The sequence below is a fragment of the Odoribacter lunatus genome (genome assembly GCF_943193135.1).
Lineage (GTDB): Bacteria > Bacteroidota > Bacteroidia > Bacteroidales > Marinifilaceae > Culturomica > Culturomica lunata.
Window position 1 is genome coordinate 1 of the sequence record NZ_CALPCZ010000021.1, and the last position, 43562, is coordinate 43562.

General features: G+C 43.3%; 31 protein-coding genes and 1 tRNA gene. 22 read left to right on the forward strand and 10 right to left on the reverse strand.

What is annotated here, in order from left to right:
* Positions 1-231 precede the first annotated feature (231 nt).
* Entirely contained in the window at positions 232-825 is a 594-nt protein-coding gene (locus NFR61_RS08365; RefSeq protein WP_251622983.1) for a MarC family protein, read from the forward strand.
* A 113-nt stretch (positions 826-938) separates the two neighbouring features.
* The gene (locus NFR61_RS08370; protein WP_251622985.1) at positions 939-1787 is read left to right on the forward strand and encodes a bifunctional methionine sulfoxide reductase B/A protein; all 849 of its coding nucleotides are present in this window, start codon (positions 939-941) and stop codon (positions 1785-1787) included.
* 40 nt (positions 1788-1827) lie between these two features.
* Here NFR61_RS08370 and NFR61_RS08375 read toward each other — a convergent pair whose 3' ends face one another.
* From NFR61_RS08375 to NFR61_RS08400, 6 genes are read right to left on the reverse strand one after another with little or no spacing between them, the layout of a single operon-like run.
* Positions 1828-3396 (reverse strand): PCMD domain-containing protein, encoded by a 1569-nt coding sequence (locus NFR61_RS08375; RefSeq protein ID WP_251622987.1) that lies wholly within the window; start codon positions 3394-3396, stop codon positions 1828-1830.
* 21 nt (positions 3397-3417) lie between these two features.
* On the reverse strand, positions 3418-4293 hold the full coding sequence (locus tag NFR61_RS08380) for a hypothetical protein (protein ID WP_251622989.1): 876 nt from the start codon (positions 4291-4293) through the stop codon (positions 3418-3420).
* 10 nt (positions 4294-4303) lie between these two features.
* Positions 4304-5035, reverse strand: a complete 732-nt coding sequence (locus tag NFR61_RS08385) for a hypothetical protein (RefSeq protein ID WP_251622991.1) — start codon at positions 5033-5035, stop codon at positions 4304-4306.
* A 4-nt stretch (positions 5036-5039) separates the two neighbouring features.
* Positions 5040-7217, reverse strand: coding sequence for a DUF4493 domain-containing protein (locus NFR61_RS08390; protein WP_251622993.1), 2178 nt, complete (start codon positions 7215-7217; stop codon positions 5040-5042).
* Between the two features lie 10 nt (positions 7218-7227).
* The gene (locus NFR61_RS08395; RefSeq protein ID WP_251622995.1) at positions 7228-8469 is read right to left on the reverse strand and encodes a DUF4493 domain-containing protein; all 1242 of its coding nucleotides are present in this window, start codon (positions 8467-8469) and stop codon (positions 7228-7230) included.
* 34 nt (positions 8470-8503) lie between these two features.
* On the reverse strand, positions 8504-11104 hold the full coding sequence (locus tag NFR61_RS08400; protein ID WP_251622997.1) for a DUF4493 domain-containing protein: 2601 nt from the start codon (positions 11102-11104) through the stop codon (positions 8504-8506).
* Positions 11105-11371: 267 nt separating this feature from the next.
* Between NFR61_RS08400 and NFR61_RS08405 the strand changes: the two genes are divergently transcribed.
* On the forward strand, positions 11372-11917 hold the full coding sequence (locus NFR61_RS08405; RefSeq protein ID WP_251622999.1) for a DUF3332 domain-containing protein: 546 nt from the start codon (positions 11372-11374) through the stop codon (positions 11915-11917).
* A 371-nt stretch (positions 11918-12288) separates the two neighbouring features.
* Here NFR61_RS08405 and recG read toward each other — a convergent pair whose 3' ends face one another.
* Positions 12289-14388 (reverse strand): ATP-dependent DNA helicase RecG, encoded by a 2100-nt coding sequence (gene recG / locus NFR61_RS08410; RefSeq protein ID WP_251623000.1) that lies wholly within the window; start codon positions 14386-14388, stop codon positions 12289-12291.
* Between the two features lie 134 nt (positions 14389-14522).
* Here recG and NFR61_RS08415 point away from each other — a divergent pair, with 134 nt between their 5' ends.
* From NFR61_RS08415 to NFR61_RS08425, 3 genes are read left to right on the forward strand one after another with little or no spacing between them, the layout of a single operon-like run.
* A complete protein-coding gene (locus NFR61_RS08415; protein WP_251623002.1) occupies positions 14523-15104 on the forward strand; it encodes a hypothetical protein in 582 nt (193 codons plus the stop codon).
* Between the two features lie 32 nt (positions 15105-15136).
* Complete coding sequence (locus NFR61_RS08420) at positions 15137-15691, forward strand: cob(I)yrinic acid a,c-diamide adenosyltransferase (protein ID WP_251623064.1); 555 nt, start codon at positions 15137-15139, stop codon at positions 15689-15691.
* An 11-nt stretch (positions 15692-15702) separates the two neighbouring features.
* Complete coding sequence (locus tag NFR61_RS08425; protein WP_251623004.1) at positions 15703-16821, forward strand: chorismate transformation FkbO/Hyg5 family protein; 1119 nt, start codon at positions 15703-15705, stop codon at positions 16819-16821.
* On the opposite strand, the gene NFR61_RS08430 is transcribed toward NFR61_RS08425, so the two are convergent.
* Positions 16810-19326, reverse strand: coding sequence for a beta-N-acetylglucosaminidase (locus tag NFR61_RS08430; RefSeq protein WP_251623012.1), 2517 nt, complete (start codon positions 19324-19326; stop codon positions 16810-16812). The two genes, NFR61_RS08425 and NFR61_RS08430, sit on opposite strands and share 12 nt — an antisense overlap.
* A 116-nt stretch (positions 19327-19442) precedes the next feature.
* On the opposite strand from NFR61_RS08430, the gene NFR61_RS08435 reads away from it, so the two are divergent.
* Both NFR61_RS08435 and rlmB read left to right on the forward strand, forming a co-directional pair.
* The gene (locus NFR61_RS08435) at positions 19443-21401 is read left to right on the forward strand and encodes an ABC-F family ATP-binding cassette domain-containing protein (RefSeq protein WP_251623014.1); all 1959 of its coding nucleotides are present in this window, start codon (positions 19443-19445) and stop codon (positions 21399-21401) included.
* Positions 21402-21415: 14 nt separating this feature from the next.
* The gene (rlmB, locus tag NFR61_RS08440) at positions 21416-22159 is read left to right on the forward strand and encodes a 23S rRNA (guanosine(2251)-2'-O)-methyltransferase RlmB (RefSeq protein ID WP_251623016.1); all 744 of its coding nucleotides are present in this window, start codon (positions 21416-21418) and stop codon (positions 22157-22159) included.
* Positions 22160-22166: 7 nt separating this feature from the next.
* On the opposite strand, the gene NFR61_RS08445 is transcribed toward rlmB, so the two are convergent.
* Positions 22167-24695 (reverse strand): putative LPS assembly protein LptD, encoded by a 2529-nt coding sequence (locus NFR61_RS08445; protein ID WP_251623018.1) that lies wholly within the window; start codon positions 24693-24695, stop codon positions 22167-22169.
* A gap of 234 nt (positions 24696-24929) precedes the next feature.
* Here NFR61_RS08445 and NFR61_RS08450 point away from each other — a divergent pair, with 234 nt between their 5' ends.
* From NFR61_RS08450 to NFR61_RS08465, 4 genes are all read left to right on the forward strand, one after another.
* Positions 24930-26072: an N-acetylmuramoyl-L-alanine amidase family protein gene (locus NFR61_RS08450; protein ID WP_251623019.1), complete on the forward strand. Its 1143-nt coding sequence runs from the start codon at positions 24930-24932 to the stop codon at positions 26070-26072.
* A 1-nt stretch (position 26073) separates the two neighbouring features.
* Positions 26074-27255 (forward strand): MlaD family protein, encoded by a 1182-nt coding sequence (locus tag NFR61_RS08455; RefSeq protein ID WP_251623034.1) that lies wholly within the window; start codon positions 26074-26076, stop codon positions 27253-27255.
* A 388-nt stretch (positions 27256-27643) separates the two neighbouring features.
* Positions 27644-29065 carry a chromosomal replication initiator protein DnaA gene (gene dnaA / locus NFR61_RS08460; protein WP_277613064.1) on the forward strand — a complete coding sequence of 474 codons (1422 nt, stop codon included), beginning with the start codon at positions 27644-27646 and terminating at the stop codon, positions 29063-29065.
* A 70-nt stretch (positions 29066-29135) separates the two neighbouring features.
* Positions 29136-29732, forward strand: coding sequence for an IMPACT family protein (locus NFR61_RS08465; RefSeq protein ID WP_251623044.1), 597 nt, complete (start codon positions 29136-29138; stop codon positions 29730-29732).
* Between the two features lie 12 nt (positions 29733-29744).
* Here NFR61_RS08465 and NFR61_RS08470 read toward each other — a convergent pair whose 3' ends face one another.
* The gene (locus NFR61_RS08470; RefSeq protein WP_251623045.1) at positions 29745-30317 is read right to left on the reverse strand and encodes a thymidine kinase; all 573 of its coding nucleotides are present in this window, start codon (positions 30315-30317) and stop codon (positions 29745-29747) included.
* A 201-nt stretch (positions 30318-30518) separates the two neighbouring features.
* Between NFR61_RS08470 and NFR61_RS08475 the strand changes: the two genes are divergently transcribed.
* From NFR61_RS08475 to NFR61_RS08525, 10 genes are all read left to right on the forward strand, one after another.
* Positions 30519-30591, forward strand: a tRNA-Lys gene (locus tag NFR61_RS08475).
* 270 nt (positions 30592-30861) lie between these two features.
* Positions 30862-32112, forward strand: a complete 1251-nt coding sequence (locus tag NFR61_RS08480; protein ID WP_251623047.1) for a site-specific integrase — start codon at positions 30862-30864, stop codon at positions 32110-32112.
* 12 nt (positions 32113-32124) lie between these two features.
* Positions 32125-32526, forward strand: coding sequence for a virulence RhuM family protein (locus tag NFR61_RS08485; RefSeq protein ID WP_251623049.1), 402 nt, complete (start codon positions 32125-32127; stop codon positions 32524-32526).
* A 57-nt stretch (positions 32527-32583) separates the two neighbouring features.
* The gene (locus NFR61_RS08490; RefSeq protein WP_251623051.1) at positions 32584-32865 is read left to right on the forward strand and encodes a hypothetical protein; all 282 of its coding nucleotides are present in this window, start codon (positions 32584-32586) and stop codon (positions 32863-32865) included.
* A gap of 869 nt (positions 32866-33734) precedes the next feature.
* Positions 33735-34499, forward strand: coding sequence for a DUF2971 domain-containing protein (locus tag NFR61_RS08500; protein WP_251623053.1), 765 nt, complete (start codon positions 33735-33737; stop codon positions 34497-34499).
* A 4-nt stretch (positions 34500-34503) separates the two neighbouring features.
* Complete coding sequence (locus NFR61_RS08505; RefSeq protein ID WP_251623055.1) at positions 34504-36093, forward strand: N-6 DNA methylase; 1590 nt, start codon at positions 34504-34506, stop codon at positions 36091-36093.
* Complete coding sequence (locus tag NFR61_RS08510; protein ID WP_251623057.1) at positions 36080-37126, forward strand: PDDEXK nuclease domain-containing protein; 1047 nt, start codon at positions 36080-36082, stop codon at positions 37124-37126. Before NFR61_RS08505 ends, NFR61_RS08510 begins: the two co-directional genes overlap by 14 nt.
* A 1-nt stretch (position 37127) precedes the next feature.
* Positions 37128-38279, forward strand: a complete 1152-nt coding sequence (locus NFR61_RS08515; RefSeq protein WP_251623059.1) for a restriction endonuclease subunit S — start codon at positions 37128-37130, stop codon at positions 38277-38279.
* 23 nt (positions 38280-38302) lie between these two features.
* Positions 38303-40123, forward strand: a complete 1821-nt coding sequence (locus tag NFR61_RS08520; RefSeq protein ID WP_251623061.1) for an ATP-dependent nuclease — start codon at positions 38303-38305, stop codon at positions 40121-40123.
* 5 nt (positions 40124-40128) lie between these two features.
* Positions 40129-43356: a type I restriction endonuclease subunit R gene (locus NFR61_RS08525; protein ID WP_251623063.1), complete on the forward strand. Its 3228-nt coding sequence runs from the start codon at positions 40129-40131 to the stop codon at positions 43354-43356.
* The last annotated feature ends 206 nt before the right edge of the window (positions 43357-43562 follow it).

Genomic DNA, 43562 nt, shown 5'->3' on the forward strand with positions numbered 1-43562 from the left:
TGGTACTGCCGTCACTGGTGGGAGAGTAGGTAGACGCCGAATTTTGAAAAAGAGAGTCTTGGAAAAGACTCTCTTTTTTTATTGCATTATTTCCTATCAATTTTTTAACTATATTTATTGAAGTGTTGCTACTTCAATATAATTTTTTATTTTTGCCATTATAAAATTTAACAACATAATAAAATGTTGTTTGATTTCAAACATTCTTCATTTTAATAAGAAATACAAGTCATGGAAATTTATTTCAGTCTTAGAGAAGTGCTTAGTGCTTTTATCGTTTTGTTTGCCGTTATTGATATATTGGGCTCGATACCTATTATATTGGGATTAAAAGAGAAAAATAAAACAATTAATGCCGGACAGGCTGCTTTTTTTTCCTTTGCGATATTGGTTATTTTTTTATTTGTAGGGCAGGCACTGTTGGCTTTTTTCAGTGTGGATATTTCCTCTTTTGCAGTAGCGGGTGCTTTGGTTATATTGGTGCTTGGGTGTGAGATGATTTTCGGTGTAGAGATATTTAAGAATGACGGTCCGACTGATTCTGCAACATTGGTGCCTTTGGTATTTCCCTTGATAGCGGGAGCTGCTTCATTTACTACACTGCTTTCCCTGCGTGCGGAATATAATGTTTTGAATATAATACTGGCGGTCGCATTAAATATGTTGTGTGTGTATTTCGTATTGAAAAAAGTGGATTATGTACAGCGGATTTTTGGTAAAGGAGGAGTATATGTAATGCGTAAATTTTTCGGAATTATTCTGTTGGCGATAGCCGTCCGTCTTTTTACCTCCAATTTGAGCGCACTTTTGGAATCTTTGAAATAAATGGATACAAGAAACTAAGCTTACTCTTTTCCGTAAAATAGGAAAAGAAGTAAATGATGAAAAATGTCTTAATTTTAATCTGCTTGTTTATAAATTCGATAGCAATAGGACAAATGATGAAAAAAGAACTGACAGAGGAGGAAAAGAGGGTAATTGTATATAAAGGAACAGAGCGTCCGTTTACTGGGAAATATTACGATTTCAAAGAAAAAGGAACGTATCTGTGTAAACAGTGTGGAGCGCCTTTGTATTATTCGGAAGCCAAATTCGATTCCGGATGCGGATGGCCGAGTTTCGATGAAGAAATTTCCGGGGCGGTAAAACGAGTGCCGGATGTGGATGGAAGAAGGACTGAAATTATTTGTGCAAAATGTGGAGGACACTTGGGGCATGTTTTTATAGGTGAAGGATTTACGCCTAAAAATACGCGGCATTGTGTAAATTCAATATCAATGGATTTTCTTCCGGAGAATGGGAAAGATACTGAAACGGCTATTTTTGCCGGAGGGTGTTTTTGGGGAGTGGAGCATCTGATGCGTCAACAACCCGGTATATTATCGATAGAAGCGGGATATATCGGTGGTAATACCGAACATCCGACATATAAGGAGGTGTGTTCAAAAACAACCGGTCATGCGGAAGCTGTAAGAATTATGTTCGATCCGTCAAAGGTGAGTTATACTACATTGGCAAAATTATTTTTTGAGATTCATGATCCGACGCAGACAGACGGACAGGGACCGGATTTAGGAGACCAATACCGTTCGGAAATTTTTTATACGACAGACCGCCAAAAAGAAATAGCAGAAGAACTGATTCGGGAATTGAAAGGAAAAGGTTACAAGGTAGTAACCCGTGTTACGTCGGCGACAGATTTTTGGAAAGCGGAAGATTATCATCAAGATTATTACAACAAAACAGGTAAAGAACCTTATTGTCACCGATATACTCCGAGATTTTAATAAAAATACCGGGAAATGCTCCCGGTATTTTTTATGGGGCTTATTCGAACTCTAGTTTTAATTCGTCAAGCTGCAGGACACTGCCGTCTCCTCCCGTAAAATAGTCTCCGTATTTGCTGGCAGAGAAAACGATCACGATATACGTGGGTTTTCTGTTCGTGGCTCGATACTCCAGTTCAAGATTAAACTCTTGCCATGATGTAATATTTTCGGCTGTATAATATTCCGCATAAGCGATAACAGAGGGATCCTTGGGATTGAATAGATTACGGACGCTGGGTTTGGTGCGTATCTCGACGGGCTCTTTCGAATCGATCAGGGCGATATACATAGCGCACGTATCCGGTTGCCCTTTCAGGGCGGAAAGATCCGGATTACTGGAAGAAGTGTGACTGATGGGAGCGGATTTGTATTTATACATGCCCTTCAGGCGGAGTGGACGGGATGTGTAGGGGCGTCCGAAGTTGAGAATACCGTTCGTACCATCGGTCTTTACGTATTCTCCGGCAAACATATTACCGGCAGCCAACTTGCCCAATGAACCTATGCCTACGAACTTGGTCGATAGATAAGCTGATTGTCCCGAGGCTCCGGGCGCCACATCGGAACTGGGCGTCGTATTGCTCTCGCCCATGGTGGTGGCGCCTTTATTGCCAGTATCCCAAAAAGAAGAGGCTCCTTGTTCCCAGGGATACCAGAGTTTATTATTTTTCTCGTCAGTACACCAATTGTCAAAACTCGCGTTTTCCAGTGGGGTCGTAGGCTCTGTTGTAAATTGCAGTTCACTTCCGTAATTGTTGCCGGAATAGGCCCTGCATACATAGGATTTTTCGGGTTCCAGTCCGGTAACCTTGGCGGAAAAATTTCCGCCTTCGTGCGAGACGAGGGACGGATCCACTTTAATCCAGTTGGTCTCCGAGTTTTTTTTGTACTCGAATCCGTTATCGGCACCAGCTTGTCCCAATCCCTTGAAAAAGGCAATGGTGGCAAATGCGTCGGCAGATTCAGTCGTTACCACTTCCTGAGTCTGCATAACAATAACTTTCCAGGTCTCAGTGATATTTCGATATGTAACGGTAAATATCTGAGGTATCGTGAAATCTTTTACCGTAGATGGGGTGGGAGATATTTTGCTATTGGAGGGACCTAACTGAATTTCTTCGATAGTAATATTCCGTATAGATACGTTTTCCGGCACGAAGGCAAGTACACTTCGTCCGCTGGTATCGATTCTGCTTTGTCCGATTTGGTCTTTTACAACGAACTTCCGTTCGATAATCTGTTCCGCTTTCACCTGCCAGGTGTAATCCTGATAGGTAGATAACACGAATGTAAGCGGGGAAGTCAAATTCAGATACTCACCGGGGGCGGGAGTAATGCTTGTACTATCTGTCAGTTGATATGAGATAAGTTTTACGTGCGTAAGGTCGACGGTGTCCAGTAGATGTATGGTCAGTGTCAGATTTTCCGCATTGATTTCCGGATTCTCTTTCTGACCTTCGACAGTAAAAGACTTGAATCCTCCGAAAATAGTCGGATAGGGAATGTCGTTTTTAATGCAGGAAACCCCTAAAAAACAGACTGAAAAATAAACAAGTAAACGTTTCATCCGCTTTTAAATTATAATAATTTATATACAAACAGCCAAGCCCAGATTTAAACTGAGAATATTCAGCCGGAAATTAGCCAAACCTGTTGTACGGGAGCCTTTGCTCTCGTCATTGATAATTTGGGAAATCTTACGGTAGCGCAACCCTCCCACCTCAAACGAAAACTCAAACATGACCGAATTGGTGACAAATCCGCATATTCCGGGACGGATACCCAACTGTATTTCGTGCGTTGTTTGTGTGGTATAATTGGGAAATTCCGAATCGTCGGTCGACAGGTGCCCTTTGCCATATCCGTAAGTGAGATGGGTTTCATTGAAAAGACCGATACGGGGGTGCAAGCCCACGTAATGTCGGATAAATGCTGCACATTGATACATCTCGTCTTTGATCTCGGCATTATCTAACGTAAAACTCATATCATCTTCTATGGAAATGCTCAATTCCTTTATATCGAATCGGGTATTTCTGTAAGTAAAACGTCCGCCGACAGCCAGATTATCCTGAAAATACCAGCAGAAAAACGGGCTGACCCGAAATGAATAGGCTTGCCCTTCCCAGTCCTCGATAATCAGAAAATCATAAGCATCGTTACTTTCTTCGTAATAAGAGAAAGAGATGCCCGTTTGCCATGTTTTCCCGGGAATAAAAAGAGAATTGACTATACCGCGTTCCATGCGTTTTTTGGGCATGTCGATAGGCATCTTGATACCTAAAACTTTCAATCTCTTCTTTACTTCTTTCTTGGAAGGAATGTGATTGGTATCTTTTCTCCAGTAATCGGAATTGTGTATGGTATCGGAAACAGTGGGGGAAAAGACGTAAGAAGCTGCTTGTACGGAAAAGCAGCCTGCCGTGAAAAATAAAATCAATAATTGTCGTATCCCGTGTTTCACCCTGTTCCGATTATAGATAAAAAGAGAGTCCCAGACTCAAAGCCAAAAGATTGATTTTGAAATTGGCGGAACTGGTCTTTCTGGAGCCCACCACCACCTGATCTGTAGTTTGATTAATGGATTTAACATTAAAACCGAGCACGCCCACAGTCACTTCAACGGCGGTATAATCATTGACAAAAGCAATCATGCCGGGAGCCATCCCTAGCCCGAAATCAAAAGAAGACTCATAAGTTCCCGTAAGCGATTCTCCGCTTCCTGAAATAAGTTTGCTTTGCGTCCCACCGAACTTTAATTGAACCTCATTAAAAAGCCCGAAACGCTTGCTTTCTCCTAAATTCAGATAAGCCCGGAATAACCCGGTGGCGTAATAGCCGTGTTTCAGCGTATAAATATCGCTTAGGCTGAAACTCAGATCATCATCGATACTGATATCCAGATTATTGATTTTTAAAAGGGAGCGGGTATATTCGAACTTGCCGCCGCTGGCTAAATTATCCTTGAAACAATAAAGCAGAAACGGACTGACACTGAAATTATAACCTTCTCCGTTCCAGCCTTCGATTACAATGAATTTATAATTGTCGTTCGTATGTTGTGAATAAGAAATATTACATCCCGTAATCCATTGCCCTTTGGGAATAAAGGTAATTTGAGTAATTCCTCGGTCGAATCGCTGGGCAGACAGGCTAATCGGCAGGGAAAATATAAATAATAAAATAAGATAGTATAAACGATGCATATTTCTATTCAAAAACTAATTCAAATTCATCAATGTACAGCTCGCTGCCGATACCTCCGGTGTAATAATCGCCGTATTTACTGGAAGTAGCTGCCACAATGATGTAAGACGGTCTGACATTTTTCTTGTAATATTCCAAAGTAATCTCAAAAGCCTTGTAATCGTTCATCTTGACACTTGGAGTAACATCATTGCCTTGGTCGTCGAATTCCTCATTGCTCAACTCGGCGAAGGCAATGGTATGGGGATCCTCGCCGCGTTTGATTTTATCCATATCAAACAGCGTAGACTGATTCGTGGTGTTAAGATAATGTGCCTCGTCTGCCAGAATAATGTAAATATGGAAACGGTCCTCCTTGCCTGATAAACCGCCTTTTTTGTCCCAGTCGATGGTTTTGGAATTATACTTATAATATCCTTTCAGCTTTTGAGGACGGGATGTATAGGGTTGTCCGAACGTCATGGAAGCACCGCTGGTCCCTTCGATTTTACCGAATGTTCCGGAAAAAATATTCCCCGCGGCAAAAACATCGGCGACACCGAACGCTTTTGTATATTGAGATTTCAGCCAGGCGGATTTTCCGTTGGTAACGCCTGAAGGCAAAACGTCGGAAGACTGCGTAAGAACCAGTTTGGCGACTTCGGCAGCCTTGTTGCCCGTATCCCAGAACTTGTCTTTCTCCTCGCTTCCGGGAGCCCAGGGATACGTGCCGTCCCATTCGTCGAAACTGCTGTTGGGCAGGGGATCGGCCATGTCCGTCGTGAACATTTGAATATTGGCGGGAACGTCCGCTCCGTCTTTGGAAGACAACGTTTGATATTCATAAACGGTTTCAGGCTCCAGCTTATCGATGGACGCGTAAAATTGTTTCTTGTTGCTGATAATTTCAGACGCAGGAACGGTAATCCAATCCGCATCGGAACCGCCTTTTATACGGTAGCGGATTTGAAGGCCCTCGGGCTGGTCATTCGTCATCCATTGCCCGCCAATTCGGGCATGGCGTGCCCATACATCGCCCGATGTGTTGCCGGGGACACCCAAAGTCAGAACGTCCGCATCCACAATCGAAAGCTGGAATGTGGCTGCATTGTTTTTGCCTTTCGAGTCATATACCCGGAAGGTGAATTCGTAACTGCCGGTTTCCAGACGGTCCAGCATAGGCGTGAAATCCATACTTACCGTACTGTCGGTTTCTCTTTCCCAAACCAATCCGGCGCTTTGCATCGTCTCGAATGCGGATGATTGAATCTTGTATAGATTAAAATTATAGGGGACATTGTTCGTGTATAAATGCTCGCAATTGTGTTCAAACAAAATCGAATCGATGGAAGGGGTCCCTTTGATATTGATTTTGTAAGCGGCATTTTCATACTTTTTATATTGCAGCGCCACAGGGACGGTTATGTCGAAATTTTCTCCGGTGATTTCGGGCAGCGTGCGCAAAACAATCATGACGACCGTATCCGTGCGGACAACATCATCATTGGCGATAATATTCACTTTTACGCCCCCTTCTTCTGAATTCTGTTGATTATCAATATCGAAATTCAGGGAATAATGCTGCCGTTTTTTAGCTTGAAACTCTCCGTTTTTCTTGAAAGACTGTCCGGCAGTATTTATGGCCGTTAATTCCCACGAAAGTCGCATACTGTCATTGGCGATTTTAAAATAACCGCTTTCTTGATTGTCTTCTGTAAAAGTAATACATCCTTTGGGAACACTTACAGAAGTTTTGTAAGAAGAAAAATATTGCTTGATCCGTTCCGAATAATTGACAGAGACCTTCGCATTGGCCAACGTGCATTTAACCTCTGCCTGGGAGGCCTCGTTGGACTTTACGGAAAATTTCTCGCTTCCCGTGAAATAAGGACTGGAAAAAGCTGCATCAGGATTATTACCCGAAGTTACCTCCGCTGTATAGATTCCGGCTGCCAGTGCGATTTCTTCCGGCATATCCTCCTGCGTAGCATATCTTTTTATCGTCCGTCCGTCCTCGTTCTTAATGACCACGGCATAATCTCTTTCCGTACTTCTTACCGCTATGGCGGGAGTTGTCTGGGTATTGAAGCTTACCTTCAAATCCAGCAATCCGTCACCATCCTGTTCAATCTTGTCATCCTGGCAGGAGAAAAAAGAACAGGAAGATAAAAATAGCAGCAATCCAATATTAATTTTCGACATAAGGCAATTTTTAATCGTGATTAACGAGGGTCAGCGTCTTGGTTAAAGACGAATTCTCGTAATCATCCACTGTTATGATAAATTTATGGGTACCGGCTTGTAGCAGCAACGCGGTAAACTTGCTGATATCGAACACAAGAGAGGTCTTCCCTCTGACATCGCCGTCGATCAACCCCAGACCTTCCGCACCAAAAGCCGCTTTCAACGCAGGGGTAAGGTCACCTAAATTGAACTTCTTGGGAATGCCTAAAGCGCCCAGCTCCTCTTCCGTTAGGAATTCCGATTCTATTTCTACCCATAAATTGTAAATCTGGTGTGCTGCATTGATATCGACAACGACATCTTTGGTTTCTCCGACTGCAAACTCAATAGCCTTGTCTATATCGAAACCTCGTCCCACAATACTGATAGCTTCGGAAGGAGAACCGGGAGTCGGATCTACCGGAATTGTATCGGGATCTTCAACGGGGTCGTCATCGGGAGGAACGATGATATCTTTATTAATGACATCGACATCCGTATTTACATGAATGGTTAATTGCATGGAACTGTATGTGACATCAAATTCAAGATTCTGATGCTGACCGGGTTTAATGGAATCAAGATCCACCCGCGCGCGGATAATCTCTCCGTCATACCGTTCTCCGTTCAGCACTGCGATTAATTTTTCCGGTTTGAAATATCCAGCAAGAGCGGCGGTTTTATCGAAATCGAGGTGGGCATTTTCATTGCTGCTTAATGCTATGATGGCGTGATAAGAGGTCAGTTCTTTCTGCAGTTTCTCCGTATAGGAAACCGTCACTTTCACATTTTCTTGAGTGCAGTTGATGTCCGCCAGCTGGGTGACGGAGGCTTTCTTTATGGTAAAGATTTCCGAAGTTCCTTGGTAATAAGGCGTTTCCCAAGCCGCTGCCGGCATTTCTCTCAAAGAAGAGGCGACGATATAATATTCTCCCGTATACAGGGCGATGATTTCGGGCATATTGCCGTATTCATAGACGGCATCCGCCTTGTTCACATCTTGGGCGACGGTGCCGGTCTTGTTATCGTAAACCGTAACGATAAAATCTTTCGTATCGATGGCTGCTCTTGAAGCGGGCGTCGTATTTTGCGTAAGCAGTACATTGAGACCCATATTCAACCGCAGGGAACCGCTTTCCGTCCGTGGGTCCGACTCGATATGCTCTTTCTTGCAGGCAAGAACGGAAAAGAGAGCGATCAAAAAGATAAAAACACGTGCAAATCTTTTCATGGTATATTATTTTCAATGATTATACAACATAGTATTACTCGTAATCGAGGGAAACATCTGCAATAAAAAATTCACTACCGGTACAGACTGCATTAGCTGGAATATTTTGTGTGAAGCGTTTGATACCGTTATCTCCATCTTCTTTACTTTGGTCATGAGAACAACTGGAAGACGAAGCGAACATGATTTTTAACTTCGCGGCTTTTGTTTGGATATCCGTATAGTTTATTGCTACGGAAGTTTTTGCTAAAGTTTCTTGGTTTTCAAAGGTCGCTTCTCCTGTTCCGATGATATTGTCGGTAGCATCGAGTACCTCTATTTTTACAAGAGCCTGGTCTCCGTTGTGTCCGTTATATGTATATGAAAATCTTAAAACGGACGGACGGGACGTAAATTCAATACCTTCTTCGTAGGTTTCGTTGTGATTGTCGTGATTGTAAGTGTAATTTGCTCCCAAAAATAATTTTCCGGCGGAATGGTGTTTTATATTCGGTGGTGTTAAATCGGATAATTTTGTTTGTGAAGTTAGAGTACCATATTTGTTTTCAGGTGTTTCTCCTTGAAAGTCCCAACCGACATTTCGCAATAGAACGCCGGTTGAATTATTCTCAGGATATGGTAAAGTCGAGGCGATGATATACCATGTGTTGGGTGTTTTTGCCTTGTCTACAGGGGGCATAGTTTTAGCATTAACGGTAAGCCATGAATTTTTGCCTTCATAGTAATGTATTGTTTCTGTTTCTTGTTTTTTATTACCAGAGCCAAATGCGCCAGTCCACCCATATTCTCCGCCTTTATGGATTGAGCTTGTTGTAGCAGAAAATTCGATAGGTTTTAATTCCAAAGCTTCTTCTGTTTTAATCTCGATCGGTTCCGAGTAACAGATGTCCAGATCCGCTTTGGCGTCGAAAGCCACCCGGACATAGTAAGTGTGATCGCTTTCTAATTTATTCACCTGAAACAGGACCAGATCGTGGGTCTTGTCGAATGAAAAATCTTCTGTATTCACGTGGGTCCAGGTCGTTTTATTCGTTGAAATCTGGACGTCGTATTGTTCGATCAGCGTATTTTGCGCCAGTCCGTTCGTACCGTCCGTCTGTTCGATATTCAGATAGGCGCGTTTTGCCCATTCCGGTCCGTCTTTTTGGAGCCGGAACGTCGGATTAACGGCGCTCAGCGTGACTTCATTCGTCGTTTCGTCTCCGTATTTGGCACGGAACTGGAGCATCGGTTTGTTGATATTGACTCCGGCGTACACGTACACGGTATCCATCGTGGCGTTCCAAGTCCAGGAATTGATATTGCATTTCGTCCATTCCTTCACGCCGAATGCCAGGTTTTCATTCAGATACTCGATGATGATATTCTCAGGGGCGCCGCCGCTTATCCGGATTTTAAACGGATACTCCAAACTACGGGCAATAGCGGGACGCTCCGGGGCGACTAATTCAAAAAGCGGGGGAGTAATGTGGAATTTGAGATTCAGGGGAACGCAATGCTGCCCCGAAACATCCGCCACATCCACTGTAATCGTATGTTTTCCGGCAGGCAGATTGGTAACGATACCCGAAAAATCGATCTCCGCCATATTGGCATCCTCCATATCGTTCGACCACTTCAGACCGAAGCGAAGCAGGCGGTTCCTGTTGGCGCTGGTCAGTGAAAGCAAATCGACATTTGCCGGCCACCCGGCGGCGATTAAACCGACGGAGGCGGTTTTTATCCGGCACGAACCGATTTTCCCTAGGGCGGTGATCAGCGTATAAAACGTTTTTTCGTCACAGCTTTCCCCCACTAAATATTTATAAACGGGCACCGTATCGAAAGCCGGCGTAAGGTATGGTTTCTTGTGCGCCTGCCAGTCCTGCGGCAAAGCGACCTCGATAGGTTGCTCGACGGTGGTCGAATCGAAACTGATTAACAGCTTCTCATACCCCTGTTCACCACCGAGAGAAACGTTGAAATGATAATATTCGGCGGCTTTCGTTTCCGGAAGGGATACGGCAAGCAGCGAATTCGTCGTTAAATCGTTCTTGGTCATGTTCAGCAGCACATCCAGTTTACCCGCCGGTAAAAAAGCCGTGCGTTTCTCTCCCTTGCCGAATGTAATCGTATCGACGGAAGTAATGAGCTGCGTGGAATAATCTTTGAAATAACTGCTGAAATTCTCGCGATAGCGGACACTTGCCAGCACATTGCCGATACCGGCGGTAAGTGTAACATTGTTTTCTTCGTCCTCTTGAAGGAGCAGCGTCGTGTCACCGCAGAAACAGGGAGCGTCGAAATTACTTTTTTCTGATGTGCCACAGGACGCCTTGATTTGAAGATTGTTGGCTTGAATCTTCACGGGGTGCGGCATCTCTGAATAGGATTCCCATTCCTTTATGACGACGCCGGAAGCATTCAGCAACTGAATCTTAAACTCATCGGCCTCCGGTATTTTAAAAAGCGAATCCGGCACCTGAGCGCGGGTGACGATTCTGAAATCGGAACTCGGATTCAAATCGAGATTGAAGCTGATTTCTTTTTCACCTTTGTGCTCGATATGCTTTTTCTCGCATCCGTAGAAAAGCAGGAAAAACAAGCAACAGACAACGGAGAAAAAACGATATATTGATACTATATACTGATTCATAACATTCAAGTTTATCTCTTCATGAGAATATCATACAAAAATCGTGCAAAAAGATTTAAAAAGGAGAAAAAAATTGTATTTTAACACTTCCCCATGAAAATAGTATACGGATTATAAAATATAGGGACTGCAATTTTTATTGGAAAAAATGTAATATAGGCATGATTTTTGTTAAAACCTTTATGTGAAGAAAATAGTATAGAACAAATCAGAAGATTGTAAGTATAAAGAGATAGATAATTGATTATTAATAAAAAAGAAAAAACAATGAAAAAATTAATTAGACAAACAACTGCTGTTGTGTTGATTGCATCAATGGGCGCATTGATGTCAGGATGTTTCGGTTCTTTCGCGTTGACAAGCAAATTGCATCGTTGGAACGGAGAAGTTTCCAATTCAAAATTTGTGAACGAGTTGGTATTCCTCGGCTTGTGCATCCTTCCGGTTTATGAAATAGCTTGTTTGGGTGACGTGCTTATTTTCAACTCTATTGAATTTTGGGGAGGAAACAACCCGATTGCCATGAATGCTGGTGACGTGGAAGAAATGGACGTTTTGCACGAAGGACAGATGTATAAAATGATTAAAAAACAGAATAGTTTGACTTTGGCATCTGCTGAAGGAAACGATGCTGTCAATTTCCAATATTTCCCCAAAGAAAAAGCATGGTACCTGATGGAAGGCGAAAACAAAGTAAAAGTGGTTGAAATGAAAGACAAGAGCGTTTTCACCTATCTGCCCAATCACAAAACATTGGTATTCGACCAGACTACAGTAGATTTGATTCCGTCGGAAGTAATGGCGGCAAAATAAAGAGCGATTGGAAAAGTAGAATCTTTATAGATTACAATCCTATATTAAAGAGAGGCTGATAATTCGGCCTCTCTTTTTTGTATCCGGACAGGCACTTTCTTATAGTTTCCGATACATTCCCGTATGGAATGGACATATTCAATCATAGTCTAAAGCCTCTATATCGATTCTATAAAGTGCTTATAAAGCGCTTACAAAGTGCTTATAAAGTGCTTCGCAAAGCACTTTATAAGGGATTTGATGGCATTTTGTATATACTTTATACAAGAGATATAGCATAGTAGGAGAATAGACAGAGACGTGAAATATATACGGAATCCACAAGAAATCCCCTCAAATGAGTAGTGTTTGTCCGATAAATAGTGCAGGGATTAGCTGATAAACCGCCAGTTGATTTTGGTTTTAAACAAGCGTTTGATTTGAGCCGCAAAGACGGAATTTTCCTCTTTCTGCAAATCGGGGTCGTCTTGCAGAATGACATTGGCTGCCTGGGAGGCTTCGTTTAGTATAAGTCCGTCTTTGCCGAGGTGGGCAACTTTCAGATTACATGTGAGGCCGCTTTGCTGGGTGCCTTCGATATCGCCGGGGCCCCGTAGTTTCAGGTCGGCTTCCGCAATTTCAAAGCCGTCGTTGGTGGCGGTCATCGTTTCGATGCGTTGTCTGGACTCATTGGAAAGTTTGTAGGAGGTCATGAGGATGCAGTAGGATTGTTCCGCTCCCCGTCCTACGCGTCCGCGTAATTGGTGGAGTTGCGACAGGCCGAAGCGTTCGGAGCTTTCGATGACCATGACGGAAGCGTTGGGTACGTTTACCCCGACTTCGATAACAGTTGTCGCTACCAGGATTTGGGTCTCGCCGTTTACAAAGCGACGCATCTCCTCGTCTTTGTCCACGTTTTTCATTTTACCGTGTACCATGCTGGTTGAAAAGCCGAGAGGGAGGAAGTATTGATTGACTTTGTCGTATCCGTCCTCCAGGTTGCGGAAGTCCATTTTTTCCGATTCGGAAATAAGGGGATAAACGATGTATGCTTGTCGTCCTTTGCGTAATTCTTTTTCGATGAACTGAAAGACGTCGTTTCGTTTCTTGTCGTAACAATGAAGGGTAGTGATGGGTTTACGGCCGGGAGGAAGTTCGTCGATGACGGAGACATCCAGGTCGCCGTAAAGGGTCATGGCGAGAGTGCGGGGGATGGGGGTGGCTGTCATGACAAGTACGTGGGGAGGAATGTTGTTTTTGTGCCAAAGCTTGGCGCGTTGGGCAACTCCGAAGCGGTGTTGTTCGTCGATGATGACGAGTCCTACGTTGTTGAAGGTGACGACATCTTCTAAGAGTGCGTGGGTGCCTACGATGATTTGCAATGTGCCGTCCGTAAGTTGTTCGTGAATGCTTTCCCTTTCCTTTTTCTTGGTGGACCCCGTGAGAAGGGCTATGTTGATGTCTAGCCCTTTAAGCAGTTCCCTGATGGTATCGAAATGCTGGTTGGCCAGGATTTCAGTAGGTGCCATCAGGCAGGTTTGGTAATGGTTGTCGAGAGCCATGAGCATGCACATGACGGCGACTAATGTTTTCCCGCTCCCGACATCGCCTTGCAACAGTCTGTTCATCTGTTTCCCGCTTCCGCAGTCCTGCCGGATTTCTTTGATGACTCTTTTTTGGGCGGAGGTAAGCGGAAAAGGAAGGTTTTGGTTGTAAAAGGTGTTGAAATAGTCTCCGATAAGCGGAAATGTGCAGCCTTTAAAATAGGTCTTGCGCTTGTATTTTAGTTTCAGTATATTGAGCTGGATGTAAAAAAGCTCTTCAAATTTCAGGCGGAATATGGCTTTTTTCAGTATTTCGGGCGAAGCGGGAAAGTGTATGTTATAGAGGGCTTCGTGTAGGCAGATTAATCCGAATTTTTTCAGGAACCAGGCCGGAAGAGTTTCCGGTATCTTACCGTTCAGTTGTCTGAATATTTCCGCCTGCATCTTACTGATGGCTTTGGAGTTCAGAAAAGCTTTTTTCATCTTTTCTGTGGTCGGATAGACGGCCTGGAATCCTACGAGCAGTTTGGATGCTTTTCCGAAATCGTCCAGTTCGGGGTGGACGATGTTGATTTTTCGGTTGAATGACGACGGCTGGCCGAAAATCAGGTATTCTTTGCCGGCTTCTATTTGGCTAGGTAAATATTTAAGGCCTTTGAACCATACGAGTTCCAGTTCGCCGCTTTCATCGTAAGCGGTGGCAACCATGCGTTGGCTTTTTCCTGCACCGACGATTTTAAGGTCCCGGATACGGGCTTTGATTTGGATGTAAGGAAGTTGGGAGTTTAGTTCCGCAATGGGATAGATGCGTGAGCGGTCGATATAGCGGTAGGGGATGTGATATAATAAATCTTCGTAACTTTCTATATCAAGTTCCGTGTGTAGCAGGGATGCCCTCTTCTCGCCGACTCCCGGCAAGTATTTTATATTTAAACCGGCAATTTCCAATTTTCAGTGTAATTTGCTCTGATCGGGGAACGAAAATAAAAAAAATATATGAGTTGATTCGGGATGTCGGAATTATATTTTATTTTCGTTAGTAATAAAGTTGGGTGAATTTTAGTATCGTAAATGAAAGAAAGATGATAACCGTTTATTTGAAGGAGAGGATGAAACATGCCTTGTATTTTAGGCATAAGCGGGGGTTTGGGGTGCATTCTCCTTTCATGTTTGATTTTATTTTGAATGTTATTCGGGACAGAAGGCATCGGTTTGTTTATCCGGAGGAGGCGGAAAAATGCGTGGGAATGGGACGGCGGAGCCGAAAGTTTTATCGGTTGCTGTATCGGATTGCTGTTTGTTGGAAAGTGCATCGAGTGGTGAGTTATATGCAGGATGACAGGTGGATAAGGCTTTATTTGCAAGGCGTGACGGGCGAGGAGGGGATGAAGTGCAATGTTAGGGATTGTGGGGAGGGGGTTGATATGGTGTACGTAGCAAAGGATGCCTGGAAGTTTTTGGAGGGGAAAGAGTATGAGTTGCTGGAGGGGCTAGGAAAGGGAAGGCAGTGTGTGGTGATTTCCGATATATATAGGAATGCTTTTAATGCTTCTCTCTGGCAGCGGTTGGCACGGAAAGCACAGGTTCGGATGGATATGATGCGGTTTGGAATTTTGCTTTTTGATGAGAAGTTGCAGCAGGGAAGTTATCATTTGATGGTGTGAATATGGAAAATTAAAAATGTATATGTAAGATGATGAAGATTTATACGAAGACCGGAGACAAGGGACAGACGTCTTTGATCGGCGGTACGCGGGTGCCTAAAAATAGTGTGCGTCTGGAGGCTTACGGGGGAGTGGATGAACTGAATAGTTATCTGGGATGGGTGCGTTCTTTCCCTATTTTGCCGGAATTGAAGGAGGAGCTTGCCGTGATACAGAATATTCTGTTCTCGGTGGCGGGAAATTTGGCGACGGATACGTCTGTGAAGAATTTAAAGGTCAAGTTGGGGGTGACGGAGGAGGATGTCGCATTTTTGGAAAGAGCGATAGACCGGATGAATGAGCAGTTACCGCCTTTGACCAGTTTTATTTTGCCGGGAGGCAATCAGCCTTCGTCTGTTGCTCATGTCGCCCGAACGGTTTGCCGCCGGGTGGAGAGGCGGGTATTGGATGTTGCCGCCCAATATGAGGTGGATGAATTGATTATTCGCTATGTGAACCGGTTGTCTGATTACCTTTTTGTATTGGCGCGAAAGATTGCATCGGATATGGGGGCGGAAGAGTTAACCTGGAAAATGTCTGTTAAATAAATGAAGAAAAAATGGTGTGTAAATTTTATAAAGTGAACGGCAAAAATTTTAGTGAGTTGGTTGCAGGAGTTTTAAAATGTTGCGGAAAATGGAAAAATATCGTACGCTTGGTGTTTTTCGGAGATACGTATGATAATGAGGATTTTTTAGAACAACGCTGTGAGGTGGATAGGCAGGTGCGTGCTTTTTTCGGAGATCGTTGTCCCGCGTTTAGTTATGTCGCGCAAAAACCGCTGGATGCGGATTTGGCGGTGGAATTGCATACATTGGATCCGTGGTTTGAGGGGGAGGTTATATATAAAATCGGAACGGATTTGGAGGATGTGCCGGATTTGCCTTATGTTATTTTGCAGGGGAAAGGGTACAGAGAGTTGATTGTGTCGGGATTGTGCGGAAGTAATTTGGATGATTTGGTTCATATACAGGCGGAGGAGGCGATGAGTCAGATGATGGAGGTATTGTTGTATGAAGGATTTGAGGTAAAGGGTATTGCCCGCCAGTGGAATTATCTGGAGGATATTACGGCAATGGAGGAAAGGGTGCAGCGTTACCGGCATTTTAATAAGACGCGCAGTTGTTTTTATTCGACGGCTTCCTGGAAATACGGTTATCCTGCTGCGACGGGAATCGGGATGCAGTGGGGGGGATTGCTGTTGGATTTTACGGCTATTGATTTGCAGGGAGAAGGCTGGCGGAGCTGTGCGGTGGACAATAGTCTGCAGGTAGCCGCTCATGCTTATTCGCAACGGGTTTTGAAGGGAGGTATGACGCCTAAGTTTGAGAGGGCGAAGGCGTTTTATGGAGAGGAAGGAGGAATTGTTTTTATATCCGGTACCGCAGCAATTCGCGGGGAGCAAAGTTCTGTTTCGACGAGTGTGGAGGAGCAGTTGCAGATGACAATGGAGAATATTGATTTTTTGATTTCGGAGGAAAATTTGCAGAAAGCGGGGATTATGAAGAAGGGGATGTTGCAGACGCTACGGGTGTATTTGAAGAATGAAAAGGATTTCCCGGTAGTGAAAGAGTATATGGAACGGAATTTTAAAACTCTTCCCGTGCTTTACCTGTTAGCAGATATCTGCCGGGAAGAGTTGTTGGTTGAGGTGGAGGGGGTAGCTTTATTGCATTAATTCGTATAAGTTGATAGGCTCGGATGTATTGATTTCCAATCTGATTGTATTTACATTTTCAGGACAGGAGAATGTTCCGTAGGCGGTGCGTATGGTTCCCAAGTCAATTTCCTGATTCCGTTTGGTTTCCCCGATGATTCTGATGGAAGCCATACCTTCTTTTAAATCCGATAAAAGAATAAATTCGGTTTGTTTGCGGGAGATGGGAAGGTCGATACTTATTGTCTGGGAACGGTCTGCGTGGTAGGCTGTCCGGAAACTATTGTCTGTCAGTAAGCCTACGGAGTAGGGCGCATTAAATGAGCTTTCCGGCTGAATGCTGAATTTTTTCAGGTATATTTCTTGCGGTTGTTCCTGTAGGTTGATGAAACGTATGAATTGAACAGACAGGTTTTCCGGCAACCGGACGGTAATGTTTGTTTCGTTTTCTTTAGCCTCTAAATATTCCCATGTCTTACCGTCGGCGGACGCTTGCATTTTTCCCCATTGGAGGGCGTTGGTGATGCCCAGGTTGATAGCGATGGTCGCTTGTGTTAAGGTGAACGGAAGGGTTATTCCGATGTATTGTTTGGGGGCGATGCGTATTACTTCCAGGACGGGAGAAATGGCGATGCTGTTTTTCCCTGTTTGTATTGGAAGGTTTTGTATCTGTTTGATGTTGGTGTACAATTCCGGAACGGCTTGTTGATGACTGCCGGCAGTATGCCCTGTTACATGCTGTTCACTGATGAGGCGAATGCTGTCGATGAATGGCTGCATGATTAATGAACCGGTTTTGACTCCCGGTTGGTAAGGGTTTTGGTTGTAGGTTCTGTCAATCTGGCGGCGTTGTTGGTCAAGCGTTTGCAGTTCCAAGTATTTTTGCCAGTATTGTACCGTGATGCCTTGGGTGGATAAGCGTGCCAGATTCAAGGCTTCCTGTCCCATTTTTCCCAGTATTTCAAATTGTTCTAACCACGGAGAGATTTCATTGATTAGAGCCGGGTTGTCATTGGCAGCTTTTAGTTGGTCAGGAGCTTCGGCGATTTTTTGGTATTCCCGGAATAACTGCTCTAAGGTTGTTTGGGGAATATCCCTCTGTTTGTAGGCTGCGATGAATTTTTCAACGACAGGTTTTATTTCGACGGATTCGTCTCGTCTGTAACGGTGTCCGTTGGGTCCAAGGTCCGAGTTATGTGCGGCGAAGGTATGCAAGGCTTTGGCTGCGTTCGGCATAATAGTTTGTATAGCGGCTTCCCATACCTCATTTGAATTGTATTGTGTAGGGTTCCACGCGTAGTCCGCTATGCTGAATATGGCGATTTTAGAAGCTTCTGCCCGTTCCATGGGATTGGATACGAATCCGGACATGAGCTTGCCTGCCGTCAGGTCAAGTCCGTAGGAGGGACCCATGAGAAGATGGTCACGTACGTAGTCGCTGACGGGGAAGTTCCACCATACGTATGCGGGGCGCTTGATGCGTCTGTTCACCCATTCCAGGCCTTCTGTGGTGATATCGGAGATAACCCGGTCGCCGGTCCACATGACCATGACGGAGGGGTATAGTTTTTCACCGAGGATGTCCAGGTAGGTGCCTTCTTTGGGGTTAGACCAGCTTTTATTGTATTCCGTCGGGCACATGATGAGCGGAGTGACGTCTTTCTTTTGAGAGATGAAGCGGTCTTGAATGGTATTCAGCAGTTCGGCCTGGCGTACGGGGTCGGTTCCGTCTCCGGAGATGTCGTCAAAGAAGACGGCGAAAGAGCGGACGCCTAATTGGTACATGTTTTCAAATTTATCAAGAAGTGCCTGAAGGTCTTCTTCGTTCCAGCGTATGTCTTTTCCCGGATGAATGGCCCATACGAAATCAACGTGGTTGGCTTTTGACAGGGCGACGAGTTCGCTGATTTGGCCGGCTTCTTTTTCAGGGTAAGGTTTTCTCCAATGTGGAGAACTGTGGTAGGGGTCATCTTTGGGACCGTAGATGTATGTGTTGAGTTTGTATTCTCCGTAAAATTGAAGCTGCCGGATGCGGTCTTCATGGCTCCAGGGTTGTCCGTAGAATCCTTCGACAACACCCCGGTAAGCAACGGCGGGGAAATCTTTTATCGCTATTTCCGGAAGAAGGTTGTCATGCAGGAGTTGTTTCAGTGTCTGGACGGCATAGAATGTGCCTCGGGCATCATTTCCTGCAATAATCATCTGTTCGGGGGTAATCGACAGATAGTATCCTCCGTTGGCTTGTGGTATGAGTTCGGAATATTTTTTTATGCTTTTGTCTCCTCTTTTTCCGATGTAAATGGGATAGTTCTTTTTTTGTTTTTCTATTTGAAAAAGTTGACGAAGTTGTTGGAGTGCGGAAGCATCGGCTCCTTCGGCACCGTGAAGTTGTACTGCTTGGGGTATTTGGATGTTTTTCCCGGTTTGTTTGACAACCTGGGGAGTGGGATAGATTTTATCACTTGCAATGATAAAGTGCAAAGAAGCGATGATGTAACAAAGCGATAGAATAAGTTTGATTTTCATATTTTTCAATTGTTCAGTTTTTATACTTATGTGATGTATTTTTGTGTAAAGGTAGTAAAATTTTAACTCAGTCGGCTTTATTTGCTATCTTTGCACAGGATTTATTTTTCATGATTATGATTTCGGCGAATAATGTAAGTGTTGTTTTCGGAGGTTTTACTTTGTTGGATGCAGTTTCTTTTTTAGTTAATAAAAAGGATCGTATCGGATTGACGGGACGGAATGGTGCGGGAAAGTCTACCTTGTTGAAGATATTGGCTGGAGTCGAGGAACCGACGTCGGGAAGTGTGTCAAAGGCGGGGGATGTGCGGATTGGTTATTTACCTCAGACGATGGTTTATAAGGATGGGAATACGGTAAGGCAAGAGGCGGAGAAGGCGTTTGCCGATTTGTTTGCTTTGCGGAAAGAGGTGGACCGCCTGAACGGGGAGTTGGCGGAACGGACGGATTATGAGTCGGAAGGGTATATGAAATTGCTTCATTGTATCACGGAGAAGAGTGAGCAATTGGCGATGCGGGGGGAAGGGAATGTGAACGGGGAGGTGGAAGTGGTGTTGAAGGGTTTGGGCTTTACGGCGGCGGATATGGACAGGAGGTGTGAGGAGTTTAGTGGGGGCTGGCGTATGCGTATTGAGTTGGCAAAGATTTTGTTGGCGAAGCCGGATATTTTTTTGTTGGATGAGCCTACGAATCATTTGGATATAGAGTCTATTTCGTGGCTGGAGGCTTTTTTGCAGACGTATCCCGGTGCGGTGGTGCTGGTTTCGCATGACCGGGCTTTTTTGGATAATGTGACTAACCGTACGATTGAGATATCGTTGGGGAAAGTGTATGATTACAAGGTGTCGTATACCCGGTTTACCGAATTGAGAAAGGAGCGTATCTCCCAGCAGTTGAGGGCATACGAGAATCAGCAGAAGCAAATAAAGGATACGGAAGAGTTTATAGAGCGTTTTCGTTATAAGGCGACGAAGGCGGTGCAGGTGCAGTCCCGGATTAAACAGTTGGAAAAGATTGAACGTATTGAGGTGGAGCAGGAGGATACGGCGCGGATTAATATCCGTTTTCAACCGGCGGTACGTTCGGGGGAGATGGTTGTCTGCGGACGCAGTTTAAAAAAGTGCTATGGGGAAAAGTTGGTGTTGCAGGATTTGGATATTGATATTTTGAGGGGGGAGAAGGTGGCGTTTGTCGGTAAAAACGGAGAGGGGAAGTCTACGCTTGTGAAGATGATTATGGGGGAGATTCCTTATGAAGGAAATTTGAAGTTGGGACATAATGTAAATATCGGATACTTTGCACAGAATCAGGCGGATTTGATGGATACGGATTTGACGGTGCTTGATACGATAGACCGGGTGGCTGTGGGTGAGATCCGAAAGAAGATGCGGGATATATTGGGAGCTTTTTTGTTTTCGGGCGAGGAGGTGGATAAGAAGGTGGGGGTGTTGTCTGGAGGAGAGCGGACGCGGCTAGCGATGGCTCGGTTGTTGCTTGAGCCTTATAATGTGTTGATTTTGGATGAGCCGACGAATCATCTGGATTTACGGACGAAGGATATTTTGAAGGAGGCGCTTCGCAATTTTGAGGGAACGGTGATTGTTGTGTCTCATGATCGTGCTTTTTTGACGGGGTTGGCGGATAAAGTATTTGAGTTTGCCAATCATGGGGTGAAGGAGTATTTGGGAGGTGTGGATGACTTTTTGGAAGCGAAGAAGGTGGCTTGTTTCAGTGAGTATGAGAGATGGAAAAATCGTAATCAGGGGGGTGCCGTAAAGAAGCTGGAGGTGGAAAAAGAACCGGAAAGGAAGGTGGAGGAAAGGAAGATGTCTTTTGAGGAGCGTAAGCAGTGGAACCGGGAGATAAAGAAGGCGGAGCGGCGGATTGAGGATTTGGAGAAGGAGATTGCCGGTTGGGAAAAGAAGATTGCAGAGATGGAGGGGCGTATGGTGGAAGTGGGAAGTGACGAGCAACTTTATAAGGAGTATGATAAGGCTAAGAAAAGTTTGGATTGCTGTATGGCGGAATGGGAAGTGGCTCATGCGGATTTGGAACGTTTGAAAACAGGTATTTAATTTATAATAGTAGTATGGCCAAGTACAAACAGGAATGTATATTCGGGATTCGGGCTGTGATAGAGGCTATCCAGCAGGAGAAGGAGATTGATAAGGTGATGTTGAAACAAGGTGTGAAGGGTGTTTTGTTTCAGACGTTGTTTTCTTTGTTGAGGGAGAAGGATATCCCTTTCCAGTATGTTCCCGATGAGGTTTTTCGTCCTTTTGCCGATAGAAATCACCAAGGCGTTTTGGCGGAGGTTTCACCGGTCCCTTATCAGGATATGGAGGAGGTGATGGAGAAGGTGCAGGCGGAGGGGAAGATGCCGTTTATTTTGATTTTGGATAGGATTACGGATGTGCGTAATTTCGGGGCGATTGTCCGGAGTGCCGAATGTGCCGGGGTGCATGCTGTGGTTATTCCGAATAAAAATTCGGCGAAAATTTCCTCCGATGCCATTAAAACGTCTGCCGGTGCGTTGTATCATATTCCTGTCTGCCGGGTGTTGAATTTGAAGAAGTTGGTGCGTGAATTGAGGTATCAGTATGGAATGCGGGTATATGCGGCAACGGAGAAGGCGGAAACATATTATACGGAGGCGGATATGAAAGGGCCGTTGGCTATTGTGATGGGGGCGGAGGATAAAGGTATTGATGAGGGTATTTTGAAGATAGTGACGGAGCAGGTTAAAATACCGATGAATGGTAATATTGAATCTTTAAATGTTTCTGCCGCTGCCGCCGTGATGATTTATGAGGTGGTAAGGCAACGGGGATAGAAAGATGTTATCTGTAAAAGTTTCCTGTGTCGTACCAGGATTCACGTTTGGTCAGTTTGAGGTCTTTTAGCAGGCTGGAACGTACGTTGATTTGGAAGTTGTAGGATTGGTGGGTTCCGAAGGGGATGCAGGAGAATGTCATGTCCCAGCAATGCAGGTCGCGAGAGATGTTGAAACTTGTGGCGGTTACTTCGTGGTTGGAGAAGTCATATCCGGTACTGAATCCGAATTTCCATTTGGGAGTTAGTGAAAAGTCCCCGTTTAATCGAAGCATTTGGGTCAGATTGCCTTCCGATAAGGCTTTACGTGCTCCGGGGGCGGGGTTGCGTGAGTATCTTTTGGAGTAGCTCAGGTTGTAGTCTACACTGAGTGACCAGGGAACTTCAAAGTCCATATATCGGTCATAGAATCCTCCCACCAGGTCGTTTTTTTCTTCTTTTTTCTTTCCGTTGTCGGAGGAGAGCTGGAAACCGGATGTTAAACTGACGTTTGTCAGGCGTCCCAGACCTCCGGCGTATTTGTTTACTTTCACCATGTTTGCCGTCATTAAATAGGGGTCGATGGTGGCGGAAACGTCGATGTTTAGTTTGTCGTGGAATACTTTGGTACGTGCAGCTAACCGGATGTTTGACCAGTTCAGCGAGTCGGCGAACATGTCGTAGCTGGTGGATATGCGGAAACTTTCCAGTATTTTAATTTTTTTGAATTCGTTTTTCCCTGTTGTGTCATTGTCGTCACGTACTTTCATCTCGATGTTGTTGTCGATGCTCAAGGAGATGCTTCCGGTGGATTTTTCAGGGGTTTCGCGTATGCTGTACAAGGCTTGTTCAAATATGGAGTAGTTTTGTTCTCTGCCGTCACTGTCGTAATAAACCCTCCTGTATTTGCCTCTTTTTACGCCCCAGTTGGGAGAGTAGGATACGGAGATGCTGGGACGTATTACATGACGCAGTGCGTATACTTTGCATCCGGGTTTGAACATGTACATACCGTATATGGTAGGGTTGTAGCCGAGGGAAATGCTTGCGTTGTAGTTGTGGGCATAGTGCAGTCCGTTGATGGTGTCTATGCGTATTCTTCCTTTGGTGGCAAGGGAGGTGTCTGTCTCCCATGTTTTGCGTATGGAGCTAAGAAACAGGACTCCGTCGTAGTTGAAGGACGGGCTTAAGGAGACGTCTTTAATCAGATTGATGGAGGTGGATAAGGGTATGGAGTGTTTGAAACCGTTTTTCCATTGGTTTAAGGGTGTTTTGAATAGTTCGTCTTCTTTGGTCTGTATGCTGTTTCTTAGTTCGGCGGTGTAGGATAGTCCGATGTTGTCGTACCATTTCAGGTTTCCGCTTTTTCCTTTCTTTCTGAGAGGGTAGATTTGGGTCATCCGGAAGTTCATATTCGGAAAGGACACTGAAATGGAGGAGTCCCGGCTGTTTTGGTTGTGACTGAAAGCAGCTGTTAGGCTGAACGGTTTTTCCGGCCATTTTTTACTCCATGAGATACTGGACTGTTTGCGCTGGTTGGCAATATCGTTGATGTTTGTTGCGTTATAGTAGTTGTTGTTGGAGGAAGAAATGTCTACGGAAGCGGAGAAGGTGCTGTAAGGATTGGCTTTGGCATCCTGGGAGTGACTCCAGCGGAGCGACCAGTCTTGTGATTCATTGTAGTCCGGTAATCCTTTTTCGCTTGTGTGGTTACGGCTTATGGTGAAGTTGAAGTTCCCGCTGAATTTGTAGCGTTTGCGGTAGTTTGAAAGGATGTTGGCGCCCCATGATCCGTTGGTGTATATGTCGCCTGTCAGCGATAGGTCTATGTAGTCGCTGATTGCCCAGTAGTATCCTCCGTTGCGCAAGTTGAATCCGCGCATCCGTTCTTCTCCGTAAGTAGGCATGATGACGCCCGATGTTCCTTTTTTGGTGATGGGAAAGAAGGCGAAAGGAAGGGCAATAGGCAGGGGAACGTCTTCCAGTACTAAGTTGGAGAAGCCGGCTATTACTTTTTTGTCTTTTATCATTTTGGCTTTGTTCATCCTGATGTAGAAGTGAGGATGGTCGTGTTGGTCACAGGTGGTGTACCAGCCTTCTTTTACACAGTAAACCGAGTCCGATAGTTTTTTGGTCAATTTGCCTTGTACGTATCCTTCTCCTTCTTGAGTAATGATGTCTTTGACAAAGCCTTTGCGGGTTTCAAAATTGTAGCGGAGTTCTTTGCTCTCGAATTCCTGGCCTCCGTCTTTGAATTTTGGGGTCCCCATTACAATTCCGGAGGTGTCGGGCAGACCGGAAGCGAATGCCTGTTTTTTGTCCATGTCCAATTCGATAAATTGGGCGTTCAGTTCTGTTTTCAGGTATTTTACTTTTGCGTTTCCGTAAAGAAATACTTTTTTTTGATCCATTGAAATGCGTATGGAGTCATCAGCATTATAGGAGATGATGTCTTTGAATAACGGTTTTTCTTTTTTTACGGAATCCTGCGGGATGCTGTCCTGAGGAATGGTATCCTGTTGAAAGAAGAGTGTGTCTGGCTGTAGAGTGGGTTTCAAATCGAGAAGCAAGGAATCCGTTTTTTCTTGAGCAGAGAGCTTTGTTGCCGGGAGAGTCAAGAGGATAAAAACGGAACATGCGGTAATAAAATGATATATATATTCTCTAATTTGCAATTTATTGTATTATTTTTGTATTGAATATAATTGCCGCCAACTCTCGGATTGGGATGGCAAATGTAAGAAATATTGGTTGTTAATGCTCATTATTCTTTTTAAAAAGTTTAAAATATCATGATATTTCGATACGGGCTTGTGGGTGTTTTGTTGTTTTGGGGGATGTTCTGTTCTTTGTGTGCCGTATCCGCTCAGACTAATTATAAACGGATCAAATGTATCTGTATTGATGCGGGACACGGAGGAAAGGATCCCGGATGTGTGGGGAAGATAAGCTATGAAAAAAATATTGTACTGAAGGTGGCGTTGAAGCTCGGGAAGCTGATACGTGAAAAGTATCCGGATGTCAAAGTGGTTTATACGCGCGATAAGGATGTTTTTATAGAGTTGGGTGAGCGCGGAAAGATTGCTAATAATCACAAGGCTGATTTGTTTATTTCATTGCATGTTAATTCAATTCCCAATAATACTAAGGTAAGCGGAATTGAGACGTATGTATTGGGGTTGCATAAGACGGAAGCCAATTTGCAGGTGGCTATGAAGGAGAATGAGGTAATTAAGTATGAGGATGATTATAGTGTGAAGTATTCCGGATTTGACCCTTCCCGGGCGGAGTCGTATATTATTTTTTCGATGATGCAGAATCTTTATCTGGGAAATAGTCTTCGTATTGCCGGTTTGGTTCAAAATGCACTTATAGAAGCGACGCATAATACGGACCGCAGTGTGCGGCAGGCGGGCTATCTGGTGTTGAAGGATGTTGCCATGCCTGCTATATTGATAGAAATGGGGTTTATAAGCAATCCGAATGAGGAGCGTTTTCTTAATACGGTGGATGGACAAAATAAGATTGCTAAGGCGATAGCGCTTGCTTTTGGTTCGTATAAAGAGGAAGTGGAGCGTAATTCGATGGTGTTGGCGGAGCATGCTCCGGAACCACAACAAGAGGGGAATAAAACTGTTGCAGAGGCAAAACCTGCTCCGGCGGAGGAGAAAGGATTGTTTTATGCAGTTCAGATAGCATCGGCATCGACTCGGTTAAAAGATACGAAATGTTTGGGTTATTTCGGTGATGTTTATGAATTGAAGACGGGTGACCGCTATCGGTATTATGTGAAAAAGACCAATAATTATGAAGAAGCAAGCCGCAATTTGGGAAGTATTCGCAAGAAAGTGCGGGATTGTTTTGTTATTGCCGTATATAACGGGAAATTGATAAAGGTATCGGAAGCCAAAAATCTGGAGAAGAAATTGAAATAAAATGAAGATAAAAAGAGAAGTAAAGCTAGCATTAACGGCAATCGGCGCGATAATTATCCTGATATGGGGTATTAATTTTTTAAAAGCGAAGGCGTTGTTTGACCGGAATAATATTTTTTACGGTGTATATGATAATGTAGATGGGTTGAAGGTGTCGAGCAGCGTTGTGTATCGGGGATATCAGGTTGGACAGGTGAATTCGATACATTTTGTGGGGGCTCGTTTTGAACATGTGTTGGTGCAGTTTTCCATTAAAAAGGATTTGGAGATTCCGGCAAATTCGGAGGCAGTTATTCAGAATATTGATTTGATGGGTTCTAAAGCGATAAATATTGTGCCGGGGAATTCCATATATTATGCGCAGAACGGGGATACGCTTCGTGCACAGCTTGAATTGAATTTGCTTGAACAGGTTAATCGACAAATACAGCCTCTTAAAAATAAGGCAGAGAATATAATGGCATCTTTGGATACGGTGCTGACTGTGGTACAGGATATTTTTAATAACGATACCAAGGGAAATATCGAAGGTAGTTTGAATAGTATTCACCGTACATTGAAGAATGTGGAGAGTGCATCCGGGAGTCTGGATGGCTTGATTACCGGACAAGCAGACAGGATTTCGCATATATTGTCCAATATTAATAGTATAACTGATAATCTTCAACGGAGCAATTACAATATTTCAAAGGGGTTGAATAACATAGCCGAGCTTTCGGATACATTACAGGCTGCAAATCTGGGACAGGCTTTCAGGCGTTTGGATGATATTCTTCTTGAGGTGGATTCTGTTGTCCGAAAGATAAACCGGGGAAAAGGTTCCGTAGGCGAGGCGATAAATAATGATGATCTTTATTATAATTTGGTTGCGGTCAGCGAAAATTTGAATAAACTTTTGGTGGAGTTCAGAGCAAATCCTAAAAGGTTTGTTAATCTCTCGGTTTTTGATTTTTCTTCCAGGAAGTCGAAAGAAGATACGTATGGAATTGTGGTGTATTCGACCGATAAGCCATTGGCTCCCGATGCGCCTTTCTTGGTGGAAAATCCTCAAGCAGAAATGATTAAGCGGAATGGGAAAGTCCTTTATATGATTGATACATATCGAAATTTAAAAGATGCGGAGGGGCAGATTGAGAGGGTTAAAAAGTCTTTCAAAGATGCATATATTGTTAAAATAAATTAATTCAATAAAGTAGAATCATTCTATATAACTAATGTTCTGCCTGAATTTAGTTTTACATAATCATAAAATCAAAATGGTTATTATGATTGCTGGAGGAGGGGTGACTAAGCTTAAATTTTAAAGGTTTACGGGAATAAATTTAAGAGTTGGAAGGGGATTTTTTGATAAATTTGTTTCAGTGCAGGAATATAGGTAAGAGGGAAAAATTGCTCCATAAGTAATTGTTTGTCAGTCGGTTTGGATTAACATTCTGATATATAAACCCTAAACTTTTCCCAATAATAATCAATAAAAAACAGATTTTTTTATCTATTTTTTTTTTGAGACTTTAGCATTCGGAAAATGAAGAGTTACTTAAAAAATAAAAATACCTGCTTGACAGGATATTATGGAAAAAAATTGTAGAAATATCTGGGCAAAGTGTTTGAAACTGATCGAAGAGCAGTTGCCTCCTAGAACTTTTAAGACGTGGTTTGAACCCATTCGTCCTTTAAAGTTTAAGGATGGTGTGTTGACGATTCAGGTGGCCAGTAATTATGTCTACGAATGTTTGGAAGAACGTTTCATTGATATCCTGCGCACTTCATTAAAAGAGGTAATCGGGCCGAATGCAAAGTTGGAGTATTCGGTTGTAGTGGAGAATCAGCCTAAGGTGCCTTTGACGACGACGTTGGCTTCGGTGTCGGTAAAGAAGCCGGAGACGAATACAATATATTTGGACAACCGTACTCAATCCGGTTTGAAGAATCCGTTTGAAAGCGTTACAAATCGGTTGCAGATAGATTCACAGTTGAATCCGTCTTATACGATGGAGAGTTTTATCGAAGGAAGTTGTAACCGTTTGGCCAAATCGGCCGGGATGGCGATTGCTAAAAATCCGGGAGGTACGGCTTTTAACCCTTTGTTGATATACGGTGGTTCGGGATTGGGAAAAACCCATTTGGCACAGGCGATAGGGTTGGAAGTGAAACAAAACTTTCCGGAGAAGGTCGTTTTATATGTGTCTACGAATTTGTTTCAGACCCAGTTTACGGAAGCTGTAAGGAAGAATGAGATTAATGATTTCTTGCATTTTTACCAGTTGATAGATGTGCTGATATTGGATGATATTCATGAATTGGCAGGGAAGACCGCGACACAGAATACTTTTTTCCATATATTTAATCATCTTCAGCAATTGGGGAAACAATTGATTCTGACATGTGATAAAGCTCCGGCAGAGTTAAGCGGAATAGAGGAGCGTCTTTTGTCCCGTTTTAAATGGGGATTGTCTGCCGAGATAAAATCGCCGGATTATGAGACCCGGAAGGAAATTGTTTTGTATAAGACGAAAAAGGACGGTATCGAGTTTGCTCCGGATGTGATAGAATATATTTGCCAGTATGTGGATAATAATGTGCGGGAATTGGAGGGTACCATGATTTCTTTGCTGGCCCAGGCTACTTTCAATAAGAAGGACTTGACGATAAACTTAGTAAAGGATATTTTAGGAAAAACGGTTCGTCGGCAAGTGGAGGATTTGACGGTAGATAAGATTCAGCAGGTGGTATGTGAGCATTTTCATATTGAACCGGATTTGTTGCAGGCCAAGACAAGAAAACGGGAGGTCGTACAGGCGCGTTATTTGGCTATGTATTTTTGCAAGACATATACGAAAGCTTCATTGGCTTTTATTGGAAATCAGATAGGCAAGAAAGACCATGCGACGGTATTGTATGCTTGTAAGGTTGTGAATGATATGCTTGATACGGATCGTAAATTCAGGGCGGAAGTGGAAGAGTTACAGAGAAAATTGCACTGCAGCTGTTGATATTGCTAATAGATAAGTTGTATATTTAGGGTTTGAATGCGGAAATATTCTGTTTTCAAACCCTGTTTTTATGGAAGATATTTATAAAACGATAGAAGCGAGAGCCGAAGGGCTGTATAAGGAGAAAGGCAGTAGGTTTATTGCATTTGCTTTTCCTGTGTATACGGAAGGGGAGATTAAGACGATATTGGGAGAATTGCGGGGAAAATATTATGACGCGCGGCATCATTGCTATGCGTATCGGCTGGGGGCTGATAAATTGCGTTTTCGGGCTAATGATGACGGGGAACCTTCTTCAACGGGAGGAAAGCCGATTTTAGGACAGATTGTATCGCACGATTTGACAAATATTTTGATTGTTGTCGTGCGTTATTTCGGAGGAATCAAATTAGGAGTTTCAGGATTAATAAATGCGTATCGTACAGCCGCTGCTGATGCAATAGGGCAGGCAACGATTGTCGAGAAGGTGGAAGAGGAGATAATAAGAATTAAATTCAGTTATGCTGTTCTTAATGATGTGATGCGAGTTATCAAAGAAGCAGATATAAATGTATTGGAGCGTAATTTTGAATTGGAATGCCGGATGATACTGTCTTTGCGGCGGCAGGGAATTGATGCAGTAATTAGGAAATTACAACAGATAGAATCTTTTACATTGGAAGAATAGGTATCAGTTTTATTATTTCCCGTTTTGCTTCATTTTATTAAAACAGTGACGGCATAGAGGTTCGTAAGACTCCAGTTCTCCTAACATAACTAATTTGTCGTCTTTGTTTAAGCGGTGGGAATGGTTTGCCAGATTTCCGCAATGTACACAAATGGCGTGTACTTTCGTTACGTATTCGGCTATTGCCATTAACTGGGGCATGGGGCCGAAAGGTTTACCCGAGTAATCCATGTCCAGGCCTGCAACGATAACCCGGATGCCTTGATTGGCTAACATTTGGCATACATTGACAATATTTGCATCAAAAAATTGTGCTTCATCTATGCCGACAACGTCTACATTTCCCGTTAGTAAAAGGATGTTTCCGGAGTTTTCAACTGGCGTGGAACGTATCGCGTGGGCATCATGGGAGACAACTTCCGTTTCCGAGTATCTTACATCGATTTTGGGTTTAAATATTTCGACTTCTTGTCGGGCAAACAGAGCCCGTTTAAGGCGCCGGATTAACTCTTCCGTTTTGCCTGAGAACATAGAGCCGCAGATTACTTCCACCCATCCCGCACGATTTACGCTTTCTAAAAACATTACACAGGTTCTTTAATTTTCCCGGTTATAGCTTCCGAATGGAATAGAACAAAAGTATAAAAACCTGATTGCATCACCATAAAAAGCCCTGTTAAATTTATTCCTTTTTTATAGAAGATATATTTTTTCAAAAATAGCGATTCGGAATTTGTAAGTATTATACTTTTTCTCTATCTTTGCCCCGCATTTTAACAAGATGATGATTCAGTAGCTCAGTCGGTAGAGCACAACACTTTTAATGTTGGGGTCCTGGGTTCGAATCCCAGCTGGATCACCGGAATAAAACGCCAAACGGCGGTCAAGTTAAGCCAAACCTTTCTAAACGAACGTTTTAGAAAGGTTTTTTCTTTTCCGATGTACCCTTTCGGAGACAAGAAAAAGCCATTTTAGGACAAAAAATCGTTACCGAATCGTTACGGTAAAACGGATAATAAAAACCGTAACGATTTTAACAGTAATTCATTGATTTGGCGTTGTTTGTCTCTTGTTTGTCTGCTTTGGTTTCACAGAATTACCATAGTTTTGTCAACCAAAAGGAGATGCCATGAAAAGTACATTTAAGGTGTTGTTCTACCTCAAAAAGAACGAACCCAAGAAAAACGGTCGTGTCAGCATAATGGTACGGGTGACAGTAAACGGCTCCAACACCCAATTCAGCAGTAAGCTCGACATACTCCCCGATGACTGGGATACCTCCAAAAACCGGGCGAAAACGGGGAAGGGGTACAGCAGCGAAAACACGGCCTTGAACCGTCTTCTGGACAATATGAAATCGGAGCTTACGGTTCATTACAATCGCCAGCATGCCTTGAATGGCTACGTCTTTCCGGAGCAGATCCGAAACGCTTTTCTGGGTCTGGAGGAAAAGGGGAATACGCTAATGACCTGCTTTACTCAATTCAATGAACAATACGAGCGGAAAGTTGGAACCCTGACAACCCGCAAGACTTATACCCGATACGAGCTGACGAGACAACGCCTGCTTGATTTCATGAGGGAACATTATCATACATCCGATATGCCTCTCCGGAAGCTGAATACCGCTTTTGTAGAAAACTTTTACCTCTATTTGCGCCAAACCTGCGGTATCGCCCATAATACCGCCACGAAATTTTTACAGCGTTTTCATGGCATCCTGACTTATGCGAAAAATAGCGGTCTCGAGTTCATAGACCCCTTTGTCCACTATAAATTCACCTTTGAGCGGGTGGACCGGGGTTATCTGGAGCAGTTCGAGATAGACAGGATTTACGCCAAGGAGTTCGTCTCCGAGCGATTGCGCAGAGTTAGGGACGTATTTATCTTCAGTTGTTATACGGGTCTGTCTTATATAGACATCTGTAACCTGAGAGAAGAACATGTCAAGACCGGCTTTGACGGTAGGTTGTGGATTATGACCAAAAGGCAAAAGACCGGAACGGATTCCCGCATCCCCTTGCTTGAGATTCCCCGTCAGATACTTCAGCGGTATGCGGGAGAAGCAAAGAATGGCAAACTTCTTCCGGTAATCAGCAATCAGAAGATGAACGACTATCTGAATGAAATAGGCGTGCTCTGTGGGATAGAGAAGCACATAACCTTCCACCTTGCTCGCCATAGCTACGCAACGACGATCTGTCTTTCCAACGGCGTTCCAATAGAAAGCGTGTCGAAAATGCTGGGTCATACCAATATAAAAACGACGCAGATATATGCTCGCGTGATAGACCGCAAAGTCAGCCACGACATGACAGAATTGGAGCGTAAACTTGATGCCCGCAGGAGATGTCTGGAATCCTATCCGACAAGCAAATAATCGAAACGAATTATGAACCGAGGAATCATAACAATCAGTGAAACGGGGACGGTCACGATGTCAGACGTCCCCGTATGGATGACCCTGCCGGAAATCGCCGACATGCTCGGCGTGTTCGAGTACAATGTACGCAGGACTGTCAAGTCCATTTACAAAAACAAGGAACTAAGCGAGTATGATACGGCAAAGTATATTAGGCAACTCAATGGCATCAGTTTCGATGTTTATAGCCTTGAAGTGGTGATAGCCGTCTCATTCAGAATATGGAGCAAGGGAAGTCGTATCTTCCGGCAGTTTTTGATAGAGCGGTTATATTTCAGAAATAAAGAATGCCCTGCACCTCCGGTATATTTAATCGTACACGGGGAGGTCTTTAACCGAAAAGGTCGGGATAAAGGGAATATGTACAATTAAACAGACAAGTTCGTTCTTTCCGTCGTCTCTTCCCGCTATCCGGCAGCAAAGATAGGTGTGCAACTTTTGAGAAATGCAAGGTCGGGCGGCAAAGCCGTTTCGGACGCAATCTTCCTCCTTCGGAGCGTATTCCATCCGAAAACCTTGCACCTTTCAACGGCACACCCTCAAAAGCACCCGGCAACGGGAATAAGCGACGGAAAGAAAACAGAAAAGCAGCTTGCACGGGACACCGACAGGATGTTGTCCGGCAAGCTGTTTTCTTTTTTGTATGTGGACAATGCCTTTGGAGTAGTAGACGGAGAACTGCGCTCCCTCAAGAAAACTTGTAAAGGTTAAGCCTGTTTGGACAGTTGGTGAGAAGTAGGTCAGGTGAATCAGTTAATCAGTCAATATGATACTCTGTCGTCAGACTTGCCGATTGGTATGTCAGCTTGCCGTTTAACCGATTTATCAGCTGATCGGTCAACTGCTAATCGGACTTATCGACCAATCTCTGGCTGTAAAGACTGCACTATGGCAAATTAGGAGAGTATGCAGAGAACAGTAATTAAATTTTGAGTTAGCAAGTTTATGTCGGCGTATTACATTCTCCGACCACTTGCTTCTCAGAAAGTCTGAGGAGGACGCTCCCGGTGGTCGCAAAAGAGAACGTCCCATAGGTCTTGTAAGCATCCATACTAGTAAAACAGACACCCCATAATTGAGAGGTTTCCCGACTTTGGAGGGTATTCCGCCCCCTGCAAGGGCAAGGCGTTTTCGGGACCGCTCAAAATGTTTTGAGCGGCTGAAAACATACCTTGCTATTAGCTGACGCTAATAAAAATCCATCTCCGACGGATTGAACAGATACCTTTCAAATTTCGGACTATACTCGAATGTTCTACAGATATGAAAAATTAAAATATTTACAAACAAACTGATTAGGAATAAAAATATAGGAACAACAACATATGTGAAGGAGTTTCATTATATTTGCAAAACATTAACAATTTTGAGAGATATGCAAACTGATATAAACCGTCTAAAAGTGGTTTTAGTCGAGAAAAAAGAACCAACAGATGGTTTTGTGAGCAGTTGGAAGTTAATCCTTTGATTGTTTTTAAGTGGTGTGTGAATAGTTTTTTGCTGATTGTCAGGTTTTTGAGGGTTATCAAGACTGTTGGAAGTTTCTGTCAATGACTTGTTGAGAACTGAATAAAAGATTTATGGTTGCAATCAAACTATATAAGTACCTTGACTTTATAGGTGGATTGATGATGTTGCATAATAGCAATCTTCAATTCACCAATGCAACGCAGTTGAATGACCCATTTGACTGTCATCCTGCATTGATAGACTTTTCCAATGTTCCGGAAGAGGCTTGTAGAGTTTGGCCTCCGGAGGTAATAGAAGAGTTGCGGAGCGATTCATTCCGCAGAACAAGAGAACAATCTTGGATATGTAGTTTGTCCAAAATATATGACTCTATACTGATGTGGAGCTATTATAGCAGGCACAAAGGTATTTGTGTCGGTATAGATATGGAAAAGACTCGTAAATACCTATCCCATATGTGGGGAGATATTATGATTGGTTGCGCTGAAATAGAGGTCCAATATAGGAATATCGTCGAGAAACCTAACTATTTTCGAGATGCAAAAGATTTCTACCATTATCAGTTATCCACAAAAGCAAAGGAGTGGGCACACGAACAGGAGGTTCGTTTATTTATTTTAAACCCTTATCCTGGATATATGAGGTTGATGCCAGATCAGGATGATAGTAAAGGTCCTATCGATGGGAAAGAAGTTCGGGCGTTTCCTAAAATTGGAGGGGAGTGCTTTGAATCGGTTTATTTGGGCGTAAATATAAAAACAGAAGAGAGGTCTAAGATTATTAAAGTTGCCAAAAAACGGAATCCTGAGATTAAGATTTACCAAATGGAAATAGATTCTAAGGCATTTAAGTTAAATGCAGAATTGATACAGTAGGAATATGGTGAAGAAACAAAATAGACAGATAAAGCAAGAGAGTCTGGAAACAATCCTGATGAATTGTCGCAACAGCTTGCGAGGAAGAGCGCAAATGACCGATAAGCGTGATTTGCTGCTGACATTGGTATTCTTTAAATTTATCAGCTATCGTTTCAAGCGGCAGCGAGATAAAATCCGTCACGAGATTGTCGAGATACAAGGTATCAATGACGAAGCATTTATCGAGATGCAGTTGTCCCGCCCCAATCAGTATCAGCAGGACGGTGTATTTTTCCTGACGGAAGAGACCAACTGGGATGCTCTGATTCTGAAACCGGCTGCAACTATGGCAGTGGCTTTCGATACGGCAATCAAGACACTGGACGATAACGAGCCGAAGTTAAAAAACGCCTTGCCGCAGCAGATATTTACGAAGACAGCGTTGGAACCCGGTGTCCTGAAAAGCGTTGTGGACGAGGTTGAGAAAATCGACCCAGACCGCTTTACGGAACACGACCTTGTCGGTCGGGTTTACGAATACTTCCTGCAAGCGTTCTCTATCAATGCCGACAAAGAGGAGGGGGAGTTCTATACCCCTCACTCCATTGTTGAGTTGATTGCATCGCTCATCGAACCGTTTGACGGCACTGTATATGATCCGTGTTGCGGTTCTGGCGGTATGTTTGTGCAGGCAACAAAGTTCATCGAAGCGCACGGCGGAAACACCAAAGCCGTCAATGTATATGGGCAGGAGTCGGAACCGGCAACCTATCGTTTGGCAAAGATGAACTTGGCTATCAGAGGCATATCCTACCACTTGGGAGACCGTGCAGTTTCTACTTTTTCTGACGATCAACACAAGGATATAAAGGTGGATTACATTATGGCCAATCCGCCGTTCAATCTGAAAAAGTACGCCGAGTATGGTGACTTTGGGAACGACCCGCGCTGGAAGGGGTATGGCGTACCTCCGACAAGCAATGCCAACTATGCGTGGATTCTGCATATGTTGAACAAACTGAATGTTAATCGAGGCATTGCAGGCTTCCTGCTTGCCAACGGAGCATTGGACGATGACGATACGCTGGCTATACGTAAGCAGCTTATCGAGAATGACAAAGTGGAGGCAATTATTGTGTTGCCGCGCAATATGTTCTACTCTACCGATATATCGGTTACGCTCTGGATTCTGAACAACAATAAAAAAGGTGGACCGCGATATGGCAGGCAACTGCGCAATCGGGAGGGAGAAATCCTTTTTGTCGATTTGCGCACTTGGACCCAGAATATCTACGAAAAGAAGTTCGTGCGATTCTCTGAGGAGCAGATTGCCGATATTTGCAAAATAGTGTTTGATTGGCAGAATACGGCCGTAGAGAATTACGCCAAGCCCGAATTGTACTACGCTGCCCATATAGACGAGATACGCGAGAAAAACTACTCGCTTGTTCCGTCCCGATATATCGAGTTCATCGACCGTGATACTGAGATGGACTATCAGTCGGCATTGGCGGATATGAGTCGTCAGTTTGATGCGCTCAAAAAGCGTTGGGATAATAACGAAGCGACACTTATAAACGCATTCAAAGTTTTGGGGTATGGAAAAGAATAAGTTGCAACATTATGATATAACACCCGAAAGACTCTTTGATGACATTCGGAATATCATAGAGCAAGGTCGGAGACAGGCATATGCGGAGGCCAATAAAATTGCGGTACTTACCTATTGGCATATTGGGCGACGTATAGTGGAAGAAGAACAGCATGGCGAAGCCCGTGCGCAGTATGGCAGTCGGTTGATTAAAACATTGGCAGCGCAACTGGTGCCTAAATATGGAAGTACGTTCAGTAAACGTAATCTCGATTATTTTCGACAATTCTACTTGTGTTTCAGTGATTTGAAGATTGTGAACGCGTGCGTTCACAATCTGACATGGACACATTTCCGTACGATTATACAGGTTGCGGATCCTAAAGCCAGAGAGTGGTATGCGAAAGAAGCTTCGGAGCAGATGTGGAGTTCGAGAACACTTAGTCGCAACATTGGCACGCAATACTATGGTCGTCGTATGGCTTGCGTGAGGGAAGGGGTGGCATTGCCGGCTCCGGACATTGAATCCGATGATCCATTGGAATATATCAAGAGTCCGGTAATAGCGGAATTCTTGGGATTCCGCAAAGACACAAAATATGATGAAAGCCAGTTGGAACAAGCCCTGATAGACCATTTGCAGCAGTTCATTATGGAATTGGGACGAGGCTTCGCCTTTGTTGACAGGCAGAAACATATCGCAACAGGTTCTGGGGACTTTTACATAGACCTCGTGTTTTATAACATCAAACTCAAACGTTACGTACTGTTTGAGCTTAAAACGCATCCATTGACACATGCGGACGTGGGGCAACTGGATATGTATGTTCGGATGTATGACGACCTTGTAAAAGATGAGAATGATAACCCGACCATAGGTATATTGCTTTGCACGGAAACAGATAAAGTAATGGCAAAATATTCTGTCCTTAACGGTAGCGAGCAACTTTTTGCAGCCAAATATATGGCCTATATGCCAACAGAGGAAGAGTTGAGCAGGGAGATAGAACAGCAAAAACGTTTCTTCTTGGAACAACACGGAAAGGAGGAGTGATATGGGAGACGGAAACGTAAAATGGGTTCGACTTGAGGATTATATTGTCGAATGTGATAGCCGCCGGAATGCCGACAATGCTTTAGACTTATCAGCATTGCGAGGTGTGAGCATAAATAAAACTTTTATTGAATCAAAAGCTAATATGGATGGCGTTTCTCTATCGTCTTACAAACAGGTTCGACCAAATGAGTTTTGCTATGTAACTATTACATCAAGGAACGGTGATAAAATCTCTCTAGCACTGAATGATTCTGACGATACATATATAGTGTCATCGTCCTATGTTGTTTTTAGGATTTTAGACACAGCCATATTACTGCCGGATTATCTTTATCTAATTTTCAGCAGACCGGAGTTTGACAGATATGCTCGATACAATTCTTGGGGAAGTGCTCGCGAAGCGTTTAGTTTTGCGAGTATGGAATTAGTCGAGATTCCATTGCCGTCTCTTGACGAACAGCAAAAGGTGGTAAATGCGTGGAAAGCATTGAGCGAGATTAAAGAACAGAATGTGGCAAAAGTCGCTCCGCTTATGCAACTCTGCCAAAGTTATATCCAAAAGTTGAAGCATAATTGTTCATTACAAGAAATAGGACAATATATTGAGGAATGTGATGAGCGGAATATCGGTAATGCGCTTGGAGCAGATTCTGTTAGAGGACTGGCGACCTCAAAAGGTATGATTGATACGAAGGCAAATTTAGAGGGGGTTTCTCTTACTCCTTATAAGATTGTCAAACCAGACGAGATTGCATATGTTCCAGATACATCAAGAAGAGGCGACAAAATGAGTTTGGGATTAAATAACACTAATGAAAATGTTCTCGTTTCTTCAATCTCTTGCGTTTTTAAGGTCAAAGACAAAGAGCGACTGTTGCCTGATTTTTTGTATCTATGGTTTTGCCGTCCGGAATTTGACCGATTTGTCCGTTTCAATTCATGGGGCAGTGCTCGGGAAACATTCTCTTTTGAGGATATGAAGCGTGTTCGCATTCCGATACCGGATATTGATGTTCAGCGAGCTATTGTCAATATATACAAGTGCACCAACGAAGCCAAACAGATAGCCGAAGAAGCCGACCGGCTTTCTCGTGAAGTATGTCCGGCATTACTTCAACATATCATACACAGTACTTCCAATCACAATTGATAGAAATCTAACAGCAAATAAATATGTATATTTCAAAGGCAAAAATCGAGAATTTTAAGTCTATCAAAGAGATTGAAATCCCTTTTGATAAAGTTGGTGACAGCTATACCAAAATATTTGTAGGAATCAATGAATCTGGTAAAAGCAACATTTTAGAGGCGTTGTCCTATTTTAACGCTCCGGAAGACGAAGTGTCTTTCGATCAATTTTGCAATCAAAAAATTGAGGATTGTGAGTATTGCAATATTTACTTCTCTTTGAATTTAGAAGAGGACGAAGAAAAAGAATTAAAAGCTGCAATTAATGAAGCCACTAATTCTCAATTTGATATCGATTTTGCCATTTCAAATATCGTAAAGAATGTGTATATAAAAAGAGGCGATTCGGAATTTGAATATACATATGATTATGATATAAATCTGCTTGGTAAATATTTTGTTAAAATCGAAAAATCGTGGAAAGATACGATTTCTGTGGTGGAGATACCTGAAGAAGAAGGTGGATTTCTATTAAATGCCACTGAATTTAAAAAAAATTTTGATGGCATTATAACTGATTTTATTGAGGGAAGAGAACCGTCCGTATCTGTTTGGAAACCATCCAAGAAGTATTTACTTTGTGATGCGGATTTAAATGTTTTTAAAGATGCACCGACCTCAAATAGACCTCTTTACAATATCTTTAAATTGAGTGGTTATGCAGATAAAGCTGCAATAAAGGAAGTTATCAGTAAGGTTGCAAACTCACGAAGCCGGAGCCGATTAATGGGGCAACTTAAAATTTCTTTGAATAAATATATAAATAATGTATGGAGTAATAATATAGATCTGATTATAGAAATCACAGAGACCGGTAAATTTTCTCTGTTGATTAAAGATAAAGGGGAAGAAAATGAAAATGACAGATTTTCTATAAATGAGCGAAGCCAAGGAGCGAAACATTTTTTGTCTCTAATATTATCTTTATCACTCGAAACTAAAAATCAGGAACGAAAAAATGAGTTAATACTGATAGATGAGCCGGAAGTCCACTTGCATCCTTCCGGCATTCGAGATTTGGCTAAGGAACTTTTAAAGATAGGTGAAGATAATTTTGTCTTTTTGGCGACCCATTCTCCTTTTATGATTGATAAAAGTCATAGAGAGCGTCATTTTATTGTAAAAAAGGATAAAAAGGCGACAACTGAATTAAAACGTATAAAAGATAGCGATAATATCATTGATGACGAAGTTTTGAGGGAGGCGTTCGGTATAGATGTATATAGAGACTTACTGAATCCACATAGAATTTTGGTTGAGGGGGCGACAGACAAAGTGCTACTACAAAAAGCTTTAAATTGTTTGGGCCATAAAGATATCGGTATAACAAATGGGACTGGTAGCAATATAATAACGTTGGCATCAAGAATAAATTATGAGAACATCAGTATTTTTGTTTTGCTTGACGATGATGGAGATGGGAAAAAAGACAAAGAAAAAATACTCAAGATAGGTGGAGGTTATACGGAAGAAAACGTTTTTACGATTCGCGATCTTGTTGGTGATATTGTAGCCAACGGAACTATAGAAGATACATTAGGACAAAATTTTGTTAAAGCACAGTTTGTTAAGTTTTGTAAACAGGGATTGAAAGAGGACATAGACTTTGAGGTAGATTCTACGCAACCTATTATAAAGCAGATAGTAGAAGAATTGAAAAAGAAAAATTTATTCAGTCAAGAGAATATGGATGCTTTCAAGAAGCAGTTGTCTGATGAATTTAAACCTACTAAAACATCCTTGGGTGCAAATACGCCTCTTCTCCAAAAGTTGGCAGAAAAGATTGTCGAAAAAATAAAAAAGTGATAACTATGCCAAGCAAAGGAAAATATTATGAAAGTCAGTTTGAGGAGGCGACAATCGACCTGCTCAAAGAGGCTCATTGGCAATATACTTTCGGAGATGAACTGCATCGCAAGTGTACCGATCCGCTTATTGAGGAGGACTTGCGTGCTTTTCTGAATGGTCAGTATAAGAGTAAGAATCTATCGGAAGTTGAGATGGACGGCATTGTAGCCAACCTGCGCAATGTCGGCGAGCAAAATGATTATTTTGCTGCGCAGAATACATTTTTTCTTTATCGAGACGGATTCGACTTCACATACAGCGATGGCAGAGACAACCCGTTCCGATTGGAGTATATTGATTTTGAGCATCCCGACCACAATCTTTTCCGTTGCGTCAATCAGTTTGTTATGGAGCAGGGGCGCGAAAACCGCCGTCCGGATATTCTGCTGTTTGTCAATGGCATCCCTGTATGTATCATTGAACTGAAAAATCCCACCAAACAAAACGCCACCATACGCGATGCGCATACGCAAATATGTACCCGATATATGCGCGATATTCCTGCATTGCTGAAATACTGCACACTGGCGGTTATCAGTGACGGCGCAAAAAATGGGTTGGGAACGCCGTTTTCTCCGTTTGAGTTCTTCTATGAGTGGAAGAAGATTGAGAATGAGGACAAAGCCGGCAAGGGACTTGATACGTTACGAACCTTAATTCGTGGTGCATTGTCACCGGAACGCATATTGGAGGTGCTGCGCGATTATGTCTATTTCCCCGACCCGACAAAGGAAGATGACACGACAGCTATCGTATGTCGTTATCCACAATTCTTCGCCACGCGCAAATTGAGAGATTACATCCTTCAGCATCTGCGTTCTGTCGGCGGAGATGGAAAAGGGGGTACTTACTTCGGCGCAACCGGCTGCGGAAAGACCTATACGATGCTGTTTTTGGCTCGACAGTTGGCGTTGCGATGCAAAGAGCAGCTCGGCAGTCCCACCATTCTCATTATCGTGGATCGCGAGGACCTAGAAACCCAAAGCGGAAAACTCTTCTGCAACTCCAAACGATTTTTGGAGGATAATGCCGTAAAAGTGTTTGAGACTAGGCAGGAGTTGGCAGCGGAGATGAGTACCCGTAAAACGGGAGGTGTATATATTACTACCATTCAAAAATTCGCGGATTCGACCGGGCTGCTTACAGAGCGTTCCAACGTAATTTGTATGAGCGATGAGGCGCATCGAACTCAAAACAATCTTGGTTCAAAGCTTTCTATCCGTGCAGACGGAGAGCAGGATAAAATAGGTGCTAAAGTTACATACGGTTTTGCAAAATATTTGCGTGATGCACTGCCCAACGCGACGTATGTCGGCTTTACCGGTACTCCGATTGACGAGACCGTGCATGTATTCGGAAAAGTCGTTGACCAATACACGATGAAAGAGTCGGAATATGACGAGATAACAGTTCCTATTAAATATGACCCTCGATTGGCTCGTGTATTCCTCAATAAAGAGCAGGCGGATAAGGTAGAAGAATATTATCGTTTGTGTGCTGATGAAGGAGCGACGCCCGAAGATATTGCCAAGAGTAAAGCTGCGATGTCAAGTATGCAGGTTATTATCGGTGACGATGATGTTCTGTATCGTGTAGCCCGCGATATAATTGACGACTATAAACGTCGCACGGCATCGACCGACCGCCTGCAAAAGGCAATGATAACCTGTATTGACCGCACTACCGCTTTTCGCTTGTACAAAGTTATGAGGGAGTTGCAACCGGAGTGGTTCGAGAAGAAAAAAGCGTTGAATGAGCTAACGCTAACGGCAGATGAGAAGAGTAAGCTTGCGGATATCGCCTTTGTCAATATGGTAATGACAAGGGATAAAGATGATGAACGTGAACTCTACGACCTTCTTGGAGATAAAGAATATCGCAAGTTCCTTGATTCGGAATTTAAGTCAGAAAAGTCCAATTTTCATATCTCCATCAATGTGGATATGTGGATTACCGGATTTGATGTGCCGTGTCTGACAATGCTTTACAACGATAAACCGCTATCGAAGCACACGCTGATACAGACAATCTCGCGTGTCAATCGCAAATATGGCACGAAAGAATATGGCTTTATTATCGACTACATCGGCATCCGCGAGGAGATGAAAAAGGCGATGAAGAAGTATGGCGGAGAAATCAGCCCCAAAGAAGACCTTGAAATTGCTCACGAGATATTACAAAATGAGTTGCAGTTGCTTCGTGAACGATTATCCGGACTTAATTTTGCCAGATTCTTTGGGAATAACGATTTAGCCCGTCTGCAATTTATTCAGGAAGCAACAGAATACATATTAGCCAACAACATAGAGCGCAAAGGCGAATTGTCTTTTTGGAAACTTATAAAAGAACACGTGAAGCGTTTGCGTTCTGCGTACAACATCTGCAATCCTGCTGGAATTTTGTCTGATGAGGAGGTGATGTGGAGTCAGTGTTTTATGGGAATCTGCTCTTATGTCAATAAGATGACGGCAACCGAACACGACGCCGAGAGTATGAACCGACAAGTGGAACAGATGGTGAAGGAGGCTATTATTGCCAGTGGTGTTGAGCGTGTTCTTGATGAAGGCGTTGAAGAAAATATTTTCAGTGACACATTCTCGAAAGAACTGGACGATATGAAGATGCCGTTTACCAAATTCCAGATACTGTGTAAAATGGTGGCGAGGGCTATTCGGGCATATAGTCGGACCAACAAGATACAGGCGGAACATTTCCAAAAGATGCTCGAGGAAACGATTGATGCGTATAACACCCGTGACAGTCTGACCTTTACCAATGAAGTGACACAGAATGTAGTGAATGAAGTATGTGATATTGTTTCATACAAAATCAACGGATTGTCGAACAAGTTAATGAACATTCTGAAAGAACTAAAAGCTGACAGCGAGAAGTTCAAGGAATTGGGAATTACATTTGAGGAAAAGGCATTTTTCGATGTTCTTGTAGAAGTCAGAGACAAGCATCAGTTTGAATATGCCGATGAACGTTGCATTGAGTTGGCGAAGAAAATCAAGTTGCTGATTGACGATACCGCCATTTATGCCGATTGGTTGAATAACGATAACTTGAAAAGTAAACTTGCCAGCCAGCTCACATACCTTATTTACAAGGAAGGCTATCCTCCACAATGGGATGAGGAAGTCTTCCAGAAGGTTTTGGAGCAGGTTGAAAATTATAAAAGGAATAGTTGATGCGAGAACATATGCCACTCAAACGGAACAATATGGTAAATATGTCTATTTTAGATGGAAATACTATTGAACTACATTACTGGTTCAATGATGGCAGTCATACTATGAGTGCTACTATACTAGTTCAGTTTTCGTGAATAAATTGTGACCACCGGGAGCGAGCTCCTCTGCCTTTTGAAGAGCAAGTGGTTGGCGAATGTAATACG

What these genes read in the sequence shown, in the direction of transcription:
- NFR61_RS08500 (WP_251623053.1), top strand. Translation starts at nt 33,735, where the DNA reads ATGGTTGCAATCAAACTATATAAGTACCTTGACTTTATAGGTGGATTG.
- NFR61_RS08455 (WP_251623034.1), top strand. Translation starts at nt 26,074, where the DNA reads ATGAAGATAAAAAGAGAAGTAAAGCTAGCATTAACGGCAATCGGCGCG.
- NFR61_RS08470 (WP_251623045.1), bottom strand. Translation starts at nt 30,317, where the DNA reads ATGTTTTTAGAAAGCGTAAATCGTGCGGGATGGGTGGAAGTAATCTGC.
- NFR61_RS08430 (WP_251623012.1), bottom strand. Translation starts at nt 19,326, where the DNA reads ATGAAAATCAAACTTATTCTATCGCTTTGTTACATCATCGCTTCTTTG.
- NFR61_RS08365 (WP_251622983.1), top strand. Translation starts at nt 232, where the DNA reads ATGGAAATTTATTTCAGTCTTAGAGAAGTGCTTAGTGCTTTTATCGTT.
- NFR61_RS08525 (WP_251623063.1), top strand. Translation starts at nt 40,129, where the DNA reads ATGCCAAGCAAAGGAAAATATTATGAAAGTCAGTTTGAGGAGGCGACA.
- rlmB (WP_251623016.1), top strand. Translation starts at nt 21,416, where the DNA reads ATGGCCAAGTACAAACAGGAATGTATATTCGGGATTCGGGCTGTGATA.
- NFR61_RS08485 (WP_251623049.1), top strand. Translation starts at nt 32,125, where the DNA reads ATGAACCGAGGAATCATAACAATCAGTGAAACGGGGACGGTCACGATG.
- NFR61_RS08395 (WP_251622995.1), bottom strand. Translation starts at nt 8,469, where the DNA reads ATGAAAAGATTTGCACGTGTTTTTATCTTTTTGATCGCTCTCTTTTCC.
- NFR61_RS08510 (WP_251623057.1), top strand. Translation starts at nt 36,080, where the DNA reads ATGGAAAAGAATAAGTTGCAACATTATGATATAACACCCGAAAGACTC.
- NFR61_RS08400 (WP_251622997.1), bottom strand. Translation starts at nt 11,104, where the DNA reads ATGAATCAGTATATAGTATCAATATATCGTTTTTTCTCCGTTGTCTGT.
- NFR61_RS08425 (WP_251623004.1), top strand. Translation starts at nt 15,703, where the DNA reads ATGGTGTGTAAATTTTATAAAGTGAACGGCAAAAATTTTAGTGAGTTG.
- NFR61_RS08415 (WP_251623002.1), top strand. Translation starts at nt 14,523, where the DNA reads ATGATAACCGTTTATTTGAAGGAGAGGATGAAACATGCCTTGTATTTT.
- NFR61_RS08390 (WP_251622993.1), bottom strand. Translation starts at nt 7,217, where the DNA reads ATGTCGAAAATTAATATTGGATTGCTGCTATTTTTATCTTCCTGTTCT.
- NFR61_RS08465 (WP_251623044.1), top strand. Translation starts at nt 29,136, where the DNA reads ATGGAAGATATTTATAAAACGATAGAAGCGAGAGCCGAAGGGCTGTAT.
- NFR61_RS08520 (WP_251623061.1), top strand. Translation starts at nt 38,303, where the DNA reads ATGTATATTTCAAAGGCAAAAATCGAGAATTTTAAGTCTATCAAAGAG.
- dnaA (WP_277613064.1), top strand. Translation starts at nt 27,644, where the DNA reads ATGGAAAAAAATTGTAGAAATATCTGGGCAAAGTGTTTGAAACTGATC.
- NFR61_RS08385 (WP_251622991.1), bottom strand. Translation starts at nt 5,035, where the DNA reads ATGCATCGTTTATACTATCTTATTTTATTATTTATATTTTCCCTGCCG.
- NFR61_RS08370 (WP_251622985.1), top strand. Translation starts at nt 939, where the DNA reads ATGATGAAAAAAGAACTGACAGAGGAGGAAAAGAGGGTAATTGTATAT.
- NFR61_RS08405 (WP_251622999.1), top strand. Translation starts at nt 11,372, where the DNA reads ATGAAAAAATTAATTAGACAAACAACTGCTGTTGTGTTGATTGCATCA.
- NFR61_RS08435 (WP_251623014.1), top strand. Translation starts at nt 19,443, where the DNA reads ATGATTTCGGCGAATAATGTAAGTGTTGTTTTCGGAGGTTTTACTTTG.
- NFR61_RS08505 (WP_251623055.1), top strand. Translation starts at nt 34,504, where the DNA reads ATGGTGAAGAAACAAAATAGACAGATAAAGCAAGAGAGTCTGGAAACA.
- NFR61_RS08420 (WP_251623064.1), top strand. Translation starts at nt 15,137, where the DNA reads ATGAAGATTTATACGAAGACCGGAGACAAGGGACAGACGTCTTTGATC.
- NFR61_RS08515 (WP_251623059.1), top strand. Translation starts at nt 37,128, where the DNA reads ATGGGAGACGGAAACGTAAAATGGGTTCGACTTGAGGATTATATTGTC.
- NFR61_RS08480 (WP_251623047.1), top strand. Translation starts at nt 30,862, where the DNA reads ATGAAAAGTACATTTAAGGTGTTGTTCTACCTCAAAAAGAACGAACCC.
- NFR61_RS08375 (WP_251622987.1), bottom strand. Translation starts at nt 3,396, where the DNA reads ATGAAACGTTTACTTGTTTATTTTTCAGTCTGTTTTTTAGGGGTTTCC.
- NFR61_RS08450 (WP_251623019.1), top strand. Translation starts at nt 24,930, where the DNA reads ATGATATTTCGATACGGGCTTGTGGGTGTTTTGTTGTTTTGGGGGATG.